The 57,671-nt window shown below is 61.3% G+C and carries 46 protein-coding genes; 13 read left to right on the forward strand and 33 right to left on the reverse strand.

Translation table 11 applies throughout. The features are described from left to right. Nucleotides 1-167: 167 nt before the first annotated feature. The 15 genes from ACPQ6D_RS11105 to ACPQ6D_RS11175 all read right to left on the reverse strand — a co-directional run bounded on the left by ACPQ6D_RS11105 (nucleotide 168) and on the right by ACPQ6D_RS11175 (nucleotide 19,538). Nucleotides 168-521, reverse strand: a complete 354-nt coding sequence (locus ACPQ6D_RS11105; RefSeq protein ID WP_423224395.1) for a DUF3467 domain-containing protein — start codon at nucleotides 519-521, stop codon at nucleotides 168-170. A 108-nt stretch (nucleotides 522-629) separates the two neighbouring features. Further along, nucleotides 630-1,109, reverse strand: a complete 480-nt coding sequence (locus ACPQ6D_RS11110; protein ID WP_423224396.1) for a single-stranded DNA-binding protein — start codon at nucleotides 1,107-1,109, stop codon at nucleotides 630-632. Between the two features lie 135 nt (nucleotides 1,110-1,244). Then, nucleotides 1,245-2,306 carry an ABC transporter ATP-binding protein gene (locus ACPQ6D_RS11115; RefSeq protein ID WP_423224397.1) on the reverse strand — a complete coding sequence of 354 codons (1,062 nt, stop codon included), beginning with the start codon at nucleotides 2,304-2,306 and terminating at the stop codon, nucleotides 1,245-1,247. A gap of 46 nt (nucleotides 2,307-2,352) precedes the next feature. Next, nucleotides 2,353-4,044 (reverse strand): ABC transporter permease, encoded by a 1,692-nt coding sequence (locus ACPQ6D_RS11120; protein WP_479723007.1) that lies wholly within the window; start codon nucleotides 4,042-4,044, stop codon nucleotides 2,353-2,355. A gap of 35 nt (nucleotides 4,045-4,079) precedes the next feature. After that, the gene (locus tag ACPQ6D_RS11125; protein WP_423224398.1) at nucleotides 4,080-5,159 is read right to left on the reverse strand and encodes a thiamine ABC transporter substrate-binding protein; all 1,080 of its coding nucleotides are present in this window, start codon (nucleotides 5,157-5,159) and stop codon (nucleotides 4,080-4,082) included. Further along, the gene (locus ACPQ6D_RS11130) at nucleotides 5,152-5,802 is read right to left on the reverse strand and encodes a thiamine diphosphokinase (RefSeq protein WP_423224399.1); all 651 of its coding nucleotides are present in this window, start codon (nucleotides 5,800-5,802) and stop codon (nucleotides 5,152-5,154) included. The genes ACPQ6D_RS11125 and ACPQ6D_RS11130 overlap by 8 nt, the downstream gene beginning before the upstream one ends. Nucleotides 5,803-6,022: 220 nt before the next feature. Next, nucleotides 6,023-8,536: an ATP-dependent Clp protease ATP-binding subunit gene (locus ACPQ6D_RS11135; protein ID WP_423224400.1), complete on the reverse strand. Its 2,514-nt coding sequence runs from the start codon at nucleotides 8,534-8,536 to the stop codon at nucleotides 6,023-6,025. A gap of 240 nt (nucleotides 8,537-8,776) precedes the next feature. Next, complete coding sequence (locus tag ACPQ6D_RS11140) at nucleotides 8,777-10,042, reverse strand: 30S ribosomal protein S1 (protein ID WP_423224401.1); 1,266 nt, start codon at nucleotides 10,040-10,042, stop codon at nucleotides 8,777-8,779. Between the two features lie 130 nt (nucleotides 10,043-10,172). Beyond that, a complete protein-coding gene (gene secA, locus ACPQ6D_RS11145; RefSeq protein ID WP_423224402.1) occupies nucleotides 10,173-13,217 on the reverse strand; it encodes a preprotein translocase subunit SecA in 3,045 nt (1,014 codons plus the stop codon). A gap of 246 nt (nucleotides 13,218-13,463) precedes the next feature. Continuing rightward, complete coding sequence (locus ACPQ6D_RS11150; RefSeq protein WP_423224403.1) at nucleotides 13,464-14,570, reverse strand: ribose-phosphate diphosphokinase; 1,107 nt, start codon at nucleotides 14,568-14,570, stop codon at nucleotides 13,464-13,466. Between the two features lie 79 nt (nucleotides 14,571-14,649). Continuing rightward, nucleotides 14,650-15,660, reverse strand: a complete 1,011-nt coding sequence (meaB, locus tag ACPQ6D_RS11155) for a methylmalonyl Co-A mutase-associated GTPase MeaB (protein ID WP_423224404.1) — start codon at nucleotides 15,658-15,660, stop codon at nucleotides 14,650-14,652. A gap of 2 nt (nucleotides 15,661-15,662) precedes the next feature. Continuing rightward, a complete protein-coding gene (locus ACPQ6D_RS11160; protein ID WP_423224405.1) occupies nucleotides 15,663-16,073 on the reverse strand; it encodes a cobalamin B12-binding domain-containing protein in 411 nt (136 codons plus the stop codon). A 41-nt stretch (nucleotides 16,074-16,114) separates the two neighbouring features. Then, nucleotides 16,115-17,797, reverse strand: coding sequence for an acyl-CoA mutase large subunit family protein (locus ACPQ6D_RS11165; protein WP_423224406.1), 1,683 nt, complete (start codon nucleotides 17,795-17,797; stop codon nucleotides 16,115-16,117). A gap of 184 nt (nucleotides 17,798-17,981) precedes the next feature. Continuing rightward, nucleotides 17,982-19,256, reverse strand: a complete 1,275-nt coding sequence (locus tag ACPQ6D_RS11170; protein ID WP_423224407.1) for an aconitase X — start codon at nucleotides 19,254-19,256, stop codon at nucleotides 17,982-17,984. Nucleotides 19,257-19,352: 96 nt separating this feature from the next. After that, nucleotides 19,353-19,538 (reverse strand): hypothetical protein, encoded by a 186-nt coding sequence (locus tag ACPQ6D_RS11175; protein WP_423224408.1) that lies wholly within the window; start codon nucleotides 19,536-19,538, stop codon nucleotides 19,353-19,355. A 246-nt stretch (nucleotides 19,539-19,784) separates the two neighbouring features. Here ACPQ6D_RS11175 and ACPQ6D_RS11180 point away from each other — a divergent pair, with 246 nt between their 5' ends. Beyond that, the gene (locus ACPQ6D_RS11180; RefSeq protein ID WP_423224409.1) at nucleotides 19,785-20,687 is read left to right on the forward strand and encodes an NAD(P)/FAD-dependent oxidoreductase; all 903 of its coding nucleotides are present in this window, start codon (nucleotides 19,785-19,787) and stop codon (nucleotides 20,685-20,687) included. Between the two features lie 39 nt (nucleotides 20,688-20,726). On the opposite strand, the gene ACPQ6D_RS11185 is transcribed toward ACPQ6D_RS11180, so the two are convergent. Continuing rightward, complete coding sequence (locus ACPQ6D_RS11185) at nucleotides 20,727-21,173, reverse strand: GNAT family N-acetyltransferase (protein WP_423224410.1); 447 nt, start codon at nucleotides 21,171-21,173, stop codon at nucleotides 20,727-20,729. A 28-nt stretch (nucleotides 21,174-21,201) separates the two neighbouring features. Here ACPQ6D_RS11185 and ACPQ6D_RS11190 point away from each other — a divergent pair, with 28 nt between their 5' ends. Continuing rightward, a complete protein-coding gene (locus ACPQ6D_RS11190) occupies nucleotides 21,202-21,600 on the forward strand; it encodes a CBS domain-containing protein (protein WP_423224411.1) in 399 nt (132 codons plus the stop codon). A 363-nt stretch (nucleotides 21,601-21,963) separates the two neighbouring features. On the opposite strand, the gene aspS is transcribed toward ACPQ6D_RS11190, so the two are convergent. After that, nucleotides 21,964-23,769, reverse strand: coding sequence for an aspartate--tRNA ligase (gene aspS / locus ACPQ6D_RS11195; protein ID WP_423224412.1), 1,806 nt, complete (start codon nucleotides 23,767-23,769; stop codon nucleotides 21,964-21,966). Nucleotides 23,770-24,000: 231 nt separating this feature from the next. Here aspS and ACPQ6D_RS11200 point away from each other — a divergent pair, with 231 nt between their 5' ends. Then, complete coding sequence (locus tag ACPQ6D_RS11200; RefSeq protein ID WP_423224413.1) at nucleotides 24,001-24,750, forward strand: glycerophosphodiester phosphodiesterase; 750 nt, start codon at nucleotides 24,001-24,003, stop codon at nucleotides 24,748-24,750. Nucleotides 24,751-24,852: 102 nt separating this feature from the next. On the opposite strand, the gene ACPQ6D_RS11205 is transcribed toward ACPQ6D_RS11200, so the two are convergent. Together ACPQ6D_RS11205 and ACPQ6D_RS11210 are read right to left on the reverse strand one after the other, a co-directional pair. After that, nucleotides 24,853-25,464: a hypothetical protein gene (locus ACPQ6D_RS11205; protein ID WP_423224414.1), complete on the reverse strand. Its 612-nt coding sequence runs from the start codon at nucleotides 25,462-25,464 to the stop codon at nucleotides 24,853-24,855. Between the two features lie 94 nt (nucleotides 25,465-25,558). After that, entirely contained in the window at nucleotides 25,559-27,658 is a 2,100-nt protein-coding gene (locus ACPQ6D_RS11210) for a thioredoxin domain-containing protein (protein ID WP_423224415.1), read from the reverse strand. Nucleotides 27,659-27,862: 204 nt separating this feature from the next. Between ACPQ6D_RS11210 and ACPQ6D_RS11215 the strand changes: the two genes are divergently transcribed. The 7 genes from ACPQ6D_RS11215 to ACPQ6D_RS11245 all read left to right on the forward strand — a co-directional run bounded on the left by ACPQ6D_RS11215 (nucleotide 27,863) and on the right by ACPQ6D_RS11245 (nucleotide 36,768). Beyond that, entirely contained in the window at nucleotides 27,863-28,777 is a 915-nt protein-coding gene (locus tag ACPQ6D_RS11215) for a polyphosphate kinase 2 family protein (protein WP_423224416.1), read from the forward strand. 24 nt (nucleotides 28,778-28,801) lie between these two features. Continuing rightward, nucleotides 28,802-29,572: a hypothetical protein gene (locus tag ACPQ6D_RS11220; RefSeq protein WP_423224417.1), complete on the forward strand. Its 771-nt coding sequence runs from the start codon at nucleotides 28,802-28,804 to the stop codon at nucleotides 29,570-29,572. A gap of 488 nt (nucleotides 29,573-30,060) precedes the next feature. Further along, nucleotides 30,061-31,314, forward strand: coding sequence for a Glu/Leu/Phe/Val family dehydrogenase (locus ACPQ6D_RS11225; protein WP_423224418.1), 1,254 nt, complete (start codon nucleotides 30,061-30,063; stop codon nucleotides 31,312-31,314). A gap of 129 nt (nucleotides 31,315-31,443) precedes the next feature. After that, nucleotides 31,444-33,771, forward strand: coding sequence for a PEP/pyruvate-binding domain-containing protein (locus ACPQ6D_RS11230; protein WP_423224419.1), 2,328 nt, complete (start codon nucleotides 31,444-31,446; stop codon nucleotides 33,769-33,771). 159 nt (nucleotides 33,772-33,930) lie between these two features. Then, nucleotides 33,931-34,863 carry a DUF1385 domain-containing protein gene (locus ACPQ6D_RS11235; protein ID WP_423224420.1) on the forward strand — a complete coding sequence of 311 codons (933 nt, stop codon included), beginning with the start codon at nucleotides 33,931-33,933 and terminating at the stop codon, nucleotides 34,861-34,863. Nucleotides 34,864-34,946: 83 nt separating this feature from the next. After that, nucleotides 34,947-35,882 (forward strand): malate dehydrogenase, encoded by a 936-nt coding sequence (gene mdh, locus ACPQ6D_RS11240; RefSeq protein ID WP_423224421.1) that lies wholly within the window; start codon nucleotides 34,947-34,949, stop codon nucleotides 35,880-35,882. A 136-nt stretch (nucleotides 35,883-36,018) separates the two neighbouring features. Next, nucleotides 36,019-36,768 carry an SDR family NAD(P)-dependent oxidoreductase gene (locus ACPQ6D_RS11245; RefSeq protein ID WP_423224422.1) on the forward strand — a complete coding sequence of 250 codons (750 nt, stop codon included), beginning with the start codon at nucleotides 36,019-36,021 and terminating at the stop codon, nucleotides 36,766-36,768. Nucleotides 36,769-37,319: 551 nt separating this feature from the next. On the opposite strand, the gene argH is transcribed toward ACPQ6D_RS11245, so the two are convergent. From argH to ACPQ6D_RS11295, 10 genes are all read right to left on the reverse strand, one after another. Continuing rightward, nucleotides 37,320-38,699: an argininosuccinate lyase gene (gene argH, locus ACPQ6D_RS11250; RefSeq protein ID WP_423224581.1), complete on the reverse strand. Its 1,380-nt coding sequence runs from the start codon at nucleotides 38,697-38,699 to the stop codon at nucleotides 37,320-37,322. Nucleotides 38,700-38,739: 40 nt separating this feature from the next. Continuing rightward, entirely contained in the window at nucleotides 38,740-39,702 is a 963-nt protein-coding gene (locus ACPQ6D_RS11255; RefSeq protein ID WP_423224423.1) for an aldo/keto reductase, read from the reverse strand. Between the two features lie 37 nt (nucleotides 39,703-39,739). Beyond that, nucleotides 39,740-40,957, reverse strand: coding sequence for a bifunctional glutamate N-acetyltransferase/amino-acid acetyltransferase ArgJ (gene argJ / locus ACPQ6D_RS11260; protein WP_423224424.1), 1,218 nt, complete (start codon nucleotides 40,955-40,957; stop codon nucleotides 39,740-39,742). Between the two features lie 22 nt (nucleotides 40,958-40,979). Further along, nucleotides 40,980-42,245 (reverse strand): argininosuccinate synthase, encoded by a 1,266-nt coding sequence (locus ACPQ6D_RS11265; RefSeq protein ID WP_423224425.1) that lies wholly within the window; start codon nucleotides 42,243-42,245, stop codon nucleotides 40,980-40,982. A 364-nt stretch (nucleotides 42,246-42,609) separates the two neighbouring features. After that, nucleotides 42,610-43,158 carry a hypothetical protein gene (locus ACPQ6D_RS11270; RefSeq protein ID WP_423224426.1) on the reverse strand — a complete coding sequence of 183 codons (549 nt, stop codon included), beginning with the start codon at nucleotides 43,156-43,158 and terminating at the stop codon, nucleotides 42,610-42,612. Between the two features lie 150 nt (nucleotides 43,159-43,308). Beyond that, on the reverse strand, nucleotides 43,309-43,506 hold the full coding sequence (locus tag ACPQ6D_RS11275) for a hypothetical protein (RefSeq protein WP_423224427.1): 198 nt from the start codon (nucleotides 43,504-43,506) through the stop codon (nucleotides 43,309-43,311). A 405-nt stretch (nucleotides 43,507-43,911) separates the two neighbouring features. Next, the gene (locus tag ACPQ6D_RS11280) at nucleotides 43,912-44,874 is read right to left on the reverse strand and encodes a hypothetical protein (protein ID WP_423224428.1); all 963 of its coding nucleotides are present in this window, start codon (nucleotides 44,872-44,874) and stop codon (nucleotides 43,912-43,914) included. Beyond that, complete coding sequence (locus tag ACPQ6D_RS11285) at nucleotides 44,864-47,731, reverse strand: SUMF1/EgtB/PvdO family nonheme iron enzyme (RefSeq protein WP_423224429.1); 2,868 nt, start codon at nucleotides 47,729-47,731, stop codon at nucleotides 44,864-44,866. The genes ACPQ6D_RS11280 and ACPQ6D_RS11285 overlap by 11 nt, the downstream gene beginning before the upstream one ends. Continuing rightward, complete coding sequence (locus ACPQ6D_RS11290; protein ID WP_423224430.1) at nucleotides 47,728-47,859, reverse strand: hypothetical protein; 132 nt, start codon at nucleotides 47,857-47,859, stop codon at nucleotides 47,728-47,730. Before ACPQ6D_RS11290 ends, ACPQ6D_RS11285 begins: the two co-directional genes overlap by 4 nt. Beyond that, entirely contained in the window at nucleotides 47,856-47,987 is a 132-nt protein-coding gene (locus ACPQ6D_RS11295; protein WP_423224431.1) for a hypothetical protein, read from the reverse strand. The genes ACPQ6D_RS11290 and ACPQ6D_RS11295 overlap by 4 nt, the downstream gene beginning before the upstream one ends. Nucleotides 47,988-48,144: 157 nt before the next feature. On the opposite strand from ACPQ6D_RS11295, the gene ACPQ6D_RS11300 reads away from it, so the two are divergent. From ACPQ6D_RS11300 to ACPQ6D_RS11310, 3 genes are all read left to right on the forward strand, one after another. Further along, entirely contained in the window at nucleotides 48,145-48,543 is a 399-nt protein-coding gene (locus tag ACPQ6D_RS11300; protein WP_423224432.1) for a DUF2442 domain-containing protein, read from the forward strand. Between the two features lie 128 nt (nucleotides 48,544-48,671). After that, complete coding sequence (locus tag ACPQ6D_RS11305) at nucleotides 48,672-49,100, forward strand: putative toxin-antitoxin system toxin component, PIN family (protein ID WP_423224433.1); 429 nt, start codon at nucleotides 48,672-48,674, stop codon at nucleotides 49,098-49,100. Next, nucleotides 49,097-49,345, forward strand: coding sequence for a toxin-antitoxin system HicB family antitoxin (locus ACPQ6D_RS11310; protein WP_423224434.1), 249 nt, complete (start codon nucleotides 49,097-49,099; stop codon nucleotides 49,343-49,345). Before ACPQ6D_RS11305 ends, ACPQ6D_RS11310 begins: the two co-directional genes overlap by 4 nt. A gap of 192 nt (nucleotides 49,346-49,537) precedes the next feature. On the opposite strand, the gene ACPQ6D_RS11315 is transcribed toward ACPQ6D_RS11310, so the two are convergent. The 4 genes from ACPQ6D_RS11315 to ACPQ6D_RS11330 all read right to left on the reverse strand — a co-directional run bounded on the left by ACPQ6D_RS11315 (nucleotide 49,538) and on the right by ACPQ6D_RS11330 (nucleotide 56,630). Beyond that, nucleotides 49,538-49,948 carry a nucleotidyltransferase domain-containing protein gene (locus tag ACPQ6D_RS11315; RefSeq protein ID WP_423224435.1) on the reverse strand — a complete coding sequence of 137 codons (411 nt, stop codon included), beginning with the start codon at nucleotides 49,946-49,948 and terminating at the stop codon, nucleotides 49,538-49,540. A gap of 306 nt (nucleotides 49,949-50,254) precedes the next feature. Then, nucleotides 50,255-51,058: a hypothetical protein gene (locus ACPQ6D_RS11320; protein WP_423224436.1), complete on the reverse strand. Its 804-nt coding sequence runs from the start codon at nucleotides 51,056-51,058 to the stop codon at nucleotides 50,255-50,257. A gap of 10 nt (nucleotides 51,059-51,068) precedes the next feature. Beyond that, the gene (locus ACPQ6D_RS11325; protein ID WP_423224437.1) at nucleotides 51,069-54,656 is read right to left on the reverse strand and encodes an nSTAND1 domain-containing NTPase; all 3,588 of its coding nucleotides are present in this window, start codon (nucleotides 54,654-54,656) and stop codon (nucleotides 51,069-51,071) included. Between the two features lie 1,836 nt (nucleotides 54,657-56,492). Beyond that, nucleotides 56,493-56,630: a hypothetical protein gene (locus tag ACPQ6D_RS11330; RefSeq protein WP_423224438.1), complete on the reverse strand. Its 138-nt coding sequence runs from the start codon at nucleotides 56,628-56,630 to the stop codon at nucleotides 56,493-56,495. Nucleotides 56,631-57,671: the final 1,041 nt, after the last annotated feature.

The raw sequence follows: 57,671 nt of genomic DNA on the forward strand, positions 1-57,671 counted from the left end.
CACCTCCGCCTCACGCGTCACCTGGCGCAGTTCCTTGTCTAGGAATTCGTACTTGCGCCGCCAGTCAATGTCCGCCGCCGCATCGGCCAAGAAGAACGTCATGAACTCCGGGAAATAGCGCTCAAGCGCCTCTTTCCAGGGGTTATCGTAGTCGGTCAATCGTTTGCTCATGTCTCAGGCGGCTCGTTGCCGACTTTCCACTGCACACCGCCCAGGAATCCCTGGCCCGGATCGAAATCGTGCGGGGTTTTGATTTCGCCGAAGCGGCGTTCGTAGTTGACCAGGTTTTCGTTCAGGGCGCGCAGCAGCAGCTTGGCGTTCATCGGGGTCAGCATGATGCGGGCGCGCACCCGCACCTGCTGCGGCGCGTTGGGCATCATCTGCCCGAAGTCAATCATCACCTCGGACGGGGAATGGTTGATGATGGCAAAGTTGGCATAGACCAGGTCCAGGTTGTTTGGCACTTCGATGTTCAACTGGCGGGCTGGCTCTGGCGGGCCAGGCGGGCGATTGGCTGGCATGATGAACTCCTCGCTAACCGATGCAGATCGTCGTGCTCGATTGAGTCTGCGCACGATCCCCCTGGCGCGCTGGCGTGAGGATGCCAGGGGAACCGTGTGCGACGGCGCTCAAAATGGGATCTCTTCGTCATGCAATTCGGGTGGGGGTGGGCCAAAATTGCTTGGGGCGCCGCTGGCGGCTGGCCGCGGCGCAGAGCGCGGCGCCGCGGCATTGTACGCGCCCGCAGGCGCGCCGCTGGCGACCCCTGGCGCCGGGGCATCACTGCGACCGCCCAGGAAACGCACATCGCGCGCGGTTAACTCCAGCGACGCTCGCGGCGTGCCATCCTGCGCCGCATAGGCCGAGACCTCTACTTCGCCTTCAATCAATACCATGCGCCCTTTGCTCAGGTACTGGCTGCATGTTTCGGCCAATTGTCGCCAGGCGGTGACGCGGAACCAGGTGGTTTTTTCCTGCACCGAGCCATCCTGCAGCTTGACCTTGCGGTTGACGGCGACGCTGAAACTGGTGACGGGGACGCCGCTGGGGGTGTAACGCATTTCGGGGTCGGAACCGAGGTTACCGACGATCGTGATTCTCTGCCACATTGTTCTGTGTCCTTTCCGTTCGTATTGTGCTCAATCCAACGTGGCGCCGCAGCCACGGTGACAGCAAGCTGTATTGTAGAGGAAACCACGCCAGTTGTCAAAATAGCACAAGTGTTCTTGTGGGTTACACCGTTCTTATGCCGAAATGAGCGTGAGTGCGCCGGGCGCCAGGGCCAGACTGAGCCGCGCGCCTTCCATGCTTGCGTCAGCCAGCGGCAGTTCGAACTGCAAGGGCGTTGCTAACCCATCGGCCTGAAACTCAATGCCAAAATAGCTGCCGCGGAACGTGCGACGCACCACCTGGCCGTGGATGAGATTGGGCCCGGGCGCGCCGTCTGCCGCCGCGCGCGCAGCTTCTGGCCGGATCAGTACAATGACCGCTTGTCCCGACTGCGCGGCGTCGTTCATGGCCGGGGCAAGCTGCAAGGGGCCGAGGTCCGTCTGCACCACTGCGCCGTCGGGGCCAATCGCCCAGCGCCCAGCGATCAGATTGTTCAGCCCCAAGAACTGGGCCACGCCGCGGTTGGCGGGCTGCTGGTAGACCGCTGCGGGCGCGCCGCGTTGGACGATTTGCCCATCGCGCATGATCAAGATGTGATCTGCGATGGCAAACGCCTCTTGCTGATCATGGGTGACGTACAGCGTGGTCAGCCCCACACGCTTGAGGATCGTGCGCAGCTCGCTCAGCAGGTCCGCGCGTAAGGTGCGATCGAGGGATCCCAGCGGCTCGTCGAGCATGAGGAGCTGCGGCTGCGGGGCCAGACTGCGCGCCAGGGCAACGCGCTGCTGTTCGCCGCCGGACAGCTCGTGCACGCGGCGGGCGCCGAAGCCGCGCAGGTTGACCAAGGCCAGCATCTCATCCACGCGTTGGCGAATGCGATCTGGCGCGGCGCCTTGCATACGCAAGCCAAAGGCAATGTTGTCTGCGACGCTGCGATGGGGAAAGAGGGCAAAATCTTGGAACATCAGTCCAAAACCGCGCTGATGCACGGCCACTCGCGTCAGGTCGCGGCCCGCGTAGCTGACCGCACCCTCATCCGCCTGGTCCAGCCCGGCCACGATGCGCAGCAAGGTGGTCTTGCCGCAGCCGCTTGGCCCCAACAGGCAGGCGATCTCGCCGTCGGCCACGGTCAAGGACACCTCTCGCAGCACCCGCGTCGTCCCAAACGCCTTCGACACCCCATTCACACTCAACATTCACTAACCCCCCAAGCTCAATCTTCAATCTGCCATCTTCAATTCCCTAAAACTCCCCCATCTCTCCATACCGCATCCACTCCAGCAGGATGAAGCCAACCGCGCAAACAAGCATGAGCAGGCTGCTGGCAGCCAGGGCCTGGCCGTAATTCAATGCGCCGGGCTGACCCAGGAAGCGGTAGATCGCCAGGGGCAGGGTCGGCGTTTGGGGCCGCGCAATGAGCACGGTGGCGCCGAATTCCCCCAAGGAGACGGTGAAGGCAAAGACCGCGCCCACGATCAGCGCCGGCGCGAGGATCGGCAGGTCAACCTCGCGGCGGACGCGGTCGGGCGCTGCGCCGAGCACCGCGGCGGCCTCACGCAGGTGCGGATGGATGCCGCGCAGCACGGGCAGAAGGCTGCGAATGACGAACGGCAGCGCAACCAGGGTGTGCGCCAGCGGTATCAGCAGCGGCGAGGCCCGCAGGTTGAGCGGGGGCGAGTCCAGCGCCACCAGGAAACCGAGGCCGAGTGTGACCGATGAGGTGCCGAGGGGCAGCATGAAGAGAGGATCGAGCCACGCCGTCGCGCGCTGGCGCGGCCTGGCCAGCAGGTAGGCGCTGAGCACGCCGAGGATCAGCGCCAACGCCAGCGCCGCCGCGGCGAAGAGAAGCGAATTGCGCAGCGCCTCCACCGGCGGCACGAAGAGGATGGACTGGCGCCGGTTGATGAAAAGCTCACGGTAGTAAGCCAGGCTAACGCCGTTCGGTGTGCTGACGGAGCGCGCTATCAACGCCGCCAGGGGCGCCAGAAGTAGCCCAAAGAGGAGGCTGATGCCTGACCCTACCACCAGGCGCTGACGCCAGCCTGTCATGCGCTGCTGTGTGGCCTGCTGCGGTTTGAAGTTGAGCGCGGTGGCGGCTCGCGCTTGCACGCGCGTGTAGACCATCATCACGGCCAGTGTGATCGCCATTTGCACCAGCGCCAGCGCCGCCGCCACCGGCAGGCGGAAGAGGTTGACCGCCTGGCGATAGATTTCGACCTCCAGGGTGGCGAAGCGGGGGCCGCCCAGGATCAAGATGACGCCGAAACTGGTAAAGCAGAAGAGAAAAATCAATAGGCAGGCCGCGGTCAACGACGGCAGCAGTAGGGGCAGCGTAATCTCACGGAAAACTTGCCAGCGGCTGGCGCCCAATACGGCTGCGGCCTGTTCGAGCCGGGGGTCCAAATTCGCCCAGAAGCCGCCTACCATGCGCAGCACGATGGTGGCGTTGTAGAAGACGTGCGCCAACAGGATCATCCAAATCGTCTGCTGAATTTGCACGGGCGGCTGACTGAGATGAAACGCGTGCATGAGCCAGCGGTTGACTTCCCCGTTGGGACCAAGCAGGGCGCTGAAGGCCGCAGCCACCACCACTGTCGGCATGACGAAGGGAACCGTACTGAGCGCCCGCAGCACGGTTTTGCCGGGAAACGTGTAGCGGGCGAACACGTAAGCCGCGGGCAGGCCTACGGCCAGGGTGAGGAGAGTCGAGACAGTCGCCTGCCAGGTAGTGAACCAGAGCACGCGGCCATAGTACGACTCCCGGACGAGTACGGCCACCGGCGTCAGGTCAAGCCGGCCGTCGGGCGCCAGGCTGACGCGCAGAATCTCGAACAAAGGATAGAAGAAAAAGACGGCCAAAAACACCAGCGGGATCATTAGCGCCGCGCTTTGCCACCTCAGCGCGCGCCTGACCTGCTTGCCTCGCTCCATCATCCCTTCACCCTCTCCGGTCTCCGGTCTCCAATCTCCTATCGCAGCACCGCCGTGGTCCACGCGTCAATCCACGCGTCACGCTGCTGGCTGATAGCGTCTGCGGCCAGGATGGCCGGCGCGGCCGGCTGAACAGCAAACTGCGTGAAGAGCGAGGGCAGGCTGGCTGTCCGGTTGGCCGGGTAGACAAACATCTGCAAGGGGATGTCTTCCTGGAAGGGCGGGCTGAGCATGAAGTCAATCCATTTGGCGGCCAGATCACGGTTGGGCGATCCCTTGAGCATGCCGACGAATTCGATCTGGCGGAAGCTGGCGCCGTCTGGCAGAATGTTCCCAGTCGGCGGCGTCGTCAATTTGCCTTCGCTGAAGTATACCTCTGCGGCCGGGCTGGTCGCGTAGCTGACCACCAGGGGGCGCGGACCTTTGCCGCTGCTGCCGCTGAACTGCGTGTAATAGGCGTCCTCCCAACCCTCGCTCACAAGCACGTCGTTGGCGCGCAGCGCCTGCCACCAGGCCAGGTAGCCATCCGGGCCGAAGCGGGCGATGCTGGCCAGCAAGAAGGCCAGGCCCGGGGATGACGTGGCCGGGTTTTCCACCACCAGCAGGCTCTTGTACGCCGGCTTGACCAGGTCTTCCAGGGTCTGTGGCGCAGGCAGCTGCCTGTCGGCAAACCACTGCTTGTCATAATTCAAGCAGATGTAGCCAAAGTCCACTGGCAGCAGGCGGAACTGCGGGTCGAGCTGTAGATCGGCTGGGATGTCGGCCAGGCGTGGGGATTGGTAGGCCTCGAAAATACCACTGTTCAGCGCCCGGCTGAGAAAGGTGTTGTCCACCCCAAAGAAGACATCGGCCAGCGGGTTGTCCTTGCTCAGGATGGCCTGGTTGAGCGCACTGCCCGCGTCGTTGGCCTTCACGATGTGGACCGTGACGTGGTTGGCGTCTTCGAACTGTTTGATCACCGCTTCGCTCGCGGCAAAGCTGTCATGCGTCATGATGGTCAGCGTGCGAGGTCCGGGTGGTGTGGCGGTTGGCGCTGGCGCCGCCGGAACACAGGCGGTCACACCCAGCAGAGTCAGCAGGGCGATGAGAGCGGTGTTTACGGGTGTTTGTCTACGCATTTGGTTGGTCCTCGATATGTACAACCAGGATCAGGCCTTGTTCGATACTCAGCTCGGCTGCTGGGCCGATCAGGATATTGCTGACGCCGCGCGCTGAGCCTAATGCCAGTGTGGCCTCATGCAGCGGCCATTCCAGGTGGCGTGCGGTCACGCCGATAGCCGCGCCGCCGACTGGAATGAGCGACAACGTGTCGCCTGGTTGGCCGGCAATGGTCAGCGGGCGCCCAGGCCGCAGCACGCGTACGGTCTGGTTGCCGTCCACCATGCGGACCTCACGTTCGGCCAAATCCGCGCGCGTCAGCAGGAGGAGATTGGCCAGCGTGTGGTCAATTCGCCCGCCCAACACGCCTACGATCACAATGACCGCAGCGCCTGCCTGCAGGGCATGGTCAAGCGCCAACTCCAGGTCCGTCTCATCCTTGCGCGTGGGCATGATGATGAACGGGCTGCCCTGGGCTGTCAGCGTGGCCTGCGCCGCGGTTGGCAGCGAATCCAGGTCGCCAATGACCAGGTTAGGGCGCCAACCCCAGCGCAGGCAGTGCGCCGCGCCCAAGTCTGCGCCAATCACCAGGTCTCCAGGTTCTGGCTGCAATCCTGCGGGTCGCCTGACCTCTGGACTGCCTGCGACTACAATGGCTCGCATAATTCCTCAGATTCTGAACGATCCTAAAAAAAGGCCGCCTCACCTGAGTGAAGCGGCCTTGTGCGCGACAACAGCATGTCCCTACGCCGGCATTATCCAGGTCAGGTTCAAAGGGTCGAAGCCAGTGGCCTGACGGCCAGGGACTTCCTCTCAACCGGGCATACTCCCAGCTCCCCATCGTGTATTCGTTTTGCTGTACAGTTCTTTTGTTTAGCGGCGTCTACTCCAGGACAGGCTCCAGCAGCTGCTCCATGACCAGATCGTCCAGCACACTGGCTGGCGCGGGCGTGGAGGCAATCACCTTGAGCTCGATTTCCTTGGTGTCCGGATTGTAGTCTGCCAGGACCGTGTCGCCAGGACTGAAGCGGCCGGCCAGGACACCCTCGCTGAGCGGGTCATCGAGCAGGTTCTGGATGGCTCGGCGCAGCGGGCGGGCGCCGTAGTCTGGATCATAGCCGATGTTGGCGACATGTTCCTTGGTGGCGTCGCTGATCTGCAAGCTGATGTTGTGCTCACTGAGTTGCCAATGCACCCGCTTCAGCTCCAGGTCAACGATGTCGGTGATTTGCTGCTTAGTCAGCGCGCGGAAGACCATCACGCCGTCAACCCGGTTCAGGAATTCCGGCCGGAAAGTCTTCTTGAGCGCATCGGTCACCCGCTCGCGCATGGCCTGGTATTCATCTTCGACCTTCTTTTGTTCATCCCGGTTCGGGATGAAGCCCAGGCTGGTTGCGCGCTTGATCAACTGCGCGCCCACGTTCGAGGTCATGATGATGATAGCGTTGCGGAAATCAACCCGGCGGCCTTTGGCGTCGCTCAAGTGCCCATCTTCCATGATTTGCAGCAGCATGTTGAAGACTTCAGGATGGGCCTTTTCGATCTCATCCAGCAGCACGACCGAGTAGGGGCGACGACGCACTGCCTCGGTCAATTGACCGCCCTCTTCATAGCCGATGTACCCGGGCGGCGCGCCCACCAGGCGACTCACATTATGCCGTTCCATGAACTCGCTCATGTCAATCTTGATGAGCGCCTCTTCGCTGCCAAAGAGGAATTCAGCCAGCGTTTTGGCCAGCAGCGTCTTGCCGACGCCCGTAGGGCCGAGGAAGATCAGGGTGGCAATCGGGCGCTTAGGATCCTTGAGTCCGGCGCGAGCGCGGCGCACTGCCTTGCTGACGGCGTCAATGGCCTCTTGTTGGCCTACCACGCGGCGGTGCAGTTCCTGCTCCATTTCAAGCAAACGCGCCGACTCTTCGCCCGCAATGCGCATGAGCGGAATGCCAGTCCACATGGAAACGACTTCCGCCACATCTTCTGCCATCACTTTGGGGCGATTGTCTACATCTTCCCAGCCCATGCGCAGCTGATCAAGCTCATGTTCCAGCTCTACCTCGCGGTAGCGCAGGTCAATGGCGTCGTCATAGCGCTGCGTGTTCAAGGCTTCTTCTTTTTCTTTTTGCAGCGACTTCAGGGTGACGAAGGTCTCGCGCAAGTTGCGTGCATAGGGCGCCTTGTACATCCGCACGCGGCTGGCGGCCTCATCAATCACGTCAATGGCCTTGTCGGGCAAGAAGCGATCTACGACATAACGCGCGGCCAGCGTGGCTGCAGCGTGGATCGCATCTTCTGTGATCTCCAGCTTGTGATGGGTCTCGTAGGCGCCCTTGACGCCGCGCAGAATCTCCACGGTTTCTTCGATGGTCGGCTCGAAGACCTGCACTGGCTGGAAGCGGCGCTCCAACGCGGCGTCGCCTTCGATGTAGCGGCGATACTCGTCCAGCGTCGTCGCGCCGATGCACTGCAGCTCACCGCGCGAGAGAGCAGGTTTGAGGATATTGGCCGCGTCGACCGAGCTGCCGGCCGAACCTGCGCCTACCAGCATGTGCACTTCGTCAATGAAGAGAATACTGGCCGTGTTCTTGATCTCTTCGATCACCTTCTTGAGCCGCTCTTCAAATTGGCCGCGATACATCGTGCCGGCGACCAACGAGCCTACGTCAAGGGTCAGCACGCGTTTGTTGAGCAGCAGCTCCGGCACGTTGCCTTCGACGATGCGTTGGGCCAGACCCTCGACAATAGCCGTTTTACCGACGCCCGGCTCACCGATGAGGGCCGGGTTGTTTTTCGTGCGCCGGCACAGAATCTGCACCACGCGCTCGATTTCCTTTTCGCGGCCGATGACACGATCGAGCTTGCCTTCTTCCGCCAGCGCGGTCAAATCGAGGCCCAATTGATCGAGCATGGGCGTCTTGCGTTCAGCCTTCTGTTTTTCTTTGGTGAGCTGAGTCTGGCTCTGCAGGATGCTGCGCGCAGTTTGGGTGCGCAGCTTATCCAGGTTGACGCCCAGGCTGCGTAGAACGTTGACTGCGATGCCGTCGCCCTCGCGCACAAGTCCCAGGAGAAGGTGTTCTGTGCCGATGTAGTGATGGCCCATCAGCCGCGCTTCGTCAATGGCCAGCTCGAGGACGCGTTTGGTGCGCGGGGCCAGGTTGGGCTTGCCTATCGGCATGCGTTCTCCACGACCCACGGTGCGCTCAATCGCCCGCACGACATGGCTGCCCTCCACACCCAATTCTTGCAGCACCTTCACCGCCACGCCATTTTCCTCGCGCACCAGGCCGAGCAGCAGGTGCTCGGTGCCGATATAGTTGTGGTTAAGGCGCTGCGCTTCCTCTTGAGCCAACTGGAGGACGCGACGCGCCCGCTTGGTAAACCGATCAAACTTGTCTGTCATGATGCCAATTCCTTTGGCTAATCAAACCGCTGTTGATATGGTTGAGACTATGTCACACTGAGAAGGGCCAATCTGATAGCCAGGTATGGTCATCCTTCATCATGTGCGGCCTGCCATCGTTCGCTGCGCAGTGTAACCAACATGAGCCGCCGATTCGGTGAGAAGTCGTACTCTTTAGCGGGTTAAAAACGAACCTGCCAGGCTGGTTCAACCTGACAGGTTTTGTTTCGGCCAGTTTGTCTAGTCTACAGCCTCTGGGCTGTCACTATCATCGGCGCTGGCAGGCTCATCTTCACCCATCTCGGCCAGCTGCTCACGCCAGTCCATCTCGGTGTATTCTTCCTCCGGCGCTTGCTTGAGGCTGAGACCGATCCGGCGGCGCTGCGGATCAATGCGAATGATGCGCAGCCTCATGCGCTGGCCTTCGCGCAAGACGTCACGCGCATGGCCGACGCGTTTTTCGGACAGTTCCGAAAGATGAATCAAGCCTTCGATGCCGTCATCGAGGCGGGCGAATGCGCCGAAGTTTGTCAGCTTGGTGATCGTGGCGTCTACCAATTGGCCGACCGCGTAGCGTTCGTGGACAACGCTCCAGGGTTCGGGCTGCAGGCGGCGCAAACTAAGGCCGATCCGCCGGCGTTCCATGTCCACATTGAGCACGTACGCTTCAACTCGCTGACCAATCTTGAGCACTTCGCCGGGATGATTGATGTGCCCCCAGGTGATTTCGGAGAGGTGCACCAGCCCATCAGCGCCGCCCAGGTCAATGAACGCGCCGAAGTCAGACATGCTGGTGACAATGCCGGTGCATTTATCACCCTTTTTCAACTCAGACAGCAGGCGCTCTTTGGCCTGCTTACGCCAATCGCGGTTTGCCTGCCGTTCAGACAAGATCAGACGGTTGCGTTTCTGATCCATCTCAACGACTTTCAGCTTCAGTTTCTTGCCGACCAAGTCTGCCAGGCGCGCTTCCAGATTATCACTGGCGCCATCCTGCGACATAGATTGCACAGAAACCAACTGCGATGTGGGGACAAAGCCGCGCAGCCGGCCAACCTTGATGGTGACGCCACCACGGTTGAAACCTGCTACGAGCCCCTCGAACACTTCCTGGCTCTTGAGCAGTTCTTCTGCCTTGAGCCAATCGCGTTCTTGCTGGGCGCGGCTAAATGACAAGACCACATGGCCTTCTTCATCCTCTGGGCGAACGACGTAGACCAGTATCTCATCGCCAACCGTGAGCTTAGCAAGAGCTTCCTTGCCAACGCGCTCCAGTTCGCGATCAGAAATGATTCCTTCAGACTTGGCGCCAATGTCTACTAGAATCTCGGTTGGCGTCACGCGGACGATAGTTCCCTTGCGCACAGAGCCACTCGACAGCGGCTCAAACCCAAACGAACTATCCATCAACTCAGCCATTGGATTAACGTTTTCGGCCTGTGGCACCTCCTGTCCGGCAGTCAACGTGGGCGATAAATCGAGGTTTTCCATCCTAACTTGCGACATCTCCTCTTTGGTGGGTTTCGCTATTATAATGGATGTAGCGCCGAAACGCAAGAACGTTGCTTAGGTGGTAAAACAAAGACTTCCGAAGTCTGCCAGGCTCCGGAAGTCCCCGTTCATGGTAAGCGATTGACTATCGCCGTGCGCGTTTGACGGGCGCCGCGGGTCGTGACGGGGCGGGCGCTCGCGAGGCAACGGCCGCCTGCATGGCCGGCGCTGGGGGGCCGCCCGGGGCTGCGCCGCTCTCCTCGTCGCTTTGCTTGTGACAATGTTTATACTTCTTACCGCTGCCGCACCAGCAAGGATCATTGCGGCCAATGGCGGCGCCGCTGCGGCGCACAGGTCGCGCCTGTCCATCATCCCGATTGGTCTGTAGATTCTGCAGTCTGCGCGCCGGCTCGGCTCTGACCTGTTGTGGTTGTACGTGGAAGATATTCCGTACAATGTCGTGCTGGATGTCTGCCATCAAGCCCTGGTACATCTCAAAGGCTTCTTTTTTGTACGCCAGCAGCGGCTCTACTTGGGCAAAGGCGCGCAACCCAATGCCTTCACGCAGTTGATCCAGGTCCGTCAGGTGGCGCTGCCAGCGGTGATCCACGACCTCCAGCATCACTCGGCGTTCGGCATAGCGCATGAACTCGGCGCCATGTTCGCGCTCTTTGGCTTCATACGCCAGCGCCGCCAGCTCGCACAGGTGGTCAATCAATTCATCCTGGGTTTGCTCCTCCCAAGCCGCCACGGTTTCGTCACGGGGCAGCGGCAGGATGGCCGCCACAGCCAGGTGCAGTGCGGGGATGTCCCATTCCGATCGGTCTTGCGTCGCGCTGAATGATTTGACGACAGACTCCAATTCGCTTTCCACCATCCCCATAATCGTTGGCTGCATGGTGGCTTTGGTCAGAATCTGACGGCGCTGATCGTAGATGATCTCGCGCTGCTTGTTCACCACATCATCGTATTCGAGCACGTGCTTACGGATATCGAAGTTGTAACCCTCAACGCGCTGCTGGGCGTTGGCGATGGATTTGCTCACGAGATTGTGCTCGATGGGCATGCCGTCTTCAACCCCTAGCCGGTTCATGAGTCCGGCAACGTTCTCGCCGCCAAAACGGCGCATCAGGTCGTCGCTCAGCGACAAGAAGAAGCGTGAAGACCCAGGGTCGCCTTGACGGGCGGAGCGGCCGCGCAACTGGTTGTCAATGCGCCGCGCCTCATGCCGTTCCGTGCCGACGACGTGCAAGCCGCCCAAGTCCCACACCTTCTGCCGGTTTTTCTTGACCTCGATCTCCGCCTCGGCCAGGGCCTGCTCCCACAAACCTGGCTCCAGGCTGGTCAAGTCGTGACCTTGCTTGCGCAGTTGATCGCGCGCCATGCCTTCCGCATTGCCGCCCAGCAAGATGTCCACGCCGCGACCGGCCATGTTCGTGGCGATGGTCACACCGCCAGGGCGCCCGGCCTGTGCAATGATCATGGCTTCGCGCTCGTGCTGTTTTGCGTTGAGCACACTGTGCGGCACGCCGCGGCGCTTGAGCATCCCGGAGAGCATCTCCGATGTTTCGATGGCGACGGTGCCGACCAGAACCGGCCGTCCTTCGCGGTACTTCTCTGCCACATCCTCGACCACCGCTTTGAACTTGGCTTCCTGGTTCTTGAATATCAAGTCTGGCAAGTCCAAACGCCTGAAGTAGCGGCTGCCAGTGGCCGGGTCTTCGTAGGTAACCAAGTCAGCGCCGCCAACTTTCTCACTGTGTGTCGTCAGCTCCCCACGTTTGGCGCGGTATTCGATGTTGGTCGGGATCATGGTCACATCGAGGTTGTAGATCTTGCCGAATTCCTCGGCTTCCGTGGCGGCTGTGCCGGTCATGCCCGCCAGTTTGTGGTACATGCGGAAGAAATTCTGAAACGTGATGGTTGCCAGGGTCAGACTCTCACGCTGTACGCGCACATTTTCTTTGGCTTCGATGGCTTGATGCAGACCTTCTGAGAACCGCCGGCCGTACATCAGGCGTCCAGTGAATTCATCCACGATGATGACTTCCCCATCCTTGACGATATAGTCGCGGTCCAAGCTGTAGATCACATGCGCGCGTAGGGCGTTGTCCAAATAGGGTGTTTTGTCGAAATGCTCCGGCGAGTAAAGATTGTCAATCCCCAGCATTTCTTCGATCTTACTGACGCCTTCTTCGGTCAGCGTGACGACGCGTTCTTTCTCTTCGACCTTGTAATCCTCTTGCGGCCGCAGCCGTTTGACCAGCACGGCAAAGGTGCGGTAGAGATCGGAAGACTCTTGCGCCTGGCCCGAAATGATAAGCGGTGTGCGCGCTTCATCAATCAGGATGTTATCCACCTCGTCTACAATCGCGTAGTGCAACTCGCGCTGCGCCGCCTCGTCCGCAGCAAAAATCATGTTATCGCGCAAGTAGTCGAAGCCAAATTCGTTGTTGGTGCCGTAGGTAATGTCGGCCTCATAAGCAGCGCGCCGCGTGACCGGGCGCAAACCCTGATAACGATCATCGGCTGACTGGAAAGTGGGATCGAACACAAAGGAGCCGAGATCAGGATTGGCTGCGGCCGACTGAATCACGCCGACGCTGACCCCCAGCCGATGATAGACTGGCCCCATCCATTGCGCGCCGATTTTGGACAGGTAGTCGTTGGGCGTCACCAGGTGCGCGCCATGGCCGGCCAGGGCGTTCAGGTAAAGAGGCAGGGTAGCCACCAGCGTCTTGCCTTCGCCGGTGCGCATCTCAGCGATCTTACCCTGGTGCAGCACGATGCCGCCGATCATCTGCACATCATAGTGACGCAGACCGATGGTGCGCCGGGCCGCTTCACGCACGGCCGCAAACGCGCGCGGCAGAATGGCATCCAGCACTTCGCGCTCAGCGGCCTTCAGGTCCTTGACGGCTTGCTCCCATTCGGCGCGACGGCTCTGCTGTTCGCTGAGGTCCGTTTCCTGTACGTATATTTCGCGCGCCTCTTGCGCGGCCGCGCGCGCGTCGGCCGTTTCCGCAATCACGCGCTGGCGAAAGCTCTCTGTTTGCGCGACCATCTCATCGTCGGTCTTGGCGCGCATCTCGTCTTCTAGGTCGTTGATCTCATCAATCAATGGTTGCAGGCGTTTTACTTCGCGTTCATTGGGATCGCCTACCACCATAGTCAGTAGTTTCTTGAACATCTCAGCGTTTTATCCTCAGTCGCCAAAAAATTATGTGCCATTATGTGCGGCAAGCGGGCGCCATTGCGCCTGTTGCCTTGGGCAGAAAAAGAAATCTATTCGAGCGTGCAGTATAGCATAACAACAGCGCCGTGGATAGGAGTGATCATACCCATTGCGCTGTTGATTGTTCGACATCGGCGCGCCACGACGACGTTGCGCTGCGTCGGGCGCTGCGATACTCGGCCTGCGTGCTGTGATCAGGCGTTAGCGATCGCCCGCAAAGCCTCCGTCTGGCAAATTGTGATCCAGCGCGTCCCATTTGTCAAACAGCGCGCCCACCGATTCACCGCGATGGGTGCGCAGAATCACATCGCTGAGCATTTCGGCCACCGAGACAACCTTTAGTCTCTCGCCGATCACGTCGCTCTTTGTCTGCGGGATCGTCACCGTGTCGGCGACAACAACCTGCTTGAAGACTGAGTCGCGCAGATTGGTGGCGGCCGGCTCGGATAAGACGGCATGCGTGGCGCAGGCATAGATTTCGATGGCGCCCTTAACTTTGACAAATTGGCCGGCGAGGGCCAGAGTGCCCGCGGTGTCAATCTCGTCATCCACGACGATGACGTTCTTGTCCTTGACATCACCGATCAGGTCGAACATCTGGGTTTGTTTGCCATCATACGAGCGCCGTTTTTCGATCACGGCCAGCGGCACCGCAAAACGGGCCTGCTGTGCGGGGTCTGGCGCCGCCAGGCTGCCGGTGGCGGCGAAGCGCAGCTTTTCGGAGAGTCGTTCGGCAAAATTGCGCGCTCGCCGCACACCACCCACATCGGGCGAAACCACCACCACGTTTGGAATCTGCAGCCGCGCGAAGTGATCCACCAGCGGGTAGAGCGCCGTCAGTTCATCGGTCGGGATGGTGAAAAAACCCTGGATCTGGCCCGCGTGCAGGTCTACCGTGACGAACCGATCCGCGCCCGCGACGGTAATGAGATCAGCCACCAGCCGCGCGGTGATGGGCACGCGCGGCTGATCCTTCTTGTCGGTGCGGCCGTAGCCATAGTAGGGCAGGACGGCCGTGATGCGACCGGCTGAATCGCGATGAAGCGTATCCAGGCAGATCAGCAGCTCCATCACGTTGTCATTGGTCGGCGCGGAGGTGGATTGAATCAGAAAAACATCCTTGCCCCGCACGCTCTCGCCCAGCCGACAAAAGGTATTGCCATTCGAAAACGTGGAGATTTCGATTTTGCCCAGCTGGAAATCAGCGCCTTGTTTCAAGCGCAGATACCGGCAGATCGTGTCAGCCAGTGGATGACCGGCGGTCCCGGAGAAAACGGCCATTTTGCCGTACATGCTTAGTCCGGCCATGTCAGCGTCCATATTCTTGTGATTGATAACGAATGCATCGCAGATCGCCACTCCCCGCTGCGCCCCTGACGTCGCCCTGTCACGCCAGCGCGGTCAGCAACTGATCGGCCGCAGTGTATGGATCCAGCGCGCGGCTGACGATCTGGTCTACGATGCCATGCAGCGATTCTTGCGGAATGAGCGCGGCCAATTTTTCCAACATACGGCGGCGTACAATGCCTTCAAGCTCGTTTGCGGCCCGCACACGCTCGCGCGCGTTCCAGAGGTCGCTGCGGATCAAAAAGGCGCGATGCTGTTCGATGGCCGCGACCAATTCTGGAACGCCGTTGTCTTGCAGGGCGACCGTCTTGATGATGGGAGGCTCCCAGGCCACGCCGCGATGCATGCTTGGCGTCTCGATGGTCATCAACTGCCCGTGATGCGAAATACCACGCACCTCTTCAGGCGCAATGCCCAGCATCATCTTCAACGCCATCACGGTGCGGTCTGCGCCCTCGCGGTCAGCCTTGTTCACGACAAAGACATCGGCAATTTCAAGCACGCCGGCCTTGATGGCTTGCACTTCGTCGCCCAGGCCCGGCGCTTCGACGACGACGGTGGTGTGCGCGGTGCTGGCAATTTCAACCTCAGCCTGCCCAACGCCCACCGTTTCCACCAGCACGCGATCGAAGCCGGCCGCGTCGAGGGTGATGATGACATCCGCCGTGGCGCGCGCCAGGCCGCCCAGGCTGCCGCGCGTGGCCATGGAGCGAATGAAGATGCCTGGATCGCCGCTCAAATCGCGCATGCGCACGCGGTCGCCCAACAGCGCCCCGCCGGTGAACGGACTGGTGGGATCAACGGCCACGATGCCGACAGATTTTCCCTGTTGACGATATACTTTGGCCACGGCGTTGACAAGGGTGCTCTTGCCGGTGCCTGGCGAACCGGTGAAGCCGATCACGGCGGCCTGGCCCGTAAAGGGATAGAGGCCCGTCAGCAACTCTTGCGCGGGTCTGCCTCCGCTTTCGACCACGGTGATGGCACGCGCCAGAGAGCGACGATGACCCTGACGCAGTTGGGCAATCAGTTCAGCCGGTGATTGGTTCATGGTTACGCTGGAACCGCAGCCCTTACTTGTGCGCGAATGAAATCAACGATGTCCTGGGTTGAGGTGCCAGGCCCAAAGACGCCCTTGATCCCCATCGCCTTCAGAGCTTCCACATCTTCATCCGGGATGATGCCGCCCATCAGCACGACAATGTCATCCATACCGCTCTGCTGGATCTCCTGCATGATCTTCGGGGCCAGCGCCATGTGCGCGCCGGAGAGAATGGAAAGGCCAATAACGTCCACATCCTCTTGCAAAGCCGCTTCCACGATCATTTGCGGGGTCTGCCGAATCCCGGTGTAGATCACCTCAAAGCCGGCATCACGCAAGGCACGCGCCACCACTTTGGCGCCGCGATCGTGACCGTCCAAGCCCGGCTTGGCCACTAACACGCGAATTTTCCGTTCACTCATAACAATTCAATGCTCCTTGTTTGTTCTGACGCTCGACGAAATTAGAAGAAGACTGGCTCGTGATAAATCCCAAACACCTCACGCAAGACGTCGCACATCTCGCCCAGGGTCGCATAGGATTTGGTTGCTTCGATGATAGGCTCCATCAGGTTGCCGGTCGGCGCGCGGGCGGCATCGGCCAGACGCCGCAGCGCTTGCTGCGTGGCCTGGTTGTCGCGGCCGCTGCGCACATCGTGCAGGCGCTTCAACTGGCGCGCGTAGCCCTGTGGATCCATCGCCAGGATCGGGATACCGGTTGTATCTTGGCTGGCAAACTCGTTGACGCCGACGATGGTGCGATGGCGCGTGTCAATTTCCTGTTGATACCGGTAGGCGGCTTCGGCAATCTCGCGCTGCATGAAACCGCCTTCGAGCGCCGGAATAACGCCGCCCAGGGCTTCGATGCGCTTGAGATAGTGCAGCGTCTCGGCTTCGGTCTGGTTGGTCAGGGCTTCGACGAAGAAGGAACCAGCCAACGGGTCCATCGTGTTGGCAACGCCGCTTTCGTGCGCAATGATCTGCTGCGTGCGCAGGGCGATGGTGACCGCTTTGGCGCTGGGCAGAGCCAGCGCCTCGTCCATCGAGTTGGTATGGAGGGATTGGGTGCCGCCGAGGACGGCTGCCAGCGCCTGAATGGCGACGCGCACGATGTTGTTTTCCGGCTGCTGCGCAGTCAGGCTGACGCCGGCCGTCTGCGTGTGGAAACGCAGCATCCAGGAGCGCGGGTCTTGCGCGCCGTATTTCTCACGCAGGATGCGCGCCCAGATGCGGCGGCCAGCCCGATACTTGGCAATTTCTTCGAAGAAGTCGTTGTGTGCATTGAAGAAGAAGGAAAGGCGCGGGGCAAAATCGTCCACCTTCATGCCACGGGCGATGCAGGCATCTACATAAGCCAGTCCATCGCCCAGGGTGAAGGCCAGCTCTTGCACCGCCGTGCTGCCGGCCTCGCGAATGTGATAACCCGAAATGCTGATGGTGTTCCACAGCGGCATGTGCTGCGTTCCAAACTCGATGGTATCTACGACCAGGCGCATGGAGTGGCTGGGCGGGAAGAGGAATTCCTTCTGCGCAATGAATTCCTTGAGAATGTCATTTTGCAGCGTGCCGCGTAACTGGCTGCGTTGATAGCCTTGCTTCTCAGCGGCCACAATGTACATGGCCCAGATGATGGCGGCGGGACTGTTGATCGTCATGGACGTGCTGACGTCGCCCAGGGGAATTCCATCGAAAAGGGCTTCCATGTCGGCCAGCGAGCTGACAGCCACGCCGCACTTGCCAAATTCGCCCAGGGCTTCAGGCGCATCGCTGTCATAGCCATAGAGGGTGGGCATGTCGAAGGCCACCGACAGCCCCATGTTGCCCTGGCTCAGGAGGTATTTGTAGCGGGCGTTGGTCTCCTCGGCTGTGCCAAAACCAGAGAACATGCGCATCGTCCACAGCCGACCACGGTGCATGGTGGGATAGACGCCGCGGGTGAACGGGTACTCGCCCGGCAGTCCCAGGTCTTGGGCGTAGTCCATGTCCGCCACATCCAACGGTGTGTAGAGGTGATTGATGGGAACGCTTGATGTGGTGATAAACTCGCGCTGGCGTTCTGGTGCACGCGCCCGCGTTTGTTGCAGCGTGGTCTCTTCCCACTGCTCAACCGCCTCTTGGATTTGGGCCAGGCTGGCTTTGTCGTACATGTTCGTCACCTCCGTGGTGCAATCGCTTGCCAAGGCGCCACAACGCAGTGCGTCATTGCAGCGCGTTACTCTTACTCATTTTACCCGAAGTAGGCGTCGTGCGCCAGTTATGGCGTGAGCGGGAATAGACCTCACTTTGCCGCCTAAGAAAATAGGCGCCGTGCGCAGCCGCTTGCCGTATGAATCACGGCGCTTCCAGCCACTGCCCACTCAGCGCCGCGTGGATGCACTGTTCCAACTCTCCGAAACGCATGGTGACGCCGCTGTGCGCCGGCGCGTAACAGGCCATCTTACCCGCGTTCGTCGCCATACTCTTGATGCCGAGCTGCTTGATGGGCGCGACCACGGCGCAGGTGTCGGCTACCACCAGACCGCCCGCGCCTTCGATGTCTTGCACCCAGCCGGCCGCTTCGGCGCGCTGGCGAATCAAACGGCCAGTGGTGACCCACAGCCGCGTGGCAAGATGCTGACCGCGCACCGCCTCCGCCACGGTCTGGATTTCACTCAGACTGGCGTGCGGACAGCCGATCGTCACCAGGTCAATCGCGGACACTTCTGGATTGGCATCCATGACTGCATAGGCCGGGGCCAGGCTTTCGATGCGCAGGCGACGGGCGCCGGCCTGAATCAAGGACTCGCCCAGGGCGGCGGCTTCGGGCGTGTAGCCAGCGATGTGATAGAGCGCGACCGCGCCGTAGCCAGCCAGGGCCGCGCCCAGGGTCTTGAGCCGGTCGCCGGCCGCGCCGCCGCTGGTCACGTCGGCTGGCAAGGGCGGCAGCCAGGCGCCCAAGTCGCTGAACCAGAGGCAGCCGTTGCCCACCTGCTTGCCAATCAAATAGCCCAATGCGCCAAAATCGGCGATTGATCGCACCGGGCAGGCGATCTCGATGATCCAGTTGGCGCGGCGCCCCTCATCGAGGTGATAGCCGTAGCGCGCAGTGCGTCCCACAATGGCCGCGGCCAGCGCGCTGGGGCCGCCTTCGCGATTGGTGCGCAAGGCCAGGATCGAATTGCCGAAGGCGACCGCACTCGATTCGGCCCAGGCGACGTGATCGCCCATGCGCAGGCCGGATTCGGGCAGCAGGTAGGGCACGCAGCTAAGGGTCTGCTGCACGCCGAGCTTGCTGAACGCGCTAATCGCCTTCAGCTGCGGCTTGGCAAAGGCTTCGGCGATGCCCATTTCTTGCCAGCGCGCCTCTTCCATGCCCATGGGGTTGAGCATCGTGGATACGCGCACGCGGCCCCCATCGTCCGCCCACTGGCTGAGGAAGGCAACGCCTGCGTCGCCGATGTTTTTGTAGCTGACGCCGGCAATCTGGGCGTGCGTGATCGGCGCCAGGTCTGGCGCGCCATAGATGCGGCCGAGCGTCGCCACAATCTCCATGGCGCGCTGCACGCCTGGCCCCTGCGCGCCCTGTAACATCGCTTGTTCTTCGTCGTTCAAATAGAGGTCACTCATCGTTTGTTCATCCGTTGTGAGCCATGGGCGCCAGCCGGCGTCCGGTGAATACGTTGGCTGTTGATGCAGCCGGCAGCGCGGAATATCCGGTGTTCCCTAGCGGCTGCGGTTGAGAAGATGATCCAGCAGCAGGAAAATGACGAGCGCGATGACCAAAATCATCGCCGCAAAGCCCAAGGGCGACAAGGGCACAATGAAGACAATGCGCACTTTCTGCCAAATGATGAGCAAGGCCACGATCAAGGCAATCGTGAACAGTAAACTGCGCGAACGTAGATTCATGATACTCCTCCAAACGGTCTGCCGACGCGCGCCTATCTTAGCACTGGAAATCAGAAAGCAGCAAAATGATGCACGTCATGGTTTGGCCCAGGTTTGCTCACTAGACTGTAGGTCATCCTCTAGTCGTCTACTCGCGTTGGGGCTGCCTGTGGCGCCTCGCCTGCACCTGAGCGCGCAGTCGGCTGATTGTATTCGACGAAGTTAGTTTTGGATGTCGCACTCCCGTCACGTGGTGGAGGAAGAACGGTGTACGACCTGATTATTATCGGCGGTGGACCAGCCGGACTGGCGGCCGCCGCCTATGCCCTACGTCAACATTTGAACGTCTTACTCATCGGCGACCAGGTGGGAGGGCGCGTGGGCTGGCGTTTGGATGTTCCGTGGTTGGAAAACCAACACAGCCTGGCGGGCGAAGACCTGGTGCGTGCGCTCAAAGCTGAAGTGCACCTGCGGCACCTTGCGCGTGTGCTCGATCGGGCCGTGGCGGTGGAGACCTTCAACGAGTTTTACCGGGTGCAAACCGCCGCTGGGGTTTTTGAAACGCGCACGCTGCTCATAGCAACCGGCGCTTATCCCAAACGCCTGCAGGCGCCTGGAGAAGAAACCTTCTATCTGCGCGGGCTTTCCTATTCGGCTATCACCTATGCTTCGGCCATGTTGGACCGGGTCGTCGCGGTGATTGGCGACGGCCCGCTGGCTCTGCGCAGCGCGGCCGAATTGGTGCGCGCGGCCGCCCGCGTCTACCTGGTGGCGGCCGATCCTGCTTGCCGCCAGACCCCTTGGGGTCGTCGGCTGGCCGAAGCGCCGCACCTGACCTGGCTCACCGGCTACCGGGTTGAAGCTATTGCAGGCACGGAGTACGTGGAGGAGCTGGTGGTGCGCGGCGCGCATGGCCTACAAACGCTCAAAGTAGACTGCGTCTTCGTTGAAATTGGCCTGGAAGCGGACTCGGGTCTGGTGGCGCACCTGGTGCAGCATGATGCGCAGGGGCGCATCACGGTGGATCAACGCAATCGCACGAGCCGGCCTGGCATCTACGCAGCCGGGGATGTGACCGATGTCTATGCGGAGCAGATTTTGGTGGCCGTGGGTGAAGGGGCTAAGTCCGCGCTGAGCGCCTCCGAGTATCTGGCTGAGCTGGGATCGTAGCGGCCGAGGCGCGGTCCCGTGATGCGCGCGGAAGTCTCTCTACGCGTCGCTGCGTACACGCTTACTGACGTACACGATGTCCAGATGATGATGATAGCCGGCGGCCGCGAAAAGGGCCAGCGAGGCGTCGTTCCAGCGCTCGATCAATGCGCTCCAGATTTCGATGCCCAGGCTGGCGAACCAGGCTTCGCAGGCGGCGATGAGGCGTTGAGCCACGCCGCGGCGGCGATACGCTGGCGCGACCGCCAGGCGGTTTATGATGCCTCGCCGGCTGTCGTGGGTCGCAATCACCACGCCGACCAACGCGGGGCCGTCCCACAGCCCGATGACCCGCTGCATCTGGCTTGCCAGTTGGCGGGCAAACGCTTCACGGCTGTCACGGCCGGCAGGTCGAACAGAGAGCTTGGCCAGTTCCCAGAGAGCCAGCAGGCGATCGTAGTCCGCTGCGCTCAGCAGGCGTTCTTCAAGTCGGTCGGTTTCAGGCATCGAAAGTTCCTTGTGAAAGGAGTGTACCATGCAAGCACGCGATATCATGACCAGACAGGTCATTACGATCGGCCCCGATGCAACGGTAGACGAATTGGCCGAGTTGCTGACCAGCCAGCGCATCAGTGGGGTGCCGGTGATGGACAGCAGCGATCGCCTGGTTGGCGTTGCCACTGACGCCGATGTGATTAGCAAGGCCGGCGCGCGCGTGGGCGACATCATGACGCCGCACCCCATCACGGTGCGCGAAGAGGCGCCGTTGGAAGAGGTGGCGATGATCCTGGCCGGCCATCACATCAAGCGCGTGCCCGTCATGCGCGGCGACGCGCTCGTGGGCCTGGTCAGTCGGGCGGACATCGTCAAGGCCGTGGCCCGCCGCACCTGGCGCCCCGATCAGATCGTGGATTACGAGCTGAGCATCGCCTAGTTCAAGCATCTGAGCGTTGCCGTATTCTGCCATTGTTAGTAACGGCGCAGGCACTCTGCGCCGACTGCAGCCGCCGAATGAATTCGGGCCGCAAGGGCGTTCCGCCCCCAGGACTTCGGCGAGGCTTCGATGATCTCAGCCGAATCGCTCAGTCGAGCCGTCGGCCGTCGCCGACCAGCCTCGCATATCCGCAGGTTGGACGCCCGGTGGTGCGCCCAACAGGCGCGATTTCAATCGCTCGCTGGCGCGCCGCCTGAGTCGTTGCCATGACCGGCGCAGAGGAACACAGAAGGCGATGAATTCCCGTCGCCAATCTCCGCTCCTCTGCACCCCACCTGCAGTTTATCCCCTGCTCCGTTGCGTCTACTCGTCTACCGTGCGCAAGTGCAGTTCGCGCAATTGCCCGGCTGCGATCGGCGAGGGCGCGCCAAAGAGCAAATCGCTGGCGGTGGCCGTCTTGGGGAACGCGATCACCTCGCGAATGTTGCCCGCGCCAGCGAAGAGCGCCACGAGCCGCGCCATGCCCAGGGCGATCCCGCCGTGCGGCGGCGCGCCAAACTCAAAGGCGTCCAGAAGCTGACTGAATTGAAGCTGCTGCGTCTCCTCGTCAATGCCGAGCTGCGTGAACAGGCGGTTCTGCAGGTCGCGGCGGTGAATACGGATGCTGCCGCCGCCCACTTCCCAGCCATTCAAGATCACATCATAGGCCTTGGCGCGTACGCTGCCCGGATCGGACTCAAGGCGCTCCCAATCTTCGTCCAGGGCTGAGGTGAACGGATGGTGCACGGCGGTCCAGCGCTGCTCTTCGGCGCTGAACTCCAGCAAGGGAAAGTCCGTCACCCAGCAGAAGGCAAAGACGCTGTCGTCCATCAGCCCCAGGCGACGTCCCAGCTCCAGGCGCAAATTGCTGAGCGCCTGGGCCGTGACCGCGGGGGCCGCCGCGACGACGAGCACCAAGTCGCCCGGTTGGGCGCCGGTGCGTGCAAGCAGGCCCTGGAATTCATGGGGCGAAAGGAATTTGGCAAACGATGAGCGCACATGGTCCCGATCGGGCGTCACGTCCGCGGGGAGCGCCAGCCAGGCCAGCCCCTGCGCACCGTAGCGCTTGACCATCTCGGTTAGCTCATCCACTTGCTTGCGGGAATACCCGGCGCAGTGGGGCGCGCAAATCGCCTTGATTTGATCGCCCTTGGCCACGGCGTTGGCGAAGACGCCAAACGCGCTGTCCGCAAACAGGTCGCTCAAGTCGCATAACTCCAGGCCAAAACGGAGGTCGGGGCGGTCATTGCCAAAGCGCGCCAGGGCTTCCGCGTAGGTCAGCCGCGGGAAAGGGACCTGCTGAATGCGTTTGCCGGTGACGCTGGCTTCGCCGGGCAGGGCCACGCTCTCAACCAGATGAATCAGCATCGCTTCGATCAGCCCCATCACATCATCGCGATCCACAAACGACATTTCCAGGTCGAGCTGCGTAAACTCCGGCTGCCGGTCCGCGCGCAGGTCTTCGTCGCGGAAGCAGCGGGCAATTTGAAAGTAGCGCTCGAAACCAGCCACCATGAGCAGTTGCTTCAACTGCTGCGGCGACTGCGGCAGCGCGTAGAACTCGCCAGGATGCACGCGGCTGGGCACCACGTAATCGCGCGCGCCCTCCGGGGTGGATTTGATCAGAATCGGCGTTTCAATTTCCATGAACTGGCGCTCGTGCAGGAAATTGCGGATCGTGCGCACGATGCGATCGTAGAGGATGATGTTGCGCTGCAACGTGGCGCGGCGCAGGTCCAGATAGCGATACTTGAGCCGCACCACTTCATCTACCGCGCTCTCTTCGTTGATGTAGAAGGGCGGGGTCTTGGCCGTGTTCAGGATGACCACCTCATCCGCCGTCACTTCGATGTCGCCGGTCGCCATGCTGGGATTGCGCAGATCCTGAGGCCGCGGCGTCACAACCCCTTTGATCTGCAGCACAAACTCGACGCGCGTCTGACTGGCAACGGCGTGCGCGGCCGGCGCGCGGTCCGCATTGATCGTCACTTGCACCAGGCCGCTGCGGTCGCGAAGGTCCAGGAAGATAAGGCCGCCATGATCTCGGCGGCGATGAAGCCACCCGGCCAGGGTGACCGTCTGGCCGGCGTCTGTCAAACGAAGATCGCCGCAACGATGCGATTTGAGCATGATGTCTGTCCTCTTCAGAAAAATGTGATCTATGAGGTCACATTATACGCATGTGACGCGATGTCCCAAGTTCGCACGGCGCGGTGAAGACGGCGGGGCTGGACGCAGGGCATGGTCTGATTTTGGCGAAATGCGGCGCTTGCGGTATCTTCTGAATGACACACGGCAGCTGGCGTCGCACGCTTCCCCCAAAGGCTGAACCGGAGGCTGCCCCCTTATCGAAGGAGAGTCATGAGACACGACTTTGCACGCACGCTGAATTTTGCGCACCGGGGCGCGCGCCAGGCCGCGCCCGAAAACACGCTGGCTGCATTTGCCAAAGCGCTGCAGCTGGGCGCGGACGGCATCGAACTCGATACGCTGCTCAGCCAAGACGGCGTATTGGTAGTGTGCCACAATCCAGAGGTGGATGAGACCAGCAACGGCAGCGGTCGTATCCAGGATCTCAGCCTGTCTGCGTTGCGTGAGTTCGATTTTGGCGGTTGGTTTGATCCCGCCTTCGCGGGTGAGAAGATACCGACCTTGGCCGAGGTTTTCGACCTGGTAGGCTCGCGGCTGCTGGTCAACATTGAGATGAAGACGACCAACCTGCGCGGCGACGGCCTGGAGACGGCGATCGCCGCCTTCATCAAAGGCCGCAACCTATACGACCAGGTGATCGTTTCGTCGTTCAACCCGCTCGCTCTGCGGCGCCTGCGCCGTCTCGACCCACGCATCGAAATCGGCCTTCTCTACTCCCCTGATCTGCCGCTCTATCTGCGCCGGGCCTGGCTGCTTCCCTGGATCAAGCCGCACGCCTTGCATCCTGAACATAGCATGGTGGATGCGCGCTACATGGCTTGGGCGCAGCGCGCGGGCTATGATGTCAATGTGTGGACGGTCAACGAGGAGACGGAGATGCAGCGCCTGCTCGACCTGGGCGTCAGCAGCATCATTACCGATGCGCCTGACCGGTTGCGGCAGGTGCAAGCCGTTCGCTGACCGACAAATGCCGAGCGAGTTTGGCGCTTCTCTCGCACTGCACCCTGCGATCACGCCGAAGTCTCGACTTGTCGAGGACGTTTCGTCAGTCAGATGAATTCTTTATACGCTCGTTTCGCGGTAAGTGATGGGCACACCCTCGTGTGCATCATCGGCGCTCAACACACCGCGGGTGCCCACCGTAGGCATCGGCGCCAGGGGTAGGCTATAAGCCGGGCCGCTTTCGACAAAGCCCAATTCGCTGAGCAGGTCGGGCGTCAGTCCTACCCCGTTTGCAGCCTCGAAGACGGCCCGGAAACACCCCCAGCGCTGCGCCACGGCCAGCGCTTCGATCAATAAGCTGCGGCCAACCGCTGCGTCGTCGTTGTTGGCCTGCGCCGTATCGGAAATCCACAGCTCGGGCGTCAACCAGTTAGCGCGCGGGCGTAAAGCGCCGAGCAGCACGCCCACCACCTGGCCGTTCTTTTCTGCCACCAAGGCCAGCGCCGTTTCATGTCCCATCAGCTCCCGAAAAACTGCGGCAACGGCTGTAATCTGGCTTGGGGTTGGCATGGGGCGGCCGGCCGCGGCCAGCAGCGTGATCATCTCAATGATATCGTGTTCAGCCGCTGGCCGAATGAGGGCTGCCGCGATGTCAGGGGCGCCAGCGGCCGCAGTCGTTGCGTGCGGTTCGGTTCCGGCGCTGAGTTTGCCGCGCAGTGATTGTCGTTTCAATGCCGACGCTCCTCTCTCGTTGTTGCTCTCCGCGGCCACCCCTTTGGTCAGGGCATGGGTAAGCTCGCCGCATGGAGCGGTGAATGACCTATGCTCACCCCCGCATCTGCTGGCGCAGCGCGTTCACCGTCGTCACTGGCAGTTTGCAGGTGTAGTTTTCGCACACATACGCGGTCGCCTCTCCCTTGATCTGGTCACGTCCGGCTAACAGAGGGATGAGCGCGCGGGATGTCTTGTCCTCGACAGGCGCCACTGCAACCAGCGTATTGGGCCGATAGTATTGCCACACTTCGTGCAGCAGCGCCTGGCTGTCGGGAGCAGTGACTGCGCCGATGATGGCGATTTCACGCGGCGGCGCCAGGTGGAAATCCAGCACACAGAGCAGACGGCTGAAGGCGCCTGGCGCGCGCATCATCCCATCGCGCAGCAGTTGGAGAATGGCGACTGCGTGGCGTTCATACATTTCGTTGCCCAACAGCTTTCCCAGGGTCAGCAGCACGCTGGCGGCGCTGGCATTGGCCGAAGGCATGGCATTGTCCACCACCTCTTTCGGGCGGGCAATCAGAGCCTCGTGGTCATCGCTGGTGCTGAAGAAACCGCCCTTGTCCGCATCCCAAAAATGCGCCAACATCAGGTCGGCCAGCGCCTGCGCCTCCTGCAGCCAACGCAGCTCGAACGTAGCCTGGTAGAGCGCCAACAAACCTTCGGCCAGCATCGCGTAATCTTCCAGGTACGCATTGAGCTTGGCGCGGCCATCCTTGTAGGTGCGCAGCAGCCGACCGCTGTGCGGGTCGCGCAGGCGGCTCAGCAAAAAATTGGCCGCAGCGACAGCGACCTGCCGATAGTCCTCGCGTCCTAAAATACGCGCGGCATCGGCGAACGCGGTCAGCATCAAGCCATTCCATGACGTGAGCATTTTGTCGTCCAGGCCCGGCGCCACGCGCTTCTGTCGCGCCGCGAACAGGGCGGCGCGGCCGCGCGCGATGATCGCGGCCAGGCGCGCGGGTTCGACGCGAGCCTGGCTGGCAACGATCTCCAGCGGCAGTTCGACATGCAGAATGTTCTTCATCTCGAAATTGCCGCGCGCGGTCACGTCGTAGTAGCGACCGAAGAGCGCGGCATCATCCGGCCCTAGCAGTTCGCGCACCTCGGCCTCTGTCCACAGGAAGAATTTGCCCTCTTCGCCTTCGCTGTCTGCATCCTGCGCCGAATAGAAGCCGCCCTCCGCGCCAGTCATTTCGCGCAGCACGTAGGCCAGGGTTTCTTCTGTGATCTGACGGTACAGCGGCTTGCCGGTGACCTGAAAAGCCAGCGCATAGACGCGCGCCAATTGGGCATTATCGTACAGCATCTTTTCGAAGTGGGGCACCAGCCAGCGCTCGTCGGTGGCATAGCGATGAAAGCCGCCGCCAATTTGATCGTAGATGCCGCCGCGCGCCATCTGGCTGAGGGTTTGTTCGACCATCTCCAGTGCGTGGGGCTGGCCGGTGCGCGCATGGTAACGCAGCAGGAATTCCAAGGCCATGGAGGGCGGGAATTTGGGCGCCTGGCCGAAGCCAGCATAGCGTGTGTCAAACCGGGCCGCCAACTCCTGGTAGGCGCGATCAAGCACCTGCGGCGACAGCGCTTCGCTGGCCGGCTGCAGCAGTTCGGACTGGCGCAGCATTTGGCGAATCTGGTCGGCGCTGCGCTGAATGTCGCCTGGTCGCTGCTGATACGCGCTGGCCAGGCTTTGCAGGAGTTGACGAAAACCAGGCATGCCGTAGCGCGGGGTCGGCGGGAAATAGGTGCCAGCGTAGAAAGGCACGCCGTCTGGCGTGAGGAACATAGTCATCGGCCAGCCGCCGCTGCCAGTCATCGCTTGCACGGCGTCCATGTAGATGGCATCCAGGTCAGGACGTTCTTCGCGGTCAACTTTGATGTTGATGAAGGCGCGGTTCATGATTGCGGCCGTGTCGGGGTCCTCGAATGATTCATGCGCCATCACGTGGCACCAATGGCAGGCGCTGTAGCCGATGCTCAAGAGGATCGGTTTGTTTTCATCTCGCGCCCGAGCCAGCGCTTCCTCGCCCCACGGATACCAGTCAACTGGATTATGCGCATGCTGGTGCAGATAGGGACTGGTTTCGTCAATCAGGCGATTGGTAAAGGTGGTTTCCGTGCCGGTGGGGCCGGCTGTTTGCTCGAGAGCCATGCTTGATCTACTCCATCCATGTGATTTGGCGTCATTGTACCACACGCACGCGGTCGCAGCAACGACAGCGGCGACCGGCAGAAGGCGCATCCTTGATTTCAGGTTTTGTCTGTTTTTCTGGTAAACTAGGTACTATAGAACCGATTCTTTCGCGTTCGTGTGTTTGATCGCGTGCCGCTGGGCACCTGTCATGAGGAGGCACTCGTGCTGGAAAAGATCAATCTAGGCAAAGAACTGAAGCGTAAAGAGTGGAAGGAGATGCGCCGCCCACTCCAGCATCGTCTGTACGAGTTGGCGCAGGCTGCGTACGATACCGGCATTCCAACCGTCGTCGTTTTTGAAGGGTGGGACGCCTCAGGCAAGGGCACCAGCATCAATTTGCTGACGCAGCGACTCGACCCCCGTGGTTTCAAGGTATGGCCGATACGCGCGCCGCGCACCTATGAACAAAATCATCCCTGGCTGTGGCGTTTTTGGAACAAGCTGCCGAACCGTGGTCAGATTGCCATCTTTGATCGCAGTTGGTATGGCCGCGTACTGGTGGAACGTGTCGAAAAGCTGACGCCAGAGACCGAATGGCGCAAAGCGTACCGCGATATTGTTGATTTCGAACGCACGCTGGCCGATGACGGTCATATCATTGCGAAGCTCTGGATGCATATCAGCAAGAAAGAGCAGCGCCGTCGTTTCAAAGCCCTGGAAAAAGACCCACTGCAAAGCTGGCATGTGCAGCCGGAAGACTGGGAACACTATCGCAAGTATGACAAATACCTGCTGGCGGTGGAGGAGATGCTGGAGACCACGGAGACCGAATGGGCGCCTTGGACCATTGTGGAGGCCACCGATCAGCACTACACCTGGTGGCGAGTCTTCACGGCGGTGGCGGACGCGCTGGCAAAAGGCTTGAAGCTGCGTGGCATTGATCCGGAGTCGGTCATTTCGCCTCTGCCTGACGCTGGCACAGATGCCGCCGAGTCGCCGCTGGCAGGCAAAACCGCGGCTGAAGAGGCGGCCACGGCCGATGTGAACACGCCAGGCATTGCACGCATGGCGGGCCACGCGGCTGAGGAGTCGGAAACCGACGCCTTGTCCCACGATGACGACGACGACTTAGATTGAGTGGGTTCGCATAGAGGTGCAGCCATGTCTTCGATATTATCACAAGTAGATTTGACGCTCAGTCTAACTGAGGAAGAGTACATCGAACAGGTGGTCCGCTATCAGGTTGCTCTGAGCCAACTGGGCTACCAGGTCTATGTACAAAAACGCCCCGTCGTCATGGTCTTCGAAGGTTGGGATGCGGCCGGCAAGGGCGGCGCCATCAAGCGCATTACAGAGAAGCTTGATCCGCGCGGCTACGCAGTCTACTCCATTGCCGCGCCCCAGGGTGAAGACAAAACCCATCATTATCTGTGGCGGTTCTGGCGGCGTCTGCCCGAACGCGGACAGATCGCCCTGTTTGATCGCAGTTGGTACGGCCGCGTCATGGTAGAACGCATCGAGGGCTTCTGCCGCGAGGTCGAGTGGAAACGGGCCTACCGCGAGATCAACCAGTTCGAACGGCAGCTGGTGGATTTTGGGACCGTTGTTTTCAAGTTCTGGGTTCACATCAGCAAAGAAGAACAACTCAAACGCTTCACGGAGCGCGCAGACACGCCCTACAAGGTGTGGAAGCTGACGGACGAGGATTGGCGCAACCGCGAAAAGTGGGATCGCTACGAAGAGGCCGTGGACGAAATGCTGCTCAAGACCAGTACGCTCTCCGCGCCCTGGACGATCGTCGAAGGCAACAACAAATGGTGGGCGCGGGTCAGGGTCTTGCGCACGGTGGTGGAGAGCCTTTCCCGTGAGCTAGACTACGTGCCCGACATTCTGAAGATCAAGGGCGAGAAGAAAAGCTCGAAAAAGAAGTAGGCCCGGGCTGGGCGCCAGAGGCCGGTTATTGGGGCACATGACCTAAATCATTGGCATAGATAAGGCGCCATGCTACAATCTGCCCGCAAGCAGTTTTCATGCGGTGGCGCGTCGAGCCATCCGGATGGCCTGTCAATGGAGCCAAGGCCCGTGAACGTTGCGTATTGTCATGTGCCAGATATCCTCATCAGGCACCGCTTGATCGCAAGCGGTGCCGCTTTCCGTCATGTGGGGAGGCCTACACGCACCTACGGCGGCTTCCCGGTTACGTTGCCTTTGCGCTGGCAGCGATCTCGTTTCTTTCCTCTCACGCCTGGTACGCCCGACGGCTTTCACTTCTCGTTGACGCGAACTCCAAGAAACTCACACCACCGCCGTTCTTGTTTGATTTTGACGTCATGTCCGCGCACGGCTGTGCGCACGGCTTGCCAAGCGCCATCGAGGCATGACAGGCCGATCTTTGTACAATGATGTATGAGGAGCAATGTATGGAAACTAACAAGCCTAACCCCTTCGAGATTGCACAGCGCCAACTCGACGAGGCCGCCGCGATTTTGAAACTCGACCCGGCGGTGCATGAACTACTGCGCTGGCCCATCCGCGAACTCCACGTTTCCCTGCCAGTCAAGATGGATGACGGCACCACCAAAGTTTTTCACGGCTTCCGCGTGCAGTACAACGACGCGCGTGGCCCCACAAAGGGTGGTCTGCGATTCCATCCTGATGAAACCATTGACACCGTGCGTGCCCTGGCCGCGTGGATGACCTGGAAGACGGCCGTCGTAGACATTCCCCTGGGCGGCGGCAAGGGCGGCATCATCTGCAATCCGAAGGAGATGTCTGCCGGTGAACTTGAACGTCTGTGTCGCGCGTATGTTCGCCAGGTCGGCCGCATTATTGGCCTGGAAAAGGACGTGCCCGCGCCGGATGTCTACACGACGCCGCAGATGATGGCGTGGATGATGGATGAGTTCTCCTTCATGCAGGGCTACAATGAGTTCGGCGTCATCACCGGCAAGCCGCTTGCCCTGGGTGGCTCTGCAGGCCGCGGCGACGCAACCGCACGCGGCGGCATTTACACCCTGCGCGAAGCCGGTAAAGTGCTGGGCATTGACCTCAAGGGCGCCACGGCTGCTGTGCAGGGTTATGGCAATGCCGGCTCCTTCGGCCAAAGCCTGGGCGAGGAGCTGTTAGGCCTCAAGACTGTGGCCGTCTCTGATTCGCGCGGCGGCATCTACAGCAGCAAGGGCCTTGACTACAAGCAGGTGATGGCCTTCAAGCGTGAGACCGGCTCGGTCGTTGGCTTCCCTGGCGCCGACACGATTACCAACGAGGAACTGCTTGAGTTGGATGTCACCGTGCTGATGCCGTCGGCCCTGGAGAACGTCATCACAGAGGCGAATGCCGACAAGATCCGCGCCAAGATTACCGTCGAACTGGCCAATGGGCCGACAACGCCAGAAGCGGATCATATCCTTCACGACCGCGGCGTTTACGTCATTCCGGACTTCTTGTGCAACGCAGGCGGTGTGACCGTCTCCTATTTTGAAATGGTGCAGAACGCTTACGACTACTATTGGGATGAGGAGCTCGTGCATGAGCGACTCGATCGCAAGATGACGACGGCGTTCCATGCTGTGCATAAGATGGCGACAGAGCGCAACGTCCACAACCGGCTGGCTGCGTACCTGGTTGCCGTCAACCGCGTGGCTGAGGCCGTGCGCCTGCGTGGATGGGCGTAATTGGGCCGCGCAGAGGCCAGGCGCTGACTTTTTGGCGCGCGCGTGGTCGGCGTCAAGCTGACCGTTGATGCAGAGGGGTGTGCCGATACACCAAGTGTCAGCACACTCCTTTCTTTGGGGGCACGAACGATGACTGAACTGCCGTCAGACACACCGCCAATTCTGGAAATTCATCTCCAGTTGTCGCAATATCCGATTCTTGCGCAGCAGATCCGCAAACGGATGCGCGAGGAAATCTACCGACGGGGCGTCACCACGTCTGAACGGTTCGAGAACGAGGCTCGCGATAAGGCCATCAAGTCGCAGCGCCGCGAAGGCATGATGAATCCGTTGGACGAAGAGGATGCGGAGCAGTGGGAACGGCGGTTACAGCAGATTCGTGAGTATTTAACCGACTTCTACTTCGCCTATAACTTGCCGCTGGACCTTTTGCAGCGGCTGATAGACGAGGCGATTGCGCAGCGTCTGCCTGGCGGTGAAGGCGGCACGCGCCTGATGTTCAATCCGGAGTTGGCGCCGCTCGATTTCATCTTGCGCAAGGCCCAGGAGTATGAGGAACTACCTGCGGAGAGACTAGAAAAGGTCCGCCATCATCTGGAAGAAATCATCGTCGTTCTGACCAAAACAATGATCAGCGACCAGTTGCACTTCGTGAGGCTGGCAAAGGCCTGGTTCACCGCAACCGATTTTCGCTATATTCAAGCCCGTCGCATCGGCGCCGGCAAGATCGGCGGCAAAGCGGCAGGTATGCTGTTGGCCTGGAAAGTGCTGCAGTCGGCCGCACCGCACCTGGCCTACCAGATTCAGATCCCGCGCTCCTACTTCATCGGCGCAGACGTGTTCTATGACTTCCTGTCGCTCAACGACATCGAATACCTGAATCAGAAGTACAAGCCAGCCGAGGAGATCATAGCTGATTATCCGGCGATCGAAGAGGCGTACGCGCAGGCTGAGCTGCCGCCGGGGGTCACATCGCGCCTGCGCCAGATTCTGCGCGAGGTGGGCAAGCGCCCATTGATCGTCCGTTCGTCCAGCCTGCTGGAAGACAACTTCGGCATGTCGTTTGCGGGCAAGTATCAGAGTTTCTTTTGCCCCAACCAGGCCACCCCAGAGGAAAACCTGGCTGCACTCACCCTGGCCATTCGTCGCGTCTATGCCAGTGTACACAACCCAGATGCCCTGCTGTATCGTCGGCGCATGGGGCTGCTCGATTACGATGAGCGCATGGCGATCTTGCTGCAAGAAGTGCAGGGTCAGGCGTACCATGATTATTTCTTTCCCGCCGTCGCCGGCGTGGCGTTCAGTTTTGCGCCCATCGTTTGGAATTCACGCCTGCGCCGCGAAGAGGGCTTTGTGCGCATGGTGACTGGCCTGGGCACACGCGCCGTGGAACGCGTGGGCGAGGACTACCCTCGCCTGGTGACGCTCAGCCATCCGCTGCTGCGCCCCGAAGTCTCGCCCAGCGCCATCCGCCGCTACTCGCAGCGCCTGATGGATGTCATTGACTTCCAGAAGAACGAACTGACGACGCTGCCCGTGCAGCAGGTGCTCGACTGGCGCTATCCGCCCTTGCGCTGGCTGGCTTCGGCCGACAAAGGCGACACGCTGCTTCCGATCTTCTCGCTTGGCCCTGAACTGGCTGCTGAACAGCTGCTGCCGACGTTCGACAATCTTCTGCAGCGCACGAACTTCGTGCCTTTCTTGAAAGAGGTCTTGGCTACCCTGCAGCAGCAGTATGGCCTGCCGGTAGATATGGAATTTGCCTTGAGCCTGGAGTCAGGAGCAAAACAGGCCGAGATTACCTTTCACCTGTTGCAGTGCCGCCCCCAGAGCACGACGAACGGCGAGGCGGCCAGCTCAGCGCCATTGGACCTGGTGGAGGCTGATCGCTTTTTCCTGGCCCAGCGCATGGTGCCCAACGGACGCGTCTCCGAGATTGATTACCTCGTCTATGTGGATCCATTGGCTTACGGCAATCTACCGACGCCCACACAGAAGCGCGAAGTGGCGCGCTGCGTCGGCCGCTTGAACAAGGCGCTGGAGAAACACGTCTTCATGCTTATTGGTCCGGGTCGCTGGGGTTCCGCCAATCTCGATCTGGGGGTGCCTGTGACCTACGCCGACATCTTCAACGCCAGGGCGCTCGTCGAGTTGGCCGTGGCGCACAAGGGCATCACGCCAGAGCCGTCTTACGGCACTCATTTCTTCCAAGACCTGGTCGAATCGCGCATCTATCCCCTGGCGCTTTACCCTGACGATGGTCAGGACAAGCTGAATCAGGCTTTCTTGGATGAGGCGGGCAACCAATTGGCGACCCTGCTGCCGCGTGATGCTGGGCTGGCCGACTGTGTCAAGGTCATTCACATTCCCTCCGTGCGGCAGGGGCAGGTGATGGAACTGCGGATGGACGGCAAGACCGGCCTCGCCTACTTCACCAGCGCCGCGGCGTTGACTTGACGCTTGCGGTGTTGACCGGTCTCGACCCGTGAGGCGTCGCTTTGACGGCCTGCCCTTCATCGGGTAAAATCCACCCTGCATAAAGTGAAGGTTCTTTCGATCGCGGTTGCGCTCCCCATAGGCGCGCCGGGATGCGATGATCAACGATGAGGTGCCAGATTGAGTAAGTTCTACTACGGTGGGCAGGCGGTGATGGAAGGGGTGATGATGCGCGGGCGCCAACGGATGGCTGTGGCCGTGCGTAACCCTGCGGGCGACATTGTCGTGCACGAAGAGCCGCTGACGGCTCGCATCTATACCAGTTCGTGGGGCCAATGGCCTTTTGTGCGCGGCCTTTCCTTGCTGTGGGACACCCTGGGCCTGGGCATGCGTGCGCTCATGTGGTCGGCAGATGTCGCCATGAGCGACCAGGAAGAGAAGATCGAATTCAGCGGACCGGTGGCTTGGACCACGGTGGCTTTCTCTCTGCTCGTTTCCATTGGCATCTTCTTTCTCCTGCCAACGGCCATCGCGCATTTTCTGGAACGCTGGTTCTCCAGCCGCATTGCCAGCGCGGTGATCGAAGGGGTGGTGCGCCTGGGGCTGTTCGTCGCCTACCTGTGGGCTATCGGCTTCATGCCGGACATCCGCCGCGTTTTCATGTATCACGGCGCAGAGCACAAGACCATCAACGCGTATGAGGCGGGCGTCCCCCTGGCGCCGGCTGAGGTGCGCAACTTTTCTCTGCAGCACCCGCGCTGCGGCACCAGTTTCCTGTTCATTGTGGTGGCGCTCTCGATCGTCCTCTTTGCGCCCTTCCATTTTGACCAATGGTATCTGCGCCTGGCCTCACGCCTGCTCCTGATTCCGGTGCTGGCCGGCATCGCCTACGAGTTCATCCGTTTCAGCGCCAGCCGCCTTGACAACCGCCTGGTGCGCGCGCTCATTCAGCCCGGCCTGTGGCTGCAATCGCTGACCACGCGTGAGCCGGATGACTCCATGCTGGAGTGCGCCATCGCGGCCCTGACGCCGGTGCTGGCCGCCGATGGCATTCAGATCGAGACGCCGATGGCGCCGCTGCCTGCAACGCTGCAGGCGCCGCTTGCCGCGTAAATAAATGATACACGTTTCAGCGCACGACCCGTGCTGAAGCCCCAACCCAATCACGGAATCATCGTCAACAAAGGAGTGTAACGATGCGAAACAAGATTACGATTGTCGGCGCCGGCATGGTCGGCTCTTCGTGTGCGGCATGGCTGGCCGAACGCGAACTGGGTGATATTGTCCTGGTGGATATTCCCGAAACCGGGGATATGCCCAAAGGCAAAGCCTTGGATTTGCTGCAGACCGGCCCGGTGGTTGGTTACGATACCAGAATTACCGGTACCAATTCGTATGCAGATACGGCCAATTCTGATGTCGTGGTGGTCACCGCGGGCGTGCCGCGCAAACCTGGCATGACGCGTGAGGACCTGGTGGGCATCAACACGCGTGTGGTGCGCAGTGTGGCCTCACAGATTGCGGCAACCTCGCCGAATGCCATCATCGTACTTGTCACCAATCCGCTCGATACCATGACTTACGTGGCCTTCAAGGCATCGGGCTTCCCCAAGAACCGCGTCATTGGCCAGGCTGGCATCCTCGACGGCGCGCGTATGCGCACGTTCGTAGCCCTGGAACTTGGGGTCAGCATTGAAAATGTGCAGGCCTTTGTTTTGGGCGGTCACGGCGATGAGATGGTGCCCCTGGTGCGCTTCTGCAATGTGGCTGGCATCCCGATCAGCGAGCTGATGCCCGCCGATCGCGTGGCCGCGATTGTGGATCGCACGCGCAAGGGCGGCGGTGAAATCGTCAACCTGCTGAAGACCGGCAGCGCGTACTACGCGCCAGGCGCGGCCGCAGCCGAGATGGTGGAAGCTATTCTCAAGGACAAGAAGTTGGTGCGCCCCTGTTCCGCGTACCTGGATGGTGAATACGGTCTCAAGGACATCTACTTCGGCGTGCCGGTCGTTCTGGGCCGCGACGGCGTAGAGAAGATTATCGAAGTGGCCTTGACCGATGATGAGAAGACCATGCTGCAGAAGTCGGCTGATCTGATTCGCAGCACGATGAGCGTCGTGCCGCCCGCGTAACACTCCATGCGCCCTAGACGTTGGCAGGGCGGGTCAGATTGAAGTACAGAGGACGAGCCTTGGCGGTCGCAGATGTGACCGGCAAGGCTCGTTTTGCGTCTATTGCGCGGATCATACACCAGGGAGACCGAAAACAATGGATATTCAAGGCAAAGTGGCGCTGGTCACCGGCGGCGCAGTCCGTGTGGGCAAAGCAATTGCCCTGGGTCTGGCGCAGGCGGGCGCGGATGTCGTTATCAATTACCACACCTCGGCGGTCGAGGCGCAGGCCACAATCGCTGAAGTCAACGCGCTCGGCGTGCGCGGCCTGGCTATCCAGGCTGACGTCTCTGACGTGAGCCAGGTGCAGGCGATGGTGGCGCAGACTCAGGCGGCGTTCGGTCGCCTGGACATCCTGGTCAACAGTTCCTCGCGCTTTCAGACCACACCGGTGCTGACCACGACCGTGGAGGCGTGGCGACAGGTGCTCAGTGTCCTGCTAGATGGCCCCTTTTTCCTATCACAGGCCGCGGCGCCTCTGATGCAGGCGCATGGCGCGGGCGTCATTATCAACATTCTCGATCTGTCGGCCTTTACGCCGTGGCCCAACTTCATCGCGCACAGCGTAGGCAAGAGCGGCCTGCTCGCACTGACGCGCGGGCTGGCGTTGGAATTGGCGCCAACGATTCGCGTCAACGGCGTAGTGCCGGGCGCGGTGCTGGCCCCGCCGCACTATGGGCCGGATAAGCTGGACCAGGTGGCTGCGCGTACGCTGCTGCAGCGTTGGGGTTCGGCGCAGGACGTGGCCGATGCCGTGGTTTTCCTGGCGCGCGCGGATTACATCACCGGCGAAACGCTCACGGTGGACGGCGGCGAACGTTGGGGACAGCGCAAACAAGCGGGGTAGCTCTCGAAGACAGCAAGGTTTTCTCGTAGGTCACGCCTCCGGCGTGACGACGCTCTCGGCCGCAGAGCACGCTCTCTTCCGCCCACCTCGTCCGGCCAGGAGGCCGGACCTACGGGGACAGCATGGTTTTCTCGTAGGTCACGCCTCCGGCGTGACGACGCCCTCGGCCGCAGAGCACGCTCTCTTCCGCCCACGTCGTCCGGCCAGGAGGCCGGACCTACGGGGACAGCAAGGTTTTCTCGTAGGTCACGCCTCCGGCGTGACGGCGCCCTCGGCCGCAGAGCACGCTCTCATCCGCCCACGTCGTCCGGCCAGGAGGCCGGGCCTGCGAAAGTAGCATGGTTTTCTCGTAGGTCACGCCTCCGGCGTGACGGCGCTCTCTGCCGCAGAGCACGCTCTCTTCCGCCAACGGCATCCGGCCAGGAGGCCGGGCCTACGAAAGTAGCATGGTTTTCTCGTAGGTCACGCCTCCGGCGTGACGACGCTCTCTGCCGCAGAGCACGCTCTCTTCCGCCCACGTCGTCCGGCTTCCTGGCCGGACGCGGGCAGGGTTAGCCGCCAACCAAGATCTGCCTCGCCAGTCGCAACTGGTCCTCAACCGCGGCGCGGCTGGTGCCGCCCGGGGCTGCGCGCTGCTCCACCGAATGGTTGAAATCCCACAGCGCGGCCACGTCCGCGTCAAAGTCGGGCGTGATGGCCTGCAATGTCGCCAGCGACAGGGTGCTGAGCGTCAAACCCAACGCCTCGGCCTGGCGCACGGCCTGCCCCACCAGGTGATGCGCCTGGCGGAAGGGCACGCCTTTGCGCACCAGGTAATCGGCCAGGTCTGTGGCCAGCATATCGCTGCTCAGCGCGGCGGTCATGCGTGCGGCATTGACTTGCAGCGTGCGCAGGACGCCGGCCGTCACCGGCAGCGCCAGCGCCAGCGTGGCCACGGTATCGAACAACGGCTCCTTATCCTCTTGTAGGTCCTTGTTGTAGGTTGAAGGCAGGCCCTTGAGTGCGGTCAGGAGGCGCACCAGGTTGCCTAGCAAACGGCCGCTCTTGCCGCGCACCAGTTCCATCGCGTCGGGATTGCGCTTCTGCGGCATCAGGCTAGAACCGGTGCTGTAGGCGTCAGCCACGCGCACGAAACCGAACTGCGGATTCGACCACAGAATCAGGTCTTCGGCCAGGCGGCTCAGGTGAACGCCCAGCAGCGCGGCCCAGGCCAGGAACTCAACGACGAAATCACGATCGCTGACCGCATCCAGGGAGTTGGCGCTGCTGGCGGCAAAGCCCAGCTCCGCGGCCAGCGCAGCGCGATCCAGGTTGAACGGTGTACCGGCCAGCGCGCCGGAGCCGAGCGGGCAGACGTTGACCCGGCGCCGGGTTTCGATCAGGCGTTCGTGATCGCGCTGCCACATCCAGAAGAAGCTGAGCGCCCAATGGCTGAAGCGAATCGGCTGCGCCGGCTGCATATGCGTCGCGCCCGGCATGAGCACATCGAGGTGCGCGGCGGCGAGCGCCACGGCCGCCTGTTGCACGTCGCGCAGCGCCGCGGCCAACTGATCAATCTGATCGCGCAGCCACAGGCGCACATCGGTCGCGACCTGGTCGTTGCGGCTGCGACCGGTGTGCAGTTTGCCCGCCACGCTGCCAATGAGCTCGCCGAGGCGCCGCTCCACCGCCGTGTGGATATCCTCGTCGCCTGCCTGCACGGCGAAGACGCCGCGCGCCCATTCGTCCGCCACCGCATCAAGCCCATCCAGCAGTTGATCGCGCTCCGCCAGGCTGATCAGCCCGGCGCGCGCCAGCGCCCGCGCGTAAGCCTGGCTGCCCCTGATGTCGGCTGCCCACAGGGCTTGATCGAATGGCAGGGACGCGTTGAACTGCTCCATCAGCGCGTCGGGCGCGGCGTCAAAACGGCCGCCCCACAGCTTGGAGGAGATCGGCGCGGGCAGTGAAGTCCGGTCTTGTGTCATGTGAATCTCAGTCTGTCCAACTCGACAGGTCGTTGAGGTGGTTGATCTCATCCTCAGCCAGGCGCAGGCCAACCGCGCCCAGGCTGGCGCTGAGTTGATCTACGTTGTTGGCGCCGATAATGGGCGAGGTGATCACCGGCTGCGCTAACTGCCACGCCAGCGCCACCTGCGACATCGTCTTGCTGTGCGTTCGTGCGACGACTTCCAGCGCGTCCAGCAAGGCCCAGTTGCGCTCGGTGAAGTAACGCCGCACGCCGCCGACGCGCGCCGACTCGGGCAGCGGCTGATCCTTCCGGTATTTTCCGGTCAAGAAACCGCCAGCCAGCGGACTGTACGGGATCACTCCGATTTGCTGCTCGCGGCAGAGATCGGCCAGCTCGCGCTCGAACTCGGCGCGGTGCACCAGGCTGTAGTGCGGCTGCAAGGCATCGTAGCGCGCCAGGCCCCGCTTATCGCTTTGCCAAAGGGCTGCGGTCAAGCGCCAGGCCGGATAGTTGGAGCAACCGATGTAACGCACCTTGCCGTCGCGTACCAGGTCATCCAGCGCGCGCAGCGTTTCTTCGATTGGCGTTTCCGCGTCGTACCAGTGCGTCTGATAGAGGTCAATCCAGTCGGTTTGCAGGCGGCGCAGCGAGTCTTCACAGGCCTGGATGATATGCGCCCGGCTCAAGCCTTCGCCGTTGGGGCCATCCCACATGCGCCCGCGCACTTTTGTGGCCAGCACCACCTGGCGCCGGACGCCGCGCTGCTGCAGCCAGCGGCCGATGATCTCCTCTGAGACGCCGCCGGGGTTGCCCGGATGCCAGCGCGAGTAGATGTCCGCCGTGTCCATGAAGTTGCCGCCGGCGGTCACAAACGCGTCCATCACCTCGTTCGCCGTGGTTTCATCCGTGGTCCAGCCGAACTGCATGGCGCCCAAACAGAGCGCCGAGACCTTGAGGCCGGTGCGGCCTAATTTGCGATACTCCATTAGGTATCATCCTTTCTTATGCTGTGGCCTTGCGACTCTACGTCCGATAATGCCCGTTAATGTCCACATACGCGTGACTCAGGTCGCACGTCCACACGGTGGCCTGGCCCGGGCCAAGCCCTAGTTCGATCAGCACGTCAATTTCTGCCTGCGCAAAACGCAGGGCAGCGGCGGCCTCGTCATAGGCCAGCGGCTGCCCGGCAGCCACCAGCGGCAGCGGCGTCAGATTGCCTGCCGCGCTGCCAATGGTAAGCGCCGTGCGCTCTGGATCCACCTGCGCGCCTGAATAGCCAACGGCCGCCAGGATACGGCCCCAATTGGCGTCGCCGCCGTAGAAGGCCGTCTTGACCAACGGCGAATGGGCGACGGCCTTGGCCGCCACGCGCGCCTCCGCGTCCGCGGCCGCGCCCTGCACGGTGATGGTGACGAATTTGGTGGCGCCTTCGCCGTCACGCACAATTTGCTGCGCCAGGCTGATGCAGACTGTGGTCAGCGCCTGTTGAAAACCCGCAAAATCGGCCGCGTCTGGAGTCAACGGCGTGTTGCCGGCTGCGCCATTGGCCAGCAGCGCCAGCGTGTCGTTGGTGCTGGTGTCGCCGTCCACCGTGATCGCGTTGAAGCTGTGGTCAGCGGCCCAACGCAGCGCCAAATCGAGCGCCGGCGGCGTGATCGCGGCGTCTGTCAGCACGACGCTGAGCATGGTTGCCATGTTGGGATGGATCATACCTGCGCCTTTGGCCATGCCCCACAGATGAATGGTCTCGCCGCTCGAGAGGATCATCTGGGCGCTGGCGGTCTTGGCACGCGTATCAGTGGTCATGATCGCGGCCGCGGCGTGATCAAGCCCGTCGCTGGCCAGCGCGTGGACAGCGTCTGGCACGCCTCGTGCGAGTTTTTCCATGGGCAGTTGCAGGCCGATCACGCCCGTGGACATCACCAGGCAGGCTGTGGGCGGCAGCCCCAAGGCCTGTTCCGCCATCTCGGCCATGCGCCGCGCATTGGCTAGACCTTCGACGCCGGTGCAGGCGTTGGCGCAGCCGCTGTTGATGAGCACGGCCTGGATGGCGCCGCGGCTGATGGACAGGACATGCCTGTCATACTCCACGGGGGCCGCGGCGAATTTGTTTTGTGTAAACACGGCCGCGACTGCGCACGGCAGCTCGGACACGATCAGCGCCAGGTCCAACGCCCCGGTCTTCTTGATGCCGGCTGACACGCCGCTGGCTCGAAAGCCGGGCATCGTCACGTTACGCATACTATCACCTCCGCGCGGGCGGTTAGTCGCGCTTGAACTGTGAGAAATCGGGCTGGCGATACTTGCTGACGCCGCTGCCCTCGATATCAATCATGGCTTGCACCTTCAGCGGCAGACCGAACAGCTTGATGAAGCCCTCGGCATCCTGCTGGTTGTAGACATCATCCTGGTCAAACGTGGCGTAATCCTCGCGGTAGAGGCTGTGCGGCGACTGGCGGCCGACCAGGATGGCCTGGCCCTTGTAGAGCTTGAAGCGCGCGCGGCCGGTGACATTCTGCTGGGTGACGTTGACAAATGCGTCCAACGCCTCGCGCAGCGGGGTGAACCATTGGCCGTTGTAGACCAGGTCGGCGTACTTGAGCGCCACCTGCAGCTTGTAGTGCAGCGTCTCGCGATCGAGCACCAGTTCCTCGATGGCCTGATGCGCCAGGTAGAGCAGCGCGCCGCCGGGCGTTTCATACACGCCGTGGGACTTCATCCCGACCAGGCGATTCTCCACCAGATCCACGCGGCCGATGCCGTGGCGACCGCCAATCGCGTTCAGCGCCTCCATGATGCCGAGCGGGCCGTGCGCCACGCCGTTGACGCGCACCGGCAGACCTTGCTTGAAATCAATCTCAAGATACTCCGGCTGATCGGGCGCTTGTTCTGGTGCAACCGACAGTTGGTACATGGCCTCTTCTGGTTCCAGCCAGGGGTTTTCCAGCAGACCGCCCTCATGGCTGAGATGCCAGAGGTTGCGGTCACGGCTGTAGATGGACTTCTCGGTCGCCGTGACGGGCACATGGTGCTTGGCCGCATATTCCAGCGCATCCTTGCGGCTGCGAATCTCCCACTCACGCCAGGGTGCGATGATGCGCAGGCGGGGGTTGAGCGCCATGACCGTCAGCTCAAAGCGCACCTGGTCATTGCCCTTGCCGGTCGCGCCATGCGCCACCGCATCCGCGCCCTCGGCCTCGGCCACCTCCACCATGCGCTTGGCGATCAATGGTCGGGCGAAGGAGGTGCCCAGCAGATATTTGCGCTCGTAAATCGCGCCGGCGCGCAGGGTGGGAAAGGCGAAATCATTGAGGAATTCGAGGCGCAGGTCCTCGACATAGCATTTGCTGGCGCCCGAGGCGATGGCTTTGGCCTCCAGGCCGCTCAACTCCTCGGCCTGGCCCAGGTCGGCCGTGAAGCAGACCACTTCGCAGCCATAGTTTTCGCGCAGCCAGGGAACGATGACCGATGTGTCCAGGCCGCCGCTGTAGGCCAAGACGCATTTTTTGATTTGGTGACGAGTAGACATGATGAATGAACTCCTTTTCTGGGTTGCGTGACACAAAAAAGCCACGCAGGGGACGTGGCCCCACGTGGCTTGAACGGCTACAGGTCAAGGCGACCGCTTTGGTCAACGACGCGTGGGCGTGCGACCAAACCGGACCGTACCGGCAGCCGTGCGCCTCGACCTCCTTGCGTGTTGAGCAGTCTTGATCATGAACATGAAAATACTTTACTCGAAGACGGGGAGTTTGTCAAACAGGTCTAGATTTGGTTCAATGAAGCGGAAACAGAACCGCAGGACGAGGTCACGCAGGTGATGGCGGCTGCGGGTGGTGGTGCGCCGTTGGTTGGGTGAGATTGTGACCGGTGCGCGGCGTTCGATCAACCCACTAAAACGGGAAATCGCCATCCATCCAGGCACGCTCCTGTTGGATCTCGTGCGCCAGGTCGGGGTCATCGGCGCCGGCGAAGGGCAGTGTCTGCGCTTCCGCCTTGCGCGCAGCCTGGTTGGCTTGCATGCGCTCGTTTTCGATGCGCCAGCGCTCGTCAGAGCCTTCAGGATCGTACTCGTCCAACAGGCTGGAGTCAGGCGCCAGGCCGAAGGACCAGCCGTGATCGTGGTCGGGGTCGGCCGCCATGCCCGCCTCGGCCTCAGCCCGCATGGCGGCGCAGACTGGACAGTCGTCTTCGAACATGTCGCCTAGTCTGTCGCCAGGTATGGCATTGGCGAAACCCAGCTCCTCGTTGCGAATCACCCGTTGCGGCGTCAGGCCGTAGAGGTCGTCCTGCGGAGTGAAGAACCAGGCGCGGATCACATCATCCAACGCGGTGCGTTCAGACTCGATGCTGATGCCTTTCAACTGAGCCAACTGCTGCGCGCAGACGTCGCGCAGGTACCTGACCAAATCGCCGTAAAGCGCTGCTTCTGCAATTGACATGCTTGCGTCTTACCATCCTTTCGTTAATTCGCCGTCGTAGGCTTGCCAAACGCCTACGACGCGTCGAGTGATCCCAAGCCGCGTCAGCCAACAACCGCTGGCTGTGACATTCGCCATCTAGCCTAGCCTAGCCCTGATCGTCATCGTGCGTTAGTACACCTCGCCGTGACCGCCCACGTTGATCAGAATGATCTCGCGCTCGCGCAAGAAGTCATCGTGCGCGATGTCCATCACCAGGTAGCGGGGTCTGTCGCGGACGCCGATCATGATCTCCTGTGCATCCTGCAGAAGTCGCTCGATATCGGAAATGCCCTTCGTCTTGAGATCATTGGCAGTGACAACGGGCATAGGTAACCTCGCTCATCACGAAACAGAGTGAGTGTACGATGGCTAGCATGATGATACATCAATTGATCGAACTGTCAAACGCACTCTGATTTCCTGACTGCCTCCTCGACATTGATTGGCTACCGACCGTCGCTGGCGTGTCGCCCTCGAAGAAGACGTGGATGAAGACCGAGCCGTCGTTCCATCCCGCGGCTCGCCGGCGGCCGCCTGCAGGAACGCGGTCCCCAGCGGCCGGTCCAGCCGGCCGTGCAGGGCCAGGATGCGGTCGGCCGGGAGGCCGCGCGCCAGCAGCGCGGCGGTCATGGCGGCCTGGTCGGGCAGCATCGCGGTCTCGCCGGCGTGGGGCGCGGCGAGGAGGAGGGCGAGATGAAAGTTGGCTCGCGCCGTACATGCTGACCTATGCTGTCATTGGCAGCCCGATCCGAGAATCCAACCGCCCTGAATTTCATACTCACTGTTGTCTTGAAGCCCTGTCACAGTAACATCGAATACTCCTAGCTGGCCATTGAATTTGGTAAACTCATCTCCAGTGCTTGGGATCCATTCTGTCCAACCCGGGTGGTCCTTGCTTCTTGAACCAATCGTTTCTGAATCCGGGAAGATCCTCTGCAACGTTACCGAAGCGCTGTTCTGTTTGATTCGGATCCGTGCGCGAGCATTTCTTGCATTGCATCGCTCACGATACTCATGGATTTCTCCATTGTTGATAGGCGGGTCAAACGCAAAGTGCAGCGTAGTGTACTTACTAATTGGAACGAAGATCGGATGATGCTCAGATGGATCTTGTAGCCATTCCAGAAACCATTCAACAAACTCCGTGGACATCCCAGTAGCCGCTCGTCGGCTTCCTACCTCCTGCCAATGCTGAGCGTAAAACGAAAGCAACTCCTCGTAGGCAGCTTGTTCTGCGTCAATCGTGATTTCGCCGTTGAAGAAGCTTCTCCAGCCGCTCAAATCCACTAGGAGTAGCCAGTCCATAGTGATGAGCAGGCCGGTGGTGCTACTCAGGGCCGGCCTCTGCGGCTCTACGCCTTGCGTATTGGAATGATCATCAGTGCTTTCTATGATTATGGGGCTTTCACCTTCATCAAGTTCAGCAGTCTCAAGGTAAGCCTTCGTCGCATTCATATACGCCATCACATGCTCCGGATCTCGACCATGAACGGCAATGCTGAAACGTTGCTCACGCTGTTGGTTGTGATACACTACGCTTGCTTTCCAAATCCCATCATCAACTTGCTGCAAATCCCTATTCCAGAACTTAGCTAGTGGTTGATATGATTGCTCGTTGGGTGGCCAGATTCTGGGTTTGACCATCTTAAAGCTGCTTGGATTGTCATTCGGTTCTGATTCTTGGTTAGGGTGCATCTTGGATCTCCTTAGTGAATATGGATTGGGAACAACGAAAGCCTGTGGAATTGTTTGCAAATAGCGGATCCGTAGAATCATAGTAGGTGGGCGTGACGAGCATAGACTCCCATGAGCCACCTCGTTTGTAAACTGTTGACACCTCCTTTTGACCTTTCCAAATCATGGTGCAGCGATAACGATCCCGATCGCAGTCTTCAGTGGAAGCAGTCCATTCGCTGACGTTGCCAAGCAAATGCATGATGCCTTCGGGCGTACTTCCCGCGGAAAACCGTTGGTCATCTACGGGAACGGTATGGGTTGGACCTGGCCCAATGTAGTCTGGGAACATAGTGTTAGCATAGTCAGGTTCTGGAGTTTCTGCAGTATCCCATGGGTAACTACGTGACTTTGTTCCGCGAGCTGTTCGTTCCCATTCAGCTTCCGTGGGCAACCGTTGACCCAACCAGTTACAGAAGGCTGCCGCCTGGTAGGCATCCACCCACACGACCGGAAGAGATCCATCAGCCGTTTCAATATCATCGAAACCCTCTGTTATGGCAGGCTCGCGTGGATGTGAGCATTTCTTGGCCTTCATGCAAAGCCGATACTGGGCGTAGCTTACCTCATAAGTATCAATAGCGAAAGCGGCGACAAACACCACCTGGGGCGGATATATGCGATTGTTGCCTGGAAGCGAGTCACCCAGTGTCACTGATGCCGCCGGAAACGACACTTGTGGTCGTTCCGCTGCTCCACGCAGGAGGAAATCTCTTACTTGCTGGGAAACCGGGATTGCAGCCAGGACAAGCAAACCCGCCAGGGCAAAGCGTTGTAACCACTTGATGCGGGTTCCTCGCCTGCTGCTCAACGCTACCAATTTGCGTTGGTCGGGCCGCCAGTCGGGCATACCTGAAGCACCTTGTTGCACCAGGTTCAGCTCGACTCCTCCAAGCAGAAGGGGATCTTTCGTGTTCAAACTCGACTCGCGGGCCCGGCTCTCCAAGATTCGCCGTGCGCGCTGCCCCGGTGCCTCCGATTTGTCGAACCGCATACGCACGTGTGGCGCCAGGGTGTCGTGGGTCAGGCGGCTGGCGGGGGACTGGCCGGGCTGGTTGCGGGACGGGTCCACGAGCAGGTAGAGGTCTCGGCATTCTTGCAGCAAGGCGGACAGCACGTCCAGGCGATGCTGGTAGGTCTGTTCCAAGTCGGCCAGGGTGCGCTGCTCTGCGGTGCCGAGCGGCGTGGTGTGATAGGCCAGCAGATCCAACGCCAGGCCGGAGTCCACGACCTCCGGCTGCCGCTCGTGCAGCGCTCGCAACTGCCGGCTCAGAAAGTCATCCAGCGACAGGCCGCGCGAGCGAAACTCGTGATACAGGTCTTCGTCGAAGGTCGGACGATCGTAACTGCGCGCCCGGGCCGCGTCCCACATGTCCGTCAGCAGGATCGCCAACATGGGCGCGACGGGCGATTCGCGGTCGGCCAGGAGGTCGTCGGCGATCAGACCGGGCAGCGCGTCGGCAACGATCAGCCGGTAGTGAGCGCGCAGCCGCGGCGTGGCCTGTGGGCCGGCCACCACCTCGGCGATGCCCACCCGCCCCAACCGCTCCAGGAAGGATTTGCCGTTGGGCAAGCGGTGTTCAGTCAAGCGTTTGTCAATTTCGGCCAACCATTCCTTGCGGAAGCTGAGGATCAGCCGGCCCTGCGGCCGGCGGCCGATGTCAGCAAACAGGCCCGTCAGTGCGGTCAAGAAGACCACCAGCTCGTCCCCCTGTTGGGCATGGGGCCGCGTGAACAACTCCTCAACCTGGTCGAGCACGACCAGCAGCGGCCGGCCGCCCTGCGCTTCTGCCGTCCGCCAGGCTGCGGCCAGGTCAGCGCCGGGATCAGCCTCCAGCGCGACGGCCAGCGTGCCCGCCAGGCCCAGGGCCTGATCTCGCCGCGCGTAGCGGACCGCGTGACTGTCCTCCAGCCGCGGGAGTAGCCCGGCCGCCAGCAGCGACGATTTGCCCACGCCCGATTGGCCGTAGAAGAGGATGATCGGCGGGCTGCCGGCCGCGGTCACCTGTTCGTACAATTCTCGAATCTCCCGCCCCCGGCCGAAGAAGATCTCGGCATCCTCGCGACGGTAGAAATCCAGGTAGCGGTACGGCTTATCAGGCAAATCCAGCGGCGGCAGCTCGGGCAGACCGAAAAACGGATCGTTAGCAGCTTCGGCCAGGCTCCAGTCCATGCGCTCCGCAGCCCCGGCCGGATACAACTGCCAGGGAATGCGCTGGTCGCCCGCCCCTTCCTCCTCGGCCGCGCCGATGTGGCGGAAGCGCGCGCCGCCCTGCATCTCCATGGCGGCCTTGGCCTGCTCGAACGCCACCCCAATCGCTCCGCCGCCGGCCAGGCCCTGGTAGAAACGGGCGGCGAATTCGGCGGCCATGCCATCTTCCACCGCCTGATCGGTGGCGATGACCGCATGCACGCCCGCGTCCAGCAGGTCGCTCACCTGGCCCTGGGTGGAGCAGCCGTTGAGGAAGACCAGCGCCAGCCCGCGCTGCTGCGCCAGGAAGCGGGCCAGGCCGCCGGCGTCGGCTGCGGCAGGCTGGCCCGCGACCGTCTCCAGCAGCAGCCGGTAGCCGTCCGCATGGCCGCCGAAGTGGAAGATGGCGATGCGATTCCGGTAGCGGGCGTCCTGAAACACGTCGAGGATATCGCTGGCCGTCGCGTTCTGTCGCACCACCAGCTCGCAGAGGCCGCGCTGCTCGGCCGCGCCGAGCGCCCGCTGCACCTGCCGCGCCTCCTCCGCCAGGTTGCGCAGATAGCGCGCCCGGTCGTCGCGGTCGTTGGCGAAGGCGAGGAAGAGGATGGGTTTGGCAATGACAGTCATGGGTTCACCCTCAGCAGAGGAAAGACGACGCTAACCCCGCCCGCGGGCGCTTCGACCACGAAGGCCCGATAACGCTCGCCGGCGCGGGTGATGAGCAGGTCGAAGTTACGGTAGGCGGTGATGGTCATGGATGGACCTCGTCTCGTGTGTGCGCCAGCCGCGCCGCGTCGTTGACCGCCGTGGTCAACCGTAGGATGCCAGGGCCGTAGGCGTCAATGCCGATGACGCCGTTGAGGGAGTGGGTGAGATCGGTCATAGTTGTTACGCCTCATCTTCATCGGCAGGGACGAGTATAGCAGGGCTGTCTTGTTCTCATTATGCCCCTGCGGTATAATCTCCCCAGGATCGTGTACGTCACTCGCTTGAGTGATGGATCGTCTGGTTTGCGGGCTTTTGCCAGGAGTTGCCTGAAGATGCCAGAGATATTAGGTTTCGCATTTGTCAAGGACTACGTCTTGAACGTGCGCTTCGATGACGGCGTCGAACGCGCGATTGACTTCGAGCCGATCTTGATTGGCCCTCTCTTTGGCCCGCTGCGCGATCCCAGGTTGTTTCGCCAGGTCAGGATAGACCCAAACTTGGGTACGCTGGTCTGGCCGACGGGGGCGGACATTGACCCGAGCGTCTTATATGACTGGCCCCGGCAGGTTGACGCCATCGTCCAACGGCGCCGGCAGCGCTGGGCCGTGGACTACAGCGAGCAGGGCAGCCGCGAGCGGTTCGACGGCGTCCTGCAAAAGGTCGCCGAGGCCAACCCGGAGCCTTACGAGGCCGATCGGCCGCCGGAAGAAACCGATCACGAGACCGAGTGAGCCTGCTTGCCTTGACCTTCTGCTGCCAATGATCCTTGAGGCGTCGTTGAGAACCCGATCCGGTTTGTTTGACATCGTATACAGCACCGAATATAATACCACTGTCTAGCACACCATCGGAGGCGCCCGTGCCAGGGCTTCAAATCGTGCTTGATACCAACGTTCTTATTGCCGCGCTGCGTTCGCCCCGCGGCGCATCCTACCGTGTGTTGGAACTGCTCGACAAAGGTCATTTTGACGTTCACATTTCGGTGCCGTTGGTCCTGGAATACGAGAGCGTCGCCCTGCGACACCTTGATGACCTGTCGATCAGCCGCAGCAATGTAGAAGACTTTCTTGATTACCTCTGCCGCGTGGGTGTCGCCCACGAGATTTACTACGCCTGGCGTCCTTTCCTGAATGACCCGGATGACGACATGGTCTTGGAAGTGGCTGCTGCCAGCGGCAGCGATGCCATTGTCACCTTCAACAAGCGTGACTTTCGCGGTTGTGAACGCTTTGGCGTGCGGCTGCTTACGCCCGCCGAGCTCCTGCAAGAGATCGGAGTGTCGAAATGAGCGCATTGAGTTTACGTTTGCCCGAGTCGCTCCACGCGCAGGTGCGCGAGCTGGCGGAGCGCGATAAGGTTTCGATCAATCAATTCGTCACCCTGGCGGTGGCCGAGAAAATTGCGGCGCTGCGCACGCTAGACTACATCAAGCAGCGCGGCGAGCGCGGTAGCCGCGAGCGGTTCGACCGCGTGCTGCAGAAGGTCGCCGAGGCGGACATGGAGCCTTACGAGGCCGATCGCTTGCCCGAATGAGCTGTCCTGGCCGGCAGGCGCCTCCACCTCGAAGGCGCGATCGCGCGCCCGCGCGGGCGATGAGGAGATCAAAGTGGCGGTAGGCGGTGATGGTCATGGATGCGCCTCACGAATTGCTCTTGTCAGTGGCAGGCGTGTATCGGCTATGTTGATGATTGGGCTGTTGTGCGGCTCAGCCCAAGGGCCATTGGTTTACGCTGGCGCCAGTTCTGGCGTGACATCAATCCCTTCGGCGACAATCGCTCGGCAAAGGGGGTGACGAATCTGTTCCATCCGCGCCCAGCGGGTCCAACTTACCACTACCAAGTTGAAGAGTACGTCGTGCTCCAAGGACAAACGCGAGCCAATGGTGAGAATCTGATCTTTCACAGGCCAACGCTCGTCTGCCACGATCACCAGGAGATCAATGTCCGACTCTGGCGTGTCGTCATGGCGCGCCTTTGAGCCAAACAGGATCACACGCTGGACCTGCAGAGACGGCTCACTCCACAGGCGTTGCACGAGGGTCTCGACAGCCTCACGATCGTGGTACCGAGCGCCCGTCAACGCCTCACGGGCCGCGTCCATATAGAGCCGGATCATCGCCTGGTTGGAATTGCTCATTTTTCAGCCTGTCAATCAGAAGAAGATAGCCTGTCGCACAATCTGCCAATGATCTGAATTATACCCGGTTCTGCGTCAAACGAAAAGCGTTCGTCGAAGACGAAGCTAACCCCGCCCGCGGGCGCGTCCACCACGAAGGCGCCGGTAGCGCTCGCCAATCTCTATTACAGGTACAGACCAAGTTGCTGATACACCCGCGGTCCGACAGCTGACTTAGTGCAAGAATGCTTGTCCGATGGTCAATTCATTTGACCGTTCAGGGAGATGACACAGTCGGTTGTAGGGCGCACGCTGTCTATTTGCGGATTATGGTGTACTGGTCGGTGTTGGTGTGCACAGCACCTTTGCAGATCCTGGCTCACGACGTTGGCATTCAGGCCCAGTGCATCGCCCTACGGCACGCGTCTGTGGATCATAGGTCACCATTCCGGATGAATCTTCAAAAACGTAGACGCCAGTGCTCGTACGCCATTTGAAGGCAAGAGTGTTGGGATTGAAGATCGGAGTGCTTGCCACAAAATTCATGCTCGGCGCCTCGCAGGTAGCGCTTTGTGTTCGACAATCCGCGGTCAATGGAATAATAATGCTGATTGTACGGTCATCGGTTACGGGGAGAACCGAAAAAGGCCTAAAATCCTGGGTGTTTTCGGGCGTCGGGGTGGGAGTCGGAATAATGCAAGGATTACCACCAGGATTTCCCGCAGGAGCCACTTCACCAACGAGGCCTGGGTCATCCCACCACTGGCTGGCCATCTGCTGTAATACCTGTGGGATGTACTCGAAGGGAATTGAGCTGTTGTTGTCCAATGCCCAATTCGACGGCAACAAGAAATCTACCTGTAAGTATTTACGATCGATTGTAATGGTTGTCTTCCAACTCTCGGCCAGTCCCGGTTGCAACGAACCATCTTGGCCGACTTCGATGAGCGGCTCAATGATCTGTCCCGCAAGGCCTGGGACTGGCGTTTCGGTCTTCGCAACGTTAGTTGCGATACGCATTGGAGAAACAGATGGGTTAGGGGGACTTGGAGCAGCACACGCTGCCATAGAGACGAGGCAGAGAAGGGCTAGAATACGAATGACTGACGAGTGTACTGAATGATTTCTCATGGCGGCCTCCTTATTGGCACTCAGTTTGGATGTCATATTGCTGGCATTCGTCGTCGGTGAAGCTTCGCGTCGCACGCAAAGTGGCAAAGTTGACAAGCTCATTGCTGTTGACGAGGTAGATACGGATGATCCCATCGTCGTCCCCGGCGGCGAGCAACCGGCCGTTAATAGGGCTAAATCTGACACTATTGACCGAGACGTTACTTGCGGAGATGGTGCCCACGCGTTTGCCGGTCGCAACATCCCACATGATGATTTTCCCGTCCGCTCCTGCACTGACTAGTAGTTTTCCGGTAGAATCAAAGTCAAGTCTATAGGCGCTCCCTTCGTGACTACCGATGAAGTGATCGTCGAGGTCTCGTTGGTAGAGACTCTTGCCGGAGGTGATTTCCCAACTTCTGATTGCGCCATCCTCGCTGGCAGTGACCGCATAGTGTCCGTCTGGGCTAAAGATGGCGTGATATACTTGGTCGGAAGCTGACACTGACAACGTAGTGACATCTCCCGATGCAAGGTTGATAATGCGGCTTGAGCCGTCAGCGGAACCGATGATCATTTGCGTTCCGTCACTGTCAAACTCAATGGAGTTAACCGCAAAAGGGGATAGACGCCATTCGCCGCCGAGAATCGGATTTCCTGTTTGGCTATCCCACAGGAGGACTTTGCCGTCGCTTCCTCCCGTGGCGATTTGCTTCCCTTGCGGAGGACGAAAGGAGACCGCATTGGCCGATCCATCGTGGCCTTTGATCGGCGGTAGTTTCGTGGTCAATGAGGATGTTTGCCAGACCTTCACTGTTCCATCTTCACTCGCCGTCGCGATCGTCTGACCATCCGGGCTAAAGTCCACGTCCCAGATCTTTTGGCCGTGATTAAGCACGCCCAGACGGTGAAAAGGCTTTACATTCCACAATTGCGCGGTGCCATCATCGCTTGCTGTGGCCAGGTATTTTCCGTCCGGACTGAATTCGATTTCTTCTATCGGCTGCGGATGGGCACGCAACGCTTCGTACTCGCGAGAAGGGCCGATATTCCAGGTCAACAGCATCCCGTCAGAACTGATCGTTGCCAGCGAGTCAGTGCCACAGGGTGCAAGCGGATCAGTCAGCACAGAATTGGCATTCAAGAATGCGAGAGCGAGAATAGCATCTTTATGACCGAGTAGAGCCATCGGCTTTGCGCCTGCACCAATCAGCACAGTAGCCGTATGATCGCTGCGTCCAGCCGTGGCCACACAGGCGCCGTTTGAACTAAACACTGCATCGAACACAACTCCGCTATGAACGCTTTGGCGATTTGACAAACGGGGCGAATGAATGTCGGTCATGTCCCAGACACTGACATTCCCCTGGTCGTCCGTCACGGCGATGTCACCTTTGGGGCCAAAAGCCAGCCCCCAGATACTCTCGTCACCTTGTGCTGCGTGCCACGTAACCAGTTCATGCTCGAGTTTGCTATCCCACACCGCAATTTTGTCAAAGACAATCTTGTTCTCGGCATTCGTGTGATCGGATACTAACATGCCCAGTTTATCGCCATCAGCGTTTAGGGTCGGCCTGTTGACCCATTTCTGGATCTGCTGAGAAGCGATTTCCATCTTGGCTTCAATATCCCACAAATGCACTCCGGAGTCGCCTGTCTGAACCACGACCAGAGACGAAGTTGGGCCGAAATCCAGGTCAAATGCCGATTCACTTAGCTCAGTGGTAAAGACTTCTTTGTCGCGAGACATATCCCAAATCCGAACGAAGCCACCCAATGCTCCATCCAGGTAACTTTTGTCATAACGATAGCCCGTGACGCCGAGAAGATGAGGAGACCTGGGGCTAAAGGCTAGGTCGGTGATCCAGGTTTTGTCACCGGTGTTGAATCTGGTGATCAAAGCTCCGCTAACCGTGTCGTATACCAGAACTTTTCCATCTAGCCCTGCCACAGCGAACTGCATTCGATCTGCGCTAAATGCTCCCGCCCGCAGTGCCTTGACCCCATGGTTGATGCGGGTTTCGATTCTGGATGCCAGCAAGGCTACTCTCAGGGCGTCTGCGGCTTCAAATGCGTATCCTGTTTGGGGTTCTGCTGTTGCGAGGGCGCTTCGGGCCAGCAGTACACCAAGCTCTGGGTCAGTTGTTAGACTTGATTTGGAACGCGCTGTCAATTCACCGACCTTGGCGCGGCGCGCTTGGTTGACGGCCGTGAGGCGCTGCGTATTGGCAAATAGTGCCAGGCTGGCCAGAACGACCATGACGGTCGCTGTAATGCCGATGATCCGCCGCAGCGTGCTGGCGCGGCGGCCGACGCTGGCTTGCGTGAATGCAAGCTCTGTCCCATTAAGCCATTTGGTATCCGCTGGCTCGTTCGTCTTGGGCGCCATCACCTGCCGCGCCCAGCGGAAGCGCCCGGCCAGCCCCTTCTGCTTGCCGCCGGTGGACCACAGCGTCTCCTCCACTTGCGGCAGGCGGGGATCATCGTCCCACAGCAGGCCGGCCCTGGCCTCCGGCGTCGCTTTGTCCCACTCCGTGGCCGCCTGCGCCAGCCGGCGCTGCAACGGCAGGTACTCCTCCGCCTCCTTCTTCCAACGTAACAGCTTGTCCCAGGCCAGCACCAACGCATCATGCGCTGGCTCGACGTAGGCTTCGCCTTTTGTACCGTCGGGATTATCCGAAGTGCCGCGCACCAGCAGGCGGGCGTCCACCAGCCGGTCGAGCACCGCCTTGACCCGTGTGTTCTCTGCTTCCGTCGGGTATGCCAGTTCGCTCAACGCCACCCGCCGTCGGGCCAGCTCGCCGCCTTCCGTCGCCACCATGCGCAGCATCACCCGCTGCATCGTGGCCTTGTGCGCGTCGTCGGGCAAGTGATCGTACTCCTCGGTCGCCCGGTTGCGCAGCGAGCCGACCACGCCGCCCAGGGACTGGTAGTCCGCACCCGCCAGCGCCCGGTCGTCGCGGCCGCTCTGCACGTATTTGACGTACAGTTCGCTCAGGGTGAAGGAGAGCAGCGGCAGCGCGCCGGGAGTCTGGATCACCTCCTTGATCAGGTCATCCACCAACTCCGGCGGATCGAAGTAGAGCACGCGCACCGAGGCCGGCCCTTCGATCACCTGGCGCAGATCCTCGATGTCCATCGGCGGCACGACGTAGCGGGCAGATTGCCAGGCTGAGGCTAAGGCTGAGGTTGAGGTCGCATCAAGGGTGGTGAACTGCGGCTCGAAATCGGTACGCAGGGTGATGATCAGGCGGAACGCGGCGGGCTGTTGGCGCACGGCTTCGGCCAGGAGCACCAGGAAGCGCTCCCGCTCAACGTCGTCGCGGCAGAGGGTCGCCAACTCCTCGAACTGGTCAATGGTGAGCACCAGCCGTTGGCCGGTATGCGCCGCAGCCCAGCGGGCGATGATCTGCGCCAGGGCGTCATCGCCGCCGGCAAGACTTCCGAAGTCTTCAAGACTTCGGAAGTCTGCCGCCAACTCCGCGCGCAGCAACGCATCCAACACCCGCACCGGCTGGTCGGTGGGGCGCATGGGCGGCAAAATGCGGTAGAGAGGTCCGCCGGGCTGTGGAACGGACCCGGCTACAAAGGTGCAAGGCCTGCCGAGCCTGGGTGCCAACGGTTTTCATCAGCCCCGAGGGCGCAGATCTGGTAACCGGATGGCCTCGGCCTCCAGCGGGCTTCCGATCTCCGATCTCTGATCTCTAGTCTCCAATTTCTGAAGCCGCACAGCACCCCGCCTTCACCAGCGACGACTTTGCCCGTGCCCGACGCGTCCAGCACGCACACGAAGGGCTGTCCATCCACCAGCGCTGTTAGTTCCACGATCTCATCCTGCGGCCGAAGAAGAGCGGGGCATAGCTGCTGGTCGGTAGGACTTTCAGGCCGCGGTACGGGTTCGTTCGTCAGTCAGATCGGAGCCGGCAGCGGCTGAGCGGATGGCCAGGCCAGGAAGATGAACTCCCCCAGATGCTTGTTCCAACGGCCACAGGCCAAGGTCTGCTCGTGGCTGGCCTGGACTTCGGCCTGCACTCCACCTGTTCGCGCAGGTAGAGGTAAAGTTCGGTGGCGGTGATCACGCTGTCGCCCCCCCGCCCTAGGCGCCAGGTCGGCCCTGCCCTTCCAGGGCGGCGATCAGGCCTCAGCGAAGGGGAATACGCCTGCCATCGCTCGCGCACGCCGATGGCTTGCTATTGAGCACGTCCAGCGCCGTCTGGTCGTGGCGGCTGAGGTGAGCACCTGCCAGGCGGGGAGCGCAGGTAGCGGTCGTAGCGCTCCCTTGTGGATCACGTCGGGCAGTGCGCCCAGGAGGCAGGGCTGGCCCAGCGGAAGGCCGGCAAGCAGCAATCCAGGATCGCCAGCATGTGGCGGCACGGGCAGATCGGTCAGCCACTTGCAGGTCGGTCATGGAGAGCATGGTGGCTGAGTTAGCAGGGCCGGGCGTCTGCGGCAGGTAATGCGCGGGCCGTCATCGCTGTCATCAGGGGCTGCCGGCGTGGCCGGCGGAAGTGACCAGCAGCTGGTCATCATCGCCCAGGCGGGCCGGCAGCTCCTGGTGAAGAGCGGCCAGGCGCCTGCGACTGGCTGATTGGTTTCGGCCCGGTGAGCAGGATGGTCCCATAGCTGTTAACGCAGCACTCCTGCCAGTCGTGCGGCATCATTGACGGCGGTGGTCAGCCGCGGGATGCCGTCCCCGTAGGCGTTGATGCCATGACGACGGCGAGGGAGTGCGTGAAGTCGGTCATGGGTAGGGATGTTCTCCGTTTGGTCTGCCAACAACGCCGGAGGCCAGAGGCCATCTGGCTACAGATGCAAGCCCCGCAAGGGTGCGCGTGCGCTGACGAACAGCGCCGGGGGGATCGGTGGCCTCCGCTCTCCAATACCGCGGAGGCCAGAGGCCATCCCGGCTACGAATGCAAGCCCCGCCGTGCGCGCCGACGAACATCGCTTGGATCCGACAGGGCGTCCGCTGACTTACACCGCCGGAGCCAGAGGCCATCCGGCTACGAGATAAGCCCCGATGGGGCTGAAGGTTGCCACCTCCAGGCCCGCCAGGCCTTTCATTTTGCAGCCCGATCCGTTCACGGTCGGCGGTTGATCGAGCGCAGATGCCATTCGCATTCCAGGCCCGCCAGGGCTCATTTGCCAGCCCGATCCGTTCACGGTCGGGCGGGGTTAGTCGAGCGCAGATGCCATTCGCATCCTCGCCAGGGCTAATCTTTCGTAACCTGATCCGTTCACGGTCGGGCGCTGCCATCGTGCGCACATGTTCTGCCATCCCAGGCCACAGGGCCTTCCACCTCGTAGCCGATCCGTTCACGGTCGGCGGCCTACGACCACCACGGTTCTACCGGCCGCACGACCGTGCTCGCCACTCCACCGTCCGTCCAGTCGCTGAACGCTCCTTTATCGCCGTCTGCTGGGCGCCGGAAATCACGGGTGTGGACACGGGCCATCAACGGTTTAGATGCCGATGCGCTGGGGCTGTGCGAAAGGTCGGCGCAAACGTCACCGGCAGATCGCTCTGCTGCAGCAGCGAGGCGTCGGCCTCGTCCGTGCTGACGATTAGCTTGAGGATGTCGCGCACCTGCATCGGCGGCGGGCGGTTGGTTTCGCGGCCACGGCCTCCACGTATTGCTTGAACGGCGCATCGGGATGTAACCCCACGGTTTGGCGCTGTCGGTTGCGCACCAGCACGCTGGCCCACGCCTCATAACCTGGTTGCCCGTGCGGTTCCAGCCAAACGCCGCCGCGGGCAAGAGGCCGGTGTAGATGCTGTGGCCTCGGTCAGGTCTAACAGCATACAATAAAAGCCGCTGGTCGGGCGTCGCGTTGAATAGTCGATCTGGTCGCGGCGCAAGCCAGCGACCATCCACCATCCGTACGCCAGTTGCAGCCCCGACGAGGCGTCAGCGGCGCCGCTCCCGTTCACCATCTCCCCTACGCGGTGAATCTCCAGCCGCACGGCGTCGCGCCAGGCTCGTGGCCGCTATCAGCCGCCGTGCTGACCCAGCGGGCGATGTGTTCCAGGCGCTGCGCCGCCACCTGGGCGTTGCTGACATTCAGGCCGGGTGTCTCACGGCGAAGCGCAGACCTCCGTCGCCCGACGGATGCGATAGCGCCTGCGCCGGCGTCAGCCAGCGAAGCCGATACTGGCGCCGGCCATCGCCCTCGCGCACCAACAGCGAGGCGCGCCCTCCCGTTGATCGTTGCCAGCGCCTGCTGCACCAGATTCAGCGCCGCGCTGTTCCCTCGAAAGCCACGGCCAGCCGCGGCAATGGGGTGCTGGTCTCAGGGCTTTGTGGGTGGCTGGCTGCCAGCGGCGCGTGGTCGAAGGAGGTCGGCGCGACCAGACTCGCCCGGGAAACACTTGCACCCACTGGCCTCGCCCAATGGCGTGCTCCAGACTGCGCAGACGAGCGAGGTCCGCGCCGAAGGGGAACAGGACCAGCAGCGTCGTCTCTCGCTGCTCCGTGGGCGGCGGGATGCCGCACTGCGCCCGCGCCCAGCACCCACCTATCCTTGTTGACGCCCAGCGTGAAATGGCTGGCGTCGGCGCAACGGCGCCGCCAGGAAGGGCTGCCCCAGGTCTGCCGGTTCGTCGCCTCCAGCCGGCGCTTGATGGACACCGCTG

This window comes from Candidatus Amarolinea aalborgensis, assembly GCF_900491745.1.
Lineage (GTDB): Bacteria > Chloroflexota > Anaerolineae > SSC4 > Amarolineaceae > Amarolinea > Amarolinea aalborgensis.

Bases quoted from the DNA above. Each gene is read 5' to 3' on its own strand.
- ACPQ6D_RS11255 (WP_423224423.1), bottom strand. From the start codon at position 39,702: ATGGAGTATCGCAAATTAGGCCGCACCGGCCTCAAGGTCTCGGCGCTC.
- ACPQ6D_RS11320 (WP_423224436.1), bottom strand. From the start codon at position 51,058: ATGAGAAATCATTCAGTACACTCGTCAGTCATTCGTATTCTAGCCCTT.
- mdh (WP_423224421.1), top strand. From the start codon at position 34,947: ATGCGAAACAAGATTACGATTGTCGGCGCCGGCATGGTCGGCTCTTCG.
- ACPQ6D_RS11175 (WP_423224408.1), bottom strand. From the start codon at position 19,538: ATGAATCTACGTTCGCGCAGTTTACTGTTCACGATTGCCTTGATCGTG.
- aspS (WP_423224412.1), bottom strand. From the start codon at position 23,769: ATGCTCAAATCGCATCGTTGCGGCGATCTTCGTTTGACAGACGCCGGC.
- ACPQ6D_RS11220 (WP_423224417.1), top strand. From the start codon at position 28,802: ATGTCTTCGATATTATCACAAGTAGATTTGACGCTCAGTCTAACTGAG.
- ACPQ6D_RS11315 (WP_423224435.1), bottom strand. From the start codon at position 49,948: ATGAGCAATTCCAACCAGGCGATGATCCGGCTCTATATGGACGCGGCC.
- ACPQ6D_RS11290 (WP_423224430.1), bottom strand. From the start codon at position 47,859: ATGACCATCACCGCCTACCGTAACTTCGACCTGCTCATCACCCGCGCC.
- ACPQ6D_RS11120 (WP_479723007.1), bottom strand. From the start codon at position 4,044: ATGATGGAGCGAGGCAAGCAGGTCAGGCGCGCGCTGAGGTGGCAAAGC.
- secA (WP_423224402.1), bottom strand. From the start codon at position 13,217: ATGTTCAAGAAACTACTGACTATGGTGGTAGGCGATCCCAATGAACGC.
- ACPQ6D_RS11280 (WP_423224428.1), bottom strand. From the start codon at position 44,874: ATGCACCCTAACCAAGAATCAGAACCGAATGACAATCCAAGCAGCTTT.
- ACPQ6D_RS11245 (WP_423224422.1), top strand. From the start codon at position 36,019: ATGGATATTCAAGGCAAAGTGGCGCTGGTCACCGGCGGCGCAGTCCGT.
- ACPQ6D_RS11185 (WP_423224410.1), bottom strand. From the start codon at position 21,173: ATGCCTGAAACCGACCGACTTGAAGAACGCCTGCTGAGCGCAGCGGAC.
- meaB (WP_423224404.1), bottom strand. From the start codon at position 15,660: ATGAACCAATCACCGGCTGAACTGATTGCCCAACTGCGTCAGGGTCAT.
- ACPQ6D_RS11225 (WP_423224418.1), top strand. From the start codon at position 30,061: ATGGAAACTAACAAGCCTAACCCCTTCGAGATTGCACAGCGCCAACTC.
- ACPQ6D_RS11230 (WP_423224419.1), top strand. From the start codon at position 31,444: ATGACTGAACTGCCGTCAGACACACCGCCAATTCTGGAAATTCATCTC.
- ACPQ6D_RS11275 (WP_423224427.1), bottom strand. From the start codon at position 43,506: ATGCCCGTTGTCACTGCCAATGATCTCAAGACGAAGGGCATTTCCGAT.
- ACPQ6D_RS11210 (WP_423224415.1), bottom strand. From the start codon at position 27,658: ATGGCTCTCGAGCAAACAGCCGGCCCCACCGGCACGGAAACCACCTTT.
- argJ (WP_423224424.1), bottom strand. From the start codon at position 40,957: ATGCGTAACGTGACGATGCCCGGCTTTCGAGCCAGCGGCGTGTCAGCC.
- ACPQ6D_RS11330 (WP_423224438.1), bottom strand. From the start codon at position 56,630: ATGCAGGTGCGCGACATCCTCAAGCTAATCGTCAGCACGGACGAGGCC.
- ACPQ6D_RS11200 (WP_423224413.1), top strand. From the start codon at position 24,001: ATGAGACACGACTTTGCACGCACGCTGAATTTTGCGCACCGGGGCGCG.
- ACPQ6D_RS11125 (WP_423224398.1), bottom strand. From the start codon at position 5,159: ATGCGTAGACAAACACCCGTAAACACCGCTCTCATCGCCCTGCTGACT.
- ACPQ6D_RS11295 (WP_423224431.1), bottom strand. From the start codon at position 47,987: ATGACCGATCTCACCCACTCCCTCAACGGCGTCATCGGCATTGACGCC.
- ACPQ6D_RS11140 (WP_423224401.1), bottom strand. From the start codon at position 10,042: ATGTCGCAAGTTAGGATGGAAAACCTCGATTTATCGCCCACGTTGACT.
- ACPQ6D_RS11160 (WP_423224405.1), bottom strand. From the start codon at position 16,073: ATGAGTGAACGGAAAATTCGCGTGTTAGTGGCCAAGCCGGGCTTGGAC.
- ACPQ6D_RS11170 (WP_423224407.1), bottom strand. From the start codon at position 19,256: ATGAGTGACCTCTATTTGAACGACGAAGAACAAGCGATGTTACAGGGC.
- ACPQ6D_RS11300 (WP_423224432.1), top strand. From the start codon at position 48,145: ATGCCAGAGATATTAGGTTTCGCATTTGTCAAGGACTACGTCTTGAAC.
- ACPQ6D_RS11130 (WP_423224399.1), bottom strand. From the start codon at position 5,802: ATGCGAGCCATTGTAGTCGCAGGCAGTCCAGAGGTCAGGCGACCCGCA.
- ACPQ6D_RS11310 (WP_423224434.1), top strand. From the start codon at position 49,097: ATGAGCGCATTGAGTTTACGTTTGCCCGAGTCGCTCCACGCGCAGGTG.
- ACPQ6D_RS11285 (WP_423224429.1), bottom strand. From the start codon at position 47,731: ATGACTGTCATTGCCAAACCCATCCTCTTCCTCGCCTTCGCCAACGAC.
- ACPQ6D_RS11165 (WP_423224406.1), bottom strand. From the start codon at position 17,797: ATGTACGACAAAGCCAGCCTGGCCCAAATCCAAGAGGCGGTTGAGCAG.
- ACPQ6D_RS11135 (WP_423224400.1), bottom strand. From the start codon at position 8,536: ATGACAGACAAGTTTGATCGGTTTACCAAGCGGGCGCGTCGCGTCCTC.
- ACPQ6D_RS11110 (WP_423224396.1), bottom strand. From the start codon at position 1,109: ATGTGGCAGAGAATCACGATCGTCGGTAACCTCGGTTCCGACCCCGAA.
- ACPQ6D_RS11270 (WP_423224426.1), bottom strand. From the start codon at position 43,158: ATGTCAATTGCAGAAGCAGCGCTTTACGGCGATTTGGTCAGGTACCTG.
- ACPQ6D_RS11115 (WP_423224397.1), bottom strand. From the start codon at position 2,306: ATGTTGAGTGTGAATGGGGTGTCGAAGGCGTTTGGGACGACGCGGGTG.
- ACPQ6D_RS11150 (WP_423224403.1), bottom strand. From the start codon at position 14,570: ATGGCCGGACTAAGCATGTACGGCAAAATGGCCGTTTTCTCCGGGACC.
- ACPQ6D_RS11190 (WP_423224411.1), top strand. From the start codon at position 21,202: ATGCAAGCACGCGATATCATGACCAGACAGGTCATTACGATCGGCCCC.
- ACPQ6D_RS11105 (WP_423224395.1), bottom strand. From the start codon at position 521: ATGCCAGCCAATCGCCCGCCTGGCCCGCCAGAGCCAGCCCGCCAGTTG.
- ACPQ6D_RS11265 (WP_423224425.1), bottom strand. From the start codon at position 42,245: ATGTCTACTCGTCACCAAATCAAAAAATGCGTCTTGGCCTACAGCGGC.